Here is a 56452-nt window from a genome sequence, read left to right on the forward strand (position 1 = left end):
CCCGCTCCACCGACACCCCCACCGTCTCCGGCGCCTCCCCCACCGTCATCGTCCGCGTCGACGCCGACGTCCTCGAACGAGAACACGGCACCGGGCAGATCGTCGGAATCCCCGACCCGATCCCCTCCTCCGCGATCAAACAACTCCTCTGCGACAGCAGCACCATCCCCGTCTACCTCAAACCCGACGGTGGTATCGCCGCGATCGGCACCGAGAAACGCACCTTCAACCGCACCCAACGCGCCGGAATGATCGCCCGTGACGGACCTACCTGCGCCCTCCCCAACTGCAACATCCCCGCCACCGCCTGCGAAGCCCACCACATCGAGGAGTACCACACCGGCGGCCCCACCCACGTCGACAACGGCATCCTGCTCTGCTGGTTCCACCACCACATGGTCGACACCAACATCTTCACCATCACCACCACCACCGGAAAACCCGTCATCACCGCCCCCGACTGGCTCACCCACCGCCCCTACTTCCACTGACACCACGGAGCAGAGAAACAACACCCAGCCGGCGACATCCATCGACCCGTCCTGAGCGCGAACGGACAAATTTCACGGTCTCGAGGTCGCGCCGACGCACCGTAGTGGCACACTGACTTCTATGGCGGTTCCGATCGAGGACTATGCACTGATCAGTGATTGCTACACGGCTGCACTCGTTGCGAAGAGCGGAAGCATCGACTGGCTCTGCATGCCGCGTTACGACTCCCCCTCGATGTTCGGTGCGCTCCTCGGCACCGAGGACAACGGACGCTGGCTCCTCGCGCCAGCAGAGGATGGTGCGACAGCGACGCGCCGGTACGACGGCGATTCGTTCACCCTCGTCACCACCTGGACGACGCCGACCGGAGTCGTCGACGTCGTCGATGTGATGCCGCGCAGCGACCATCGAGCCGACGTGATCCGCCGTGTCCGCTGTCTTCACGGCACGGTCACCATGCGGCAGCAACTCCGGGTTCGGTTCGGATACTCGACGGCGATGCCGTGGGTCCGCAAACTGCACGAAGGGAACGGGACGGCCCTCCTCGCGGTCGCCGGCCCCGACGCGGTGATCATCCGGGGTCCCGAGCTATTCGCCGCCGACCACGAGCACGCGGGAACCTTCGACGTGATCGACGGCGAGACGGTCGACATCACGATGACGTGGTTCCCGTCACACCGGGAGCCTCCTCCCCCGTCGCGAGTCGACGACCAGGTCGCCCTCACGGCAGACTGGTGGCGTAACTGGGCGTCGATCCTCGAGCAACACGGTGCATACGCCGACGAGGTCGCCCGGTCACTGCTCATCATGCGGGCGCTGACTCATGAGGAGACCGGTGGGATCGTGGCTGCCGCGACGACGTCCCTGCCGGAGGACTTCGGTGGAAGCCGCAACTGGGACTACCGATACGTCTGGCTCAGGGACGCTTCGCTCACGGTCACGGCGCTCGTCTCCTGCGGGATCACCGAGGGCGTCGACCGCTGGAGGCTCTGGCTGCTCCGGGCGATCGCCGGCGACCCGAAGGACGTGCAGATCATGTACGGGCTCGGTGGCGAGCGCGACCTGCTCGAGCGTGAACTGCCCCATCTTCCCGGATATGACGGTGCTGCACCCGTGCGAATCGGCAACGGAGCCGCTCTCCAGTTCCAGTCCGATGTGATCGGTGAAGTGATGGTCGCCCTGCACGACGCCCGGGTCGCCGGCGTACCGGAAACCCCCTACTCCTGGGCTCTGCAACGTGCCCTCGTCAGCTTTATGGAGACGCATTGGCAGGCTCCGGATCAGGGCATCTGGGAGATCCGGGGAGAACCGCAGCGTTTCACCCATTCCCGCGTCATGATGTGGGCGGCTTTCGACCGGGCGATCGCGGCGGTCACCGAGTTCGGGCTCGAAGGACCCGTCGATCGGTGGATCGAGTTACGCGCGCTCATTCGCGAGGAGATCGAGTCGGAGGGCTACGACCCGGCGCGCAACAGCTACACCCAGTACTACGGAACGACGGAGGTCGACGCCTCGCTCCTGCAACTGGTCGACGTCGGTTACTGCCGGGCAGACGACCCGCGGATGCTCGGGACCGTCGCCGCGATCGAAAGCGACCTCCTACGCGACGGATTGCTCCTGCGCTACCGCACGCAGACGGGGGTGGATGGCTTACCGGGCGACGAGCATCCGTTCCTCGCGTGTTCGTTCTGGCTGGTGTGCCAGTACGCACGAACGGGCAGACTCGTCGAGGCCCGGGCGCTGATGGACCGGCTGGTCGGATTCGCCAACGACGTCGGGCTGCTCTCGGAGGAGTACGACGTCACGATCGGGCGCCAGGCGGGCAACACCCCACAAGCGTTCTCCCATCTTGCTCTCGTCCTCGCCGCGAAGGCGATCCGCGCCGGAGAATCGGGGGCTTACGGCTGAACGACTCTTCACACGTCAGCGCCGCCCTGCCGCGAGGGCCAACACCCTCTCGAGTGGCCCACGACCGGCAACAGCGCGCCACACACTCGCACCGACGAGGGAGGCGACGGTGAGCCCGATCAGGAGCGGCCAGCCGGGGTAGCCCGGTCCTCCGGAGTCACGGGCACCCGCCGCCATGGCGAGCACGACGATTTGGGCCGTGTAGACCGTCAGGGCAAGCGCGCCGGCCGACCCGACCGGCCACAGCACGGTTCGAACCACTCCCGCGAACGGGCCTTCGGACGTTATGAGCAGGAGAAAACCAAGGAGAGCAAGCGCGAGTCCCCCCGACCCGAGGATTTCGGCTGTCGATCCGGAATGAGCCGTCGCCGTGACGCCGATGATCAGTGCTGCGCCGCCGTACCCTGCACCCGCCGCAGTGGCGCCGCCGGCCAGCAACCAGATCTGGGTTCGACGACGGTTCAGGCCTGACCGGGCGGCGATCAGTCCGGCAAGAAGCAGCGGCATCCAGACCAGGGCGGGATAGGACCCGGTGAGCAGATACTCGCGAAGCACCTCGGGGACGGATGCCGGCGCCCGCTCGCCCGCATCGACCGCGTCTGCAAGCACAGGAGCACCGAACAGCACGAGGACCGCAACACCCGCCAGTACCGCGCGAGAGGCGAACAGCAGCGGGAGCACGAGAAGAAACATGACCGCGTAGTAATCGAGAATGATCGCGATCTCGCTCCCGAGTGTCCAGAGGAGGAGCCCGAGGAGAAAGACGAAGAGTGCTCGGATCAGCACCACCTGAACGATCCGGCCACGTGAACCTCGCGCGGGCGGATCGGAGCCCCCGGAGAGCAATCCCAGTGAGACGCCGGCCAGAGTCGCGAACAGGATCGACGACCGTCCGTCGACGAGGAGCTCACTTTCATCGGCTCGCGGCATCGCGTGCGCAGCGAACATGCCGAGGATTGCGAGCCCGCGAGCGATATCGACGGCATCGATCCGGCCGGGAGTGTCGATTCCCCGGCCGGACATGACGTTATCCCGAGATTCCGGTCAGGCGGGCAGGTCGGAAGATCGCAGGTCCGCGAGAACCCGTCGGCGTTCGGCCTGGGCGATCGGGTCCGGCACGGGGAGGGATGCCAGCAGTCGCTGGGTGTATGGATCTTTCGGTGCGCCGAGCACTTCAGCACCCGTTCCTTCTTCGATCAGTCTGCCGCGATACAGCACGGCGATCCGGTCCGACAGGATGTCGACGACGGCGAGGTCGTGACTGATGAAGAGGGCAGCGAACCCGAGTTCCTCCTGCAGCTCGGCGAAGAGCTCGAGCACTCGCGCCTGAACGGAGACATCGAGTGCGGATGTGGGCTCGTCCGCGATGAGCAGCGTCGGGTCGAGCGCGAGGGCACGGGCGAGGCTCGCACGCTGACGCTGGCCGCCGCTCAGTTCGTGCGGATACCGGGCGCCGTACGCCTTCGGCAATTGCACCGCCTCGAGGAGCTCACCGACGCGGGTCGACACCGCCCGCTGGTCGAGATCCCTCCGGTGTACGCGGAGCGGTTCAGCGACACATTCCGCGATCGTCAGCAGCGGGTTGAAGCTTGACGCCGGATCCTGGAAGACGAAGCCGATCGAACTGCGCAGAGGGCGGAACTTCCGCTCCCGGACACCGTTCATCTCCGTTCCCAGAACCGTCAGGGATCCGCCTGTGACCGGAGTGAGTCCCGCGATGGCCCGACCGATGGTTGTTTTTCCGGAGCCGGATTCGCCGACGAGCCCGACGACTTCACCAGGGGCGATGTCGAAGCTGACGCCGTCGACAGCGACGAAACCGGGGCGTCCCAACCTCCCGGGGTACTCGATGCGCAGGTCACGTGCCCGCACGACAGGCATTGCTGCGCGGTCGATGGGCGCTTTGCGCTCGGTCGCTTCGATCCGGGAGCCGATCCTCGGCACGGCGGCGAGGAGCTTTTTCGTGTACTCGTTCTGCGGGTTTGTGAACAGGGTGAGGGCATCCGCTTCTTCGACCACCTTGCCCTGGTACATCACCGCGACCCGGTCGGCGAGGTCGGCGACGACACCCATGTTGTGGGTGATGAGCACGATCGACGCGCCGAACTCGTCACGGCAGCGCCGAAGCAGATCGAGAATTTCGGCCTGCACGGTGACGTCGAGCGCTGTCGTCGGTTCGTCCGCGACGATGAGGCCGGGGTCGAGGACGAGGGCCATGGCGATGACGACGCGCTGCTTCTGCCCACCCGAGAACTGGTGCGGGTAATAGTCGACCCGGCTTTCGGGATCCGGGATCCCGACCTTCGTCAGGATTTCGACGGCCCGAGCCCGGCCGGCCTTGCGGCTGAGCTTCGGATCGTGAGCGCGAAGACCCTCCGCGATCTGCCAGCCGACCGTGTAGACGGGGTTGAGCGCGGTCGACGGCTCCTGGAACACCATTGAGACGTCAGCCCCGCGGATGCGACGAAGGTCCTCTTTCGACACGGAGACGACGTCGTTCTCGCTGGCGCCGTCCTTGCTCCGGAGCACGATGGCACCAGCGCGGGTGGCGGTTTCGGGAAGCAGGCCGAGGATCGATTTCGCGGTGACGGTCTTACCGCTTCCTGACTCGCCCACGATGGCGAGGACTTCGCCCGGTGCGACCGAGAGGCTGACCTTGTCGACAGCCTTCACGGAGCCGGCATCCGTCGCGAACGACACATCGAGGTCACGGATCTGCAGAACGTCGCTCATCATCGTCCTTCGTTCTCGAGGCCGGCGAGTCCGCCTGGGCCTGCGGTCAGGGTACCGCCGGGAACGACGGATGTCTCGGCGACGGTTCCCGAGGCGGCGCTCACGGCACGACGGCCGCGCAGTCGCGGATCGGCGAGGTCGTTGAGGCTCTCGCCGACGAGCGTGACACCGAGCACGGTCAGGACGATGGCCAGCCCGGGCGGGATCGACGTCCACCAGATGCCACTGGACACATCGGAGAGCGCCTTGTTGAGGTCGATCCCCCATTCTGCCGCCGAGGTCGGCTCGATGCCGAACCCGAGGAACCCGAGCCCGGCGAGGGTGAGGATCGCTTCGGAAGCGTTGAGCGTGAAGATGAGCGGAAGTGTCCTGGTCGCGTTTCGCAGGACGTGGCGGAACATGATCCGCACGTTGCTCGTGCCGACCACCTTGGCACTCTCGACGTAAGCCTCGGACTTGATCCGGACCGTCTCGGCTCGGATGACGCGGAAGTACTGCGGAATGAACACGACCGTGATGGAGATTGCCGCCGCGAAGATTCCGCCCCACAGGCTCGACTGTCCGCCGGAGATGGCGATCGACATGACGATGGCGAGGAGAAGCGTCGGGAATGCGTAGATCGCGTCGCAGATGACAACAAGGATGCGGTCGAGCCAGCCGCCGAAATATCCGGAGACCAGACCGAGCGCCACGCCGGCGAAGATCGACAGCAGCACGGCGACGACGATCACGCTGAGACCGGTCTGCGCGCCCCAGATCACGCGGGAGAGCACGTCATAACCGCCGACGGTGGTTCCGAGGAGGTGTTCGGCGCTCGGCGGTCGTTGTGCGCCGAACGAACCGTCGTCGTCACGCAGCTGGCTGAACCCGTACGGGGCGAGCAGCGGCGCGAAGAGCGCGGTCAGCACGAAGATGGACGTGAGGACGAGTCCGGCGACCAGCATCCCGCGCTGGATGCCGACGCTCTGCGAGAGGTGGTGCACGACGGGAAGACGGCGCCAGAGGCTCCGGCGGCTCGAGCCGGTTGCGGTGGTCTGTGGAGTTGCCATGATCAGTACCTCACTCGCGGGTCGATGATCGCCGCGATGACATCGACGATGAAGTTGGTCAGGGCGACGATGACGGCGAGGAGCACGACAATGCCCTGGACCGCGACGAAGTCACGAGCCTGCAGGTACTCGGTCAGCTGGAACCCGAGCCCCTTCCACTCGAAGGTCGTCTCCGTCAGGACGGCTCCGCCGAGGAGGAGGGCGATCTGGAGCCCGATGACCGTGATGATGGGGATGAGGGCGGGGCGGTACGCGTGCTTGGTGACGAGACGGAACTCGCTCACGCCGCGCGACCGTCCGGCATCCACGTAATCGGTCGACAGCGTACCGATGACGTTCGTGCGCACGAGGCGCAGGAAGATACCCGCGGTCAGCAGGCCGAGCGTGAGACCGGGCAGGATCGCGTGCGCGAGCACGTCACCGAGGATGCCGGGATCTCCGATGCGGAGGGCATCCCAGAGGTAGATGCCGGTCTTGCCCTCGAGCAGTTGCATTTCGAGTTCGGTGTTCGTCGTTCCTCTGCCGGAAACCGGGAGAACCTTGAGCCAGACGGAGAAGACGAGCTTGAGCAACATGCCGGCGAAGAACACCGGGGTCGCGTAGAAGAGAATCGCAACGATGCGGAGGACAGCATCCGGCGCCTTGTCGCGGAAGTATGCAGCGACCATACCGAGCGGGATGCCGACGATGAACGCCACGATGAGCGCGTAGAACGCGAGCTCGAGTGTCGCCGCACCGTAGGTGAACAGCACCTCGATGACAGGTCGGTTGTCGCTCAGGGTCGTGCCGAAGTCGCCCGTGAATACCTGGCCGATGTACTCGAGGTATTGCACGAAGATCGGCCGGTCATATCCGGCTGCGGTGATGCGCTCAGCGAGTTGATCGGCGGTGAGCCGGTCGCCCAGGGCTGCGGTGATCGGGTCGCCGGTCGTCCGCATGAGGATGAAGACGAGGGTGACGAGGATGAAAACCGTCGGGATGATGAGCAGGAACCGCACAACGAGGTAGCGCCACAAGCTGCTACCCGGTGCCTTACGCCTGCGTGGGGACGCCGGCGCCGAAGCGGGGTGGCCGCTTTCGTCGGATGCCGGGATGGTGAGAGTACTCAGCGGTCGACCTGCCAATCACAAAAGGGTGTGCAGGGCGACCGGGTTCGGTCGCCCTGCACAGGGAGCCGGAGATGATCTCCGGCGGCGGTTTACTTGCTCAGCGGTGCGTAGCGGAACTTGAACGACGCATCGAGGGTGACTCCCTCGACGTCGGATCCGGACACGGCAACCTGTGAGCCCTGAAGGTACGGAACGGTCGAGAGGTCAGCGGCCACCTTCGCCTGGATCTCCTCGAACATGCTCGCGCGCTCGTCCGGGTCGACGGTCGTCGCCTGCTCGAGGATGAGGTCGTTCACTTCCTGGTTGTTGTAGTGGTTCGCGAGGAAGTTCTCGATCTGGAAGAACGGCGTGAGGTAGTTGTCACCGTCGGAATAGTCCGGGAACCAACCCAGCTGGTATGCCGGGTAGACGTCACTCGAGCGGTCCTCCGAGTACTGAACCCACTCGGTGGTCTGCAGGTTCACCGTGAACAGGCCTGAGGCCTCGAGCTGCGACTTGATCAGCGCGTACTCGTCACCCGAGGACGGGCCGTAGTGGTCGTTCGAGTACTGCAGGTTGAGAACGACTGGTTCCGTGATTCCCGCTGCCTCGAGCCGCTCTGCAGCCTTGTCCTCTGACGGAGCTCCGTCGCCGTCGCCGTAGAGGTCCTTGAGCACGGTCGTTGCTCCGGTCAGGCCTTCAGGCATGAACGAGTAGAGCGGCGTGTATGTGCCCTTGTAGACCTCTTCCGCGATCTCGTTGCGGTCGATGAGGTCAGCGACGGCCTGGCGGACGGCGAGCGCCTTGGCCGGGTCGGCCTCTGGCGTCGACGCACCGAACGGCTGCGTGTTGAAGTTGAAGACGATGTAGCGGATCTCTCCGCCGGGACCCTGGTGGACCGTGACGTCGTCGTTGCTCTCGAGGTCAGCGGTGTCGGTGGCGCTGAGGCTGCGGAACGCCACGTCGATGTCGCCCTCCTGCACGGCGAGCTTGAGGTTCGACGATTCCGCGTAGTACTTGACGTTGACGGTCTCGGTCTCAGCCTCACCGAGCAGACCCTGGTAATCAGGGTTCGCCTTGTACGAGATGAGGTTGTTGAAGTCGTAGCTCGCGATCGTGTACTGGCCGGCGAATGCTTCACCGTCGACGATTTCGTCATCGGGAGTGAGGGAATCTGCGGAGAAGACTTCCTCGTCGACGATCGGGCCGGCCGGGCTCGAGAGGATCTGAGCGAAGACCTGGTCGTTCTCCTGCTTGAGCTTGAAGACGACGGTGAGTTCGTCCGGGGCCTCGACGCTGTCGAGGTTGTAGAGCAGCGACGCGGGACCGTTGACGTCGTTGATGGCGAGCTGGCGGTCGAACGAGAACTTGACGTCGGACGACGTGAGTTCGTTGCCGTTCGCCCAGGTCAGCCCTTCCTTGAGGGTCACCGTGTACTCGGACGGCGTCGTGAACTCAGCAGACTCCGCGATGTCGGGTTCGACGTCCGGGCTGCCGTACGGGGTGTTCATGAGGAACGGGAATACCTGGTTCATCACCGCGAAAGAGCCGTTGTCGTACGAACCAGCGGGGTCAAGGGTGGTGACCTTGTCTGTTGTTCCGATCGTGATCGACTTCGCCGCGCCGTCGCCGGAGGAATTGCTTCCCGACGTTCCGGCACAACCTGAGAGCGCCAGCGCTGTGACGGCGAACGCTGCTGTCGCTGTTGCGACGCGTTTGCCGGTGGTGGATGCGGATGCCATATCCGTCTCCCCTTCTCTGAGATGTGTGTGGACACGCGACCGAGCAGACAGTGGTCTGCAACATCGCAGTGCTTGGTGTGTTCCTTTACTAGCACAGGCAAATGCAGCAGGTGTGCCCGTATGGGCAATGCCACGCCGGATTTACGCATTCGCAACATTACGCCGAAGAAGCTGCGACGGATGCCGCTCGGCGTCGAATTGAGCACCCCGAGATTGCACCAGGAGCACGAGCGAGCATTTAAATACGAAACCCTCGCAACAGAGTGCCTGTTACGAGGGTTTTGTCGGTTGTGACCCCAACGGGATTTGAACCCGTGCTGCCGCCGTGAGAGGGCGGTGTCCTAGGCCGCTAAACGATGGGGCCGGAAACAACGAGTTCGAGTATGACACACGAATTCGCATCGAACAAATTGGCACGATGACAGTTCTCGTACAGGCAGAAGACGGTCCGAGAAGCCCCGGGAGGTGCCGCATCCTCCCCAATGTCAAGTCGGGCGCGTCCGCTTGAAAGCCAGCGTGTGAGGGTATTAGCTCAACCTATGCGACTGACAAAGCTCGAACACGCTGCCCTGCTTCTCGAAGACTCCGGACGGAAGCTCTTCATCGATCCGGGATCCTTCACGACGGCGATCACCGAGGGTGCACAATGCGTCGCGATTGTGATCACTCACGAGCATCCGGACCATTGGACGCCCGAGCAGATCGACCGCATCCTCAGCAAGAGCCCCGATGCCAGGATTTTTGGGCCAGCGGGCGTGGCCGCAGCGGCCAGCAACCTGCCCATCGAGGTCGTCAAGGCCGGTGACGAGGTCGAAGTGGGCCCGTTCACCCTTCGGTTCTTCGGAGAGAAGCACAACGTCATCCACGAATCGATTCCCGTCGTCGACAACGTCGGCGTGCTCGTGAACGGAACGCTGTTCTACGGCGGTGACTCGTACACGGTGCCGGAGGATGTCGACGTCGACGTCCACGCGGTTCCTGCCGGTGCTCCCTGGCTGAAGATCGGCGACGTGATGGACTACGTTCTCGAGGTCAAGCCCAAGCGGTCCTTCCCCACGCACGAGATGACTCTCGCGAAAGCCGGCAAGGACATGTCGAACACGCGCATCAAATGGGCCACCGAGCAGAACGACGGCGAATTCTTCCCACTGATGCCGGGTGACTCCCTCGACATCTAGCCGACGGCGACCGTCGCATCCTGAGGCAACCGGAGTGTGAACACTGTTCCCTCCCCCTCGACGCTCGCGACATCGAGTTCGCCGCCGTGCGCGCGAACGATCGCCTTTGTGATGACGAGACCGAGGCCGACCCCTGGCACCGCGTTCGCTGTTGCCGTCGAGGCGCGGAAGAAGCGCGTGGCGAGCTTGTCCAGTTCATCCGCCGCTATTCCCATGCCGGTATCCCGAACGGTGATCTCCACCGACTGCGGGAAGACGGACAGTCCGACGTGGACGCTCCCGCCGCGTGGCGTGAACTTGATGGCGTTCGAGACGAGATTGTCCACGGCCTGGCCGAGCCTGCGCCGGTCACCGGGGAACGATGTCGCTTCCGGGGCGATCTCCGCCGCCAGATGGATGCCGTTCGCCTCTGCGACGGGTCGCGCCGAGTCGACAGCGCCCTGGATGAGGTCCTCCGGGGACACCTCCTCGATCGTGAGCGGGAAGCCGCCTGAATCGGCCTGAGCGGTGAAGAGAAGGTCACCGACAAGACCGAGCAGCCGGTGCGCATTCCGTTCGGCCACCCCCAGGTACAACTGCTGCTCGTCGGAGAGGGGCGCGTCCTCGTCGTCCTTCATCAGTTCGAGGTAACCGAGAATCGAGCTCAGCGGGGTGCGGAGCTCGTGCGAAACGAGGCCGACGAATTCGTCCTTGAGCTTCGACACCTCGACCGCGTGGGTGATGTCTGTCGCGACGAAGATGTATCCGGTGGGTGCCCCTGAAGCGTCCAGGCGAGGGCTGACAGCCACCTCGACGGGGAACTGGGTTCCCCCGGAGCGACGGTAGGTCCAGTCGTGGAGTTCCGGAACACCAAGCCGTGCAGACTCGACGAGTGCCGAGAAGCCGGGGTTGAGCACGGTGGCACCGGCCGGGTAGTTCAGTTCGCGCGACCTGTTCTCGAGTTCGTCGTCGAGGTGGAAGTCCAGGATCGACGCTCGCCCGACCACATCGGTCGCGCTGCGCCCCAGCATCGCTTCCGCGCCCGGGTTGAACACATCGATCCGACCGACGAGGTCTGTGCCGATGATGGCCTGTATCGTGACGGCGTCGAGCACGCTCGACGTGAACTGGTTGGCGGTCCGGAGCTCGAACTCGGAGTCACGCAATTCGTCGAGGCTGTCCTCCCGCGCCTGGGCGAGGGACCGGATCGATTCCACCTGCACCCTTCGTTGCCGGGACATCTCGTTGACGATGCCTGCAACGATCGCGAAGACGAAGGGTGCGACGATGCCGCGCAGCCATTCGGTCGCGGTGCTGGGCACTTCGCCGTAGACGATGAACGGCAGCATGATGGCCGCCGCGGTCCCGATCCCGGCGACCAGAATCCATCGCCGACCCTCCTCCGCGGCGATCCAGATGACCGGGAGGATGATGAGCGATGAGAACAGGGATGTCGCTCCTCCCGTCCCAACCCGGAGAAGAGCGATCGCGAACAACGCGGCGAGTGGCACGGAGAGCACCCAGAGGGACGGGGTCCTGGTCTTCGTGAACCACACAGCGAGGATCACCGACCCTGCTGCAACAGCAACGGCCACAACGAACGCGAACAGCTGGGTGATCGGAACGCCCGGGGTGTACAACGCGATGAGAAACGCCACCACGAGGGAGATCGCGGTGGGAGCATGCTTGAGCAAAGGACTTGGCTGGTCGACGCTGATCAGCTTGCCGACGTCGAACCTCACTGGGCCAGTTCCCTGCCGCGAGCGAGCTCAGCGAGCTTGGCGGCGAGAAGCCGTGGGCTGAAGGGCTTGGGCATGAAATCGTTCGCACCGGCGTCCATGCCGGCATCGCGCGAGGCTCCGCTGACGCCCGCAGACAGCAGAAGCACTGGGATGTGTTTGAGGGACGGGTCATTGCGGACCAGTCGGCACACATCAAGGCCGCTCATCCCCGGCATCGAGACATCCAGGACGACCACATCGGGGGCCTCATCGCGGATGAGAATCCAGGCCTGGGTTCCGTCGGTTGCGACCGCCGCCAGTTCGAGACCGGCCTTTCGCACGGCGATCTCCACGAGCATCCGCATGTCGGGGTCGTCGTCGGCGATGACAACGCGAACGGGTGCCTCAGCCATCGTTCCTCCAGTCGGGAAGGCAGCTTTCGAGCACCTGCTCGACGTTCTGTCTGGTGAATGGTTTCGGAAGCACGCCATCGGACTCGGGGAACTCAGCCGGATCGAGCACGCTCGTCACGACGATGGCGCATGCGGGCTGCTCGGCCTTCAGCAGTTCGATGAGCGTGGATCCGTCCATGCCCGGCAGCATGAGGTCGACGACCGCGAGGTCAGGCGCGCTCTCGCGGTAGGCGAGAATCGCCTCTTCAGCGGATTTGGTGAGGACGACAGTGCAGCCTGCGCGTTCGAAGTTTCGCCGGAGCAGGTCCATCTGGTCCAGGTTGTCCTCGACGACGAGAACCCGCGGCGGGGACCCGGTCACGCGAAGAACAGCTCTCGTACGACGACCAGCAGCACGACGAAAGCAATCGCGATCACCGTCTTGGGCACGAGTGCCCGCTCTCCCGCTCGGTTCTCATCGATCTCGGCCTGGAGGAACGCATCCCCCGGATGCCTCGGATCGCCGGCGGGCGGCGTGTGATCGATCATGCGGTGACTCTTCCCGTCTTCTCTGTCTTGTCCCACTTCGCCTCGGCGTGACGGAGTTCCTTGATGTACGAGTCGAAGGTGATTGCGCACAGAAGTGAACCATAACCCACGAGGTAGATGAGAGCTGGCGAGAGCACCCGTCCGACCCTGGTCTTTTCGATCCTTCGCGCCAGCCAGGCACCGAGCATCGACACCGAGATCCAGATGTAGATCGACAGGGTGATCCAGAAGAGACCGGTCTCGGTCAATTGTGCTCCGAAGAGCGACGGCAGCCACTCGAGCAGCAGGCCGGGGAAGAACGCCGTGAGCATCACGAGCATGGAGATGATTCCCGGGAACGTCAGTACTTCACGCCAGGTCTTTCGAGTCAGTTCTCCATCGAGCTGGACAGCCAGGGCGAGAGTGAACGTGAACGTGCAGGCGGCGGTGATCCACAGAGCTCGGAAAAGCACCGTTGCCAGGTCGCTTTGAAGCAACAGGAGCCCGACGAGGCCGATCGACGAAAGAACCATCGCGATCGGGAGCAACCACAGGCTGAACCACACGATGCCGAACGAGATCGTGCCGAGCTTGTGGTCCTTCGATGGGCGGAACCAGATGTTGCGATACCGCGACGTGACGGTGACGTTCCCCCGCGCCCAGCGGAGTCGCTGCTTCCACAGTGCATCGATCGAACCGGGCTCCTCCGCGAGAACGACCGCGAGCGGTTCGAAGACAACCGTGCGTCCCTTGAGTTGGGTTTCGAACGTGGTGATCGTGTCCTCGGCGAGAGACGACGTGTCGATCTGTCCGCCGATGGCGAGAAGATTCTCGCGAGAGTGCAATTGGGCACCGCCGGCGAGACAGGCCTGGGCGCCGAGCACATTCTGGGCACGGCGAGCCGCAGGTTGCGAAAGAACGTACTCGAGGGCGATGAACCGCGTGAGGTAGTTCTTGTCCTTACTTCCCTCGCGAATGTACGCAGATACCGCTCCGACGGCGGGGTCGGCGAGGTGCCGGGTCATCCGTCGCAGGGAGTTCGGGGTGTAGATGACATCAGCATCCATCACAAGGAGCGCCTGCATCCAGTCGTCTTCGAGGACGACGCGGATGCCGTGATTGAGGGTGTGGGCTTTGCCTTCGCCGCCCTTTTCCCTGCGCAGGTGGAACACGTTGCCGGGATACTGTTTTGCCTTGCGACGGACGACGTCGGGTGTGTCATCGGTGCTGGCATCGTCGACGACGTACAGGCGCAATGATTCGAGCGGGTATTCAAGCGCCATCAGTCGGTCGATCGACGCCCCGATCACCGCCCCTTCGTTCCAGGCGGGGATCACGATGGCCACCCGAGGCGTGTACGGTGCCGCCTTGCGGTAGTGGTTGACGACCGCGTGAACGGGGATCGCCAGGAACGTGTATGCGGCGGACACGACGGGGATCGCGCCGGTGCCGACGAAGACGAGAAGAATGACAGCGAGGATGCCGCCGAGCACCGCGAAAAGATCGTCCGCGTTCACGAGATACCCGCGCCCAGAAGAAGCTGCTGAACGCCGCGATAGACGCCGACGTCACCCGCCGTGTGGCTGTCGGTCGATGCGACCAGCTCCGCACCAGCAGCGAGCGCGGCTTTCAGCGCCCGGCTTCCGGGGCAGAGCCACTTCTCGTTCACTTCGATGAGGGTTCCCGTGCGAGCGGCCGCCGAGGCCCACACCGACAGGTGCTCGTCGCTGAGGTCGTCCTCGGAGAGCCCGATCTTCGGCAGGATCGAAAAGCAATGCGCGAGCTGCGCCGATGGTACGGACTCCATCGACGCGACGAGCGCGCCGATGAGGAGGTCAACGGCATCCGTCGCAGCCATGCCTGACTCGATGCGTTCGCGAGTCTCGCGGGGCGACCACGGACCGTCCGTTCCCGGGAACTGGTGGTCCGCAATTAGAACGGCATCGATACCGCCGGCGCCGAAGCGGAGACTCGGTGGTACATCGAGTCGGCCGCTGGCATCGAGGATCTTGACCTCGACGCCGGTGATGACCGTCATCCCGTCCGGCACGGTCAGTTCGCGCGTCGCACGAAGAAAGTCCGGCAGCCATGGCGTGGACTCACGGACGTGATCGACCAGCCGGAGCCGGGTAAGACCTCGCGCGTGGGCCGCAGAGACATTCTCGGCGAGCGTGCTGGCGGCGTCGTCCGAGAACGTCGAGTGGACGTGGTGGTCTCCCTTGAGAAGGCCGGCGGCCGTCACTGGTCGAGCCCGTCGTCGTGCGCAGCGTTCTCGGAGATCAGAATCTCGGAGGTCGGGACGAAGACGTCCTCGAGGTAGCGGACGTTGGCGATCTCGGCGAACTCGATCCGTTCGGGCAGTTCGGTGCCGAGCGCAAGATCGAGCGCCAGCGACGGCATGTCCACACCGGCAGCGATCGTGAGGGGCATGGCGCCGGGGAACCGCGGGTTGACCTCGAGGAGTGCGGGTATCCCGGCACGGTCGAGGCGCAACTGAACGTTGGCGACGCCGGTGAGCCCGATTGCGGCTGCGACGGTCGCTGCCGTCTCTTCGAGCGCTGAATCTCTCACGGTTCGACCGGCGATGGAAACGCCGGAGTCGACGCGGGTCCTGGTTCGCGGGACAGCAGCGAGAACGCGACCGGAGGCATCCGCGAAGACGTCGACGGAGAACTCATCACCGGGCAGGAACTCCTGGATGATGAGCGCTTCGTCGAAACCGGTCGCGACGAGAGCCTCCCGGCTGTCGACGATGCGGACGCCCCGGGATCCCGCACCACGCCGCGGTTTGACGATGACAGGGAAATCCCACGGCTCGGAGGCTCCCTCGGCGGTGAGGAGGTGTGTCGTGGGCACGCGAGCTGCCCCGGTCACACGCTCCGCGAGGAGGTATTTGTCGAGAGTGACGTCAAGCGTCTCGATGGAGGGCGCAGCGAGAACGGCCCCGGCTGCCTTCAGGTCAGCGCGACGAGCCGCGAGGGCCGGAAGCTCCGCGTCGACCGTTGAGAAGACGACGTCGATGGCTTCCGTGCGACACAGGTCGATGATGGCGTCGACGAAGTCCGCTGCGTCACCGCGCGGAACGATTCGGCGGCGGTCGGCGGATACGAGGTACAGGCCGCTTGCCCAGCCGTCCATGTCAGCGGAGAAGAGATCGACGTCAGCGCGCTTGAGCAGTGAACGGAGCACAGCGACTCCGGCCGGTCCCCCTGTCCCGGTTACCAGTACTCGTGTCATCGTTGTGCTCCCTCGTCGTGGCTTGCGTGTTTGACCGCGCGGACCGCGGTTTCGATGTCGCGGTGTGTTACCGCCAGTTCGGTCGCCTCCCGGACGATCTCAAGCGGTTCGCAGTTCTTGCCGGAGCCGTAGCGGCTCCAGTACCTCGCTGTGGCGAGGACGAAATCCGGCTCGAGGTAGTCGCGGATGCCAGCCTGTGACGCAAAGCTCGCCAAAAGCTCCAGTTTGGTCTCGGTGAAACCATCGATCGAGACGAAACGCGTTGGCCGGAAATCGACCGTTGCCGACGGACTCTGGAAGCACGCCACCGTGTTCACCCGCCTGGTGGCGACGAGGGCAGCTGCATGGACGGCGCGATGGTCCTGATGGCGGTCGTGATCGCTGTGGGTGTAAACGATGGTGGGTGTGACCTCAGCCACGACCCGCTCGATGATTCCAACGGTTGGATCCGAGTTGCTGATCGCTGTATCGGGGAGGTCCTCGAGAAAGAGCCGCGCTCCGAGCATCTCCGCGGCAGCGAGGGATTCGTGCTGACGCCCGTCTGCTTCCCCACCGCGCGACCCGCGCGACAGGGTCAGGATTGCGACCGAGTCCCCCGCTGCTCGATGAGCGGCGAGGAGCCCGCCGACGCCGATTTCGACATCGTCGGGGTGAGCGCCGATGGCAAGGACGACGTTGCGGGGTACGGATGCCTGCGCGCGGCGGAACCCCGCAGCCAGCCTTGTCGCCACGCTCACCATTTCGGCGGAGGCGATGGGCTTGGTGAGGAATTCGTCCGCCGCGTTACGCAACGCGGAGACCGCGTAGCTCACCGAGACGTGCGCGGTCATCACGACGACGGGCGTACCCGGCTGCGCGTCACGGACCTCGGCGATGAGGTCGAGGCCGGTCATCCCCGGCATCTCGATGTCGGTGATCACCACGTCCGGGGCGAACTCAACGGTGTTCCGCCTGGCGGTGAGAGGGTCGGACAGCGCCCGGACGTCGAAGCCTTTTCTGGTGAGAATCGTCTGAACATAGAACAGAACGTCCAGGTCGTCTTCGACCACGAGCACCCGATATGCGTTTTCCACAGTCCCCCCTCAGAGCCTGGGGACTACTCTAAGTGCTCGCCGGAACCGATCCGGCATACACACCTCAGAGTGTGATTTTGCGGAGAGCCATGAACGGCTTCGGATCGACGTAGACGCCGCCGACGCGGATCTTGAGATCGAGGTGGCAACCGGTCACCACTCCCGTAGCACCGACCTTGGCGATGACGGCACCGGAGTCGATCTGATCTCCTGCTGCAACAGCGAACGATCCCGTCTGAAGGTGACCATAGATCGACTGGAGTCCTGATCCGTGGTCGATGATGATTCGCTGGCCGAACGAACCGGCGTTCGCGGCCGCGGTCACGCGACCCGCGGAGACGGCCTTGACCGGTGTGCCGCAGGCGGAACCGAAGTCGATTCCATCGTGGAACGAATTCGAGCACCCCACCGGGTTGCAGATGACCTTCCGGGGGCCGTACGGAGATGTGACCTTCGCGGTGACGGGACGCACCCACGCAGCGTCGGCGTCGTGCATATAGTTCCCGGGACTCGTCGCGCCGGATGCTGGGAGCGCTGCGGTGGCGACCATCGCGGGAACGGCGATCGCCAGCACCAGGAGGGAACGGAAAGAAATCCGGCGGGCGCGGGTGGTCATGGTCGGATCCTGTCGGTGGTATGTCAGCGGCAACTCTCAAGTGTTGCACTTCCGGCGAACTCTGGCGACGCCACGTTCGCGGGTCACGGAGAGCCGGTGATACACCACAACCACCGCCGGGCACCACAGTTGCGCTTCCTTTACCGTTCGCTCGCGAATCCGGGGGATACTCGTGCTACCGAGTATGGGACTTTCGACCGCTTCCCGTGCTGATCAACAAGAGGAGCCCGACAGGATGACTGACGAACCGGACATCGAGCCGATCGAAATCACCTACGACGAGGACCGGTACCCGGCACGACCGCGCAAGCTTCGCCCACGCACGAACATGCGCACCAGCAACATCCGCCGGTCATTTTCGGATCCCCGGTCGGCCGACGCCTCCAATCCCTCGTACGTCGAATGGCTCATCCGCCAGTCGATGCTGAGGGACGCAGAAATCCTCGGTCGTGGTCTCTCGGGTCAGCCGAGCATGTGGCGTCACCCCTACGCCCGCCCCGACGCGCGTCGCGCGATCGGCGTGGCATCCGTCTGGTTCACCGCGTACCCGATCTCGCTCATCACAGGCAGCCAGTCCTATCTCGCCGCACTCGGTGACGACGCGCTGTGGGACGCATTCGAGAAGATCGGCATCACGGCGGTTCACACCGGTCCGGTGAAACTGGCCGGAGGAATAACGGGATGGTCCAGCACCGCGAGCGTCGACGGCCACTTCGATCGGATCAGCACCCAGATCGACCCCGCTTTCGGCTCGGACGACGACTTCCGCCAGTTGTCTGACGTCGCAGACAATCACGGCGGCAGCGTCATCGACGACATCGTGCCAGGACACACCGGCAAGGGCGCCGACTTCCGCCTCGCCGAGATGGGCTACAAGGATTACCCGGGGATCTATCACATGATCGAGATCCCGGAGGAGGACTGGCACGAGCTACCGCCGGTCCCCGAGCACCGGGACTCCGTGAACCTGGACGCCGCGACCGAAAAGCGACTCGCCGACCTCGGATACATCATCGGCCAGCTGCAGCGCGTCATCTTCTACTCCCCCGGCACCAAGGAGACCAACTGGAGCGTCACCGCCCCGGTTCTCGGAGCGGACGGCAAGACCCGTCGCTGGGTGTACCTCCACTACTTCAAGCAGGGACAGCCGTCCATCAACTGGCTCGATCCCACGTTCGCGGGCATGCGCCTCGTGATCGGTGACGCCCTGCACTCCCTCGGCGACCTCGGTTCGAGCGCTCTCCGACTCGACGCGAACGGCTTCCTCGGTGTCGAAAAGAGCGCCGAAGGCTCACCCGCGTGGTCGGAAGGTCACCCGCTCTCCGAAGCGGCGAATCACCTCATCGCCGGCATGGTCCGCAAGGTCGGCGGGTTCTCGTTCCAGGAACTCAACCTCACCATGGAGGACATCCGCGACACCGGTCGCGTCGGAGCCGACCTTTCCTACGACTTCATCAACCGGCCCGCCTATCAGCACGCTCTCGCCATGGCTGACACCGAGTTCCTCCGGTTGACCCTGCGCACGTCGCTCTCGACCGGTGTCCAGCCGGTCGGCCTCGTCCACGCCCTGCAGAACCACGACGAACTCACCTACGAGCTCGTGCACTGGGCGACGCTGCACCGCGCCGATCTGTACCCGTTCCGTGATGAGGAGGTCCCCGGCGCACAACTCGCTGAGACCATCCGGGCTGACCTGGTCGAGAAGCTCACGGGTGATGCCGCTGACTACAACCTCGTGTTCACGACCAACGGGATCGCCTGCACCACGGCATCCGTCATCGCCGCGACGCAGGGGCTGACCACTCTCGACGCCATCACCGACGGGCACATCGACGACATCCGCGAGGCGCATTTGCTCCTCGTGATGTTCAACGCGTGGCAGCCGGGCGTTTTCGCTCTCTCCGCCTGGGACCTGCTCGGGATGTTGCCGCTTCCGTCGAGTGAGGTGAGCGAGCTGATCGCCGAGGGTGACACCAGGTGGGTGCACCGCGGAGCGCACGACCTGATGGACGTCGATCCGGATGCCACCATGTCGACGTCCGGGATGCCACGGGGCCGGTCACTCTACGGATCCCTTCCCCAGCAGCTCGAACAGGACGACTCGTTCGCGACCCGGGTGTCGCAGATTCTCAAGATCAGGACCGAGATCGGGCTCGACATCGGTACCCAGCTCGACATCCCTGATGTCGCCCATCCGGGCATGCTTGTGATGGTCCACCGGCTCGACGGGGGCGACGCCACCCTCGAGGATGCCCCGCTCCAGGTCACGGTTCTCAACTTCACCGGTGAGGAGATCGAAGGAACAGTCAGATCTGCCGAGCTCACCCCCCGCCGCACCGTCTACGACGCGGTGACCGGTGAGGAGATCGGACGGGTCGACGACCTCCAGAGCTTCACCGTGAAGCTGGCACCGTACGCGGGGCTCTGCCTCCTCGGGCGAGATTCAGACGATGAGGATCCGTCGACGTCCACTGAGACTGCGGTCTGATCCCACCGGCGCACTGGTCGGCGTCATCGATAAAAGCGGCTGGATTCCTCGAGGAATCCAGCCGCTTTTCGTCACAACACCGCAGCGCTGTCGCCACGGACGTTTTCGCAGAGTCAGCCTTTGACAGCACCCTCCATGACGCCGGCGACGAGCTGCTTGCCCGCGATCGCCAGAACGATGAGAAGTGGGGCTGCGACGAGGAACACTCCCGACATCACGAGCCCGGTGTCCGATGTGAAGGCTCCTCGGAGCTGGGGGATCACGAGCGGCATCGTGAGTTGTGATCGCATCACCACCGACGGCCAGAAGAAGCTGTTCCACGATCCGATGAAGGTGAACAGCGCGAGCGTGGCCGCTCCCGGCCGCGCTGCCGGCAGCGCGATCGACCAGAAGATCCGGAACATCGAGGCGCCGTCGACGCGCGCCGCTTCGATCAGTTCGAATGGCAGCGCCTCCTGAAGGTATTGCGTCATCCAGAACACGCCGAAGGCTCCGATGAGACCGGGAACCGCCAGTGCGAGGAGCGAGTCGATCCAGCCGAATTCGTTCATCATGACGAACATGGGGATCGTACCGATCTGGGCGGGGATCACCATGGTGCCGATCACCGCGACGTACAGCACCTGCCGGCCACGGAATCGAAGTTTGGAGAAGGTGAAGCCGGCGAGCGTTGCAAAGAACACCGTCGATGCGCTGACCGTGGTTGCAACGAGCAGAGAGTTCCCGAACGCCAGCCAGATGCTGAACTGCTCGGTGGAGAACACCTGGCCGAAGTTTTCCAGGAGCGTCACCGTCGGCAACCACGTCGGGAGAGTACCGACCGAGCGGGCGATCTCGGTGGTCGTCGATGATCCGTACATCGCGGCCGCATAGAGGGGGAAGACCGAGATGACGAAGACGACCGCGAGGATGGCGTAGGTGAGCCACCCCGGCCGGCGAGCTGATGGCTGGGTTGCGACGGACTTGCCCCTGGCGGTCCGTTTCCTGGCGTACCGTGCGGCTCCCTTGCCGGCCGTGTTCTCGATGTATGCCGTGTTCATCGGGCATTCCCTTCGGACGATTCGTTCACGTCGGCCGACGGAGCGGCCTGCGCGCGTGCCTTGGACGCAGCGCGGAGGAATTTGGGCATTCGTTTCGTTCCGGAGTCCGATGACGCGATCGTGCGTGTGAGCACGATGTTGACGAGCGACAGCGTCAGGATGATGGCGGCGAAGATCCAGCCCACTGCAGCGGCCTGGCCGAGCCGGTCCTGCCAGTCACCGAATCCGAGGTTGTACAGGTAGAGCACTACGGTGGTCCACTGGTTGTCCGCGCCACCGGTACCACCGCCGGTACCGCCTCCGTCGAACATCCGCGCCTCATCGAAGATCTCCAGACCACCGATCGTCATGGTCAGAATGATGAAGATCAGGGTCGGACGGATGCCTGGAATGGTCACCGAGAAGAACTGGCGCACGCGGCCGGCACCGTCCACTGTCGCCGCCTCGTAGAGGTCACGCGGAACAGCCTGCATCGCGGCGAGGAAGATCAGCGCGTTGTATCCCGTCCACCGGAAGATGACCATCGATCCGATCGCGATGTGTGACAGCTGTCGGTCCTGGAAGAACGGAGAACTGTACTGGGTGAGAAGGCCGAGGTCGTGGAGGTTCGGAACGAGAAGGCCGAACTGACCGTAGACCTGACCGAAGATCATCGACGTGGCGACGGGCATCACGACGAAAGGGATCAGCACGCTCATGCGCCAGAACGTACGGGCGCGCAGGTTCTGGTCGAGAATCGACGCGATCACCAGCGCGAGAATCAGCTGCGGAATCCCGCCCCACAGGAAGATCGAGAAGGTGTTCTCGAGTGATCGCCAGAACAGCGGCTGGCGGAGCACCCAGGCGAAGTTGTCGAGACCGACGAAGTCGCCCATCCCCGAGCGCCTGTGCCAGTCGTGGAGTGCAACGACCACATTGAAGAAGAGGGGAAAGGCGCCGAAGACCGCGAAGACGATGAAAAACGGCGAGATATAGAGATAGGGCGAGACCTTGATGTCCCAGCGCGACAGGCGCTGCCCCCAGCCGACGCGGCGCGCGGTGCGCGGTGCGCCTGTAGCCAATGTTTCGGTTGCCAAGGCTGATGCCTTCCGTGAGATTCAGTGGGGTGTGAAGCGAGCGGTGATCCGGTCCCCGGGGACCGAGGACCGGATCACGCGAGGGTGGAATCAGTCAGCGGTGTCGAAGCCGAGCGCCTCGAAGTCGCCGACGACGGATTCCCACGCCTCTTCCGGCGTTGCGCCGCCGGACTCGACAAGCGAGATACCGTCTGTGACCAGCGACTGGATTCCCGCGAAGTTCTCGCCGCGGAAACCCCCAGCGGCCGAGTCTCCGGCTGCAGCCGCGAGGTCGCCGTAGACCTGACCGAGGCGCAGTCCGCCGTAGAACTCGTTCTCCGTCTCGGAGATGTCGGCGTTTTCGATCGCCTCAACCTGTGAGGGGAACTGACCAGTGGTGTGGAACCACTGCACGGCCGCCTCCGGCGACGTGAGATAGTCGGCGAGTTTCACGGCCCAGCCGGTGTTGTCACCGGTTGCTGGGACGGAGAAGAACGAGCCTCCCCAGTTTCCTCCCCCGTCGGGGAACGTGCTGGAAACGCGCCATCCTTCGATGCCCGCGGCGTTCTCGGCGATGATCCCGGTCATCCACGCCGGGGTCACCACGGTTGCCCACTGCTGATTCTGGAATCCTGCACCCCAGTCGGCGTGACCGATCGGGATCCCGGCGGACACGCCATCGTCCGCCGCGTCGGCGAACGTCATGAACAACTCCTTGACCTCGGCGTTGTCTGCGAGGTTGTACGGGTCGCCGGACTCCGGGTCTTCGAAGGCTGCCGGGAGCAGGTTGATCGCCGCCTGGAAGGCGCTGGAAAGCGAGTCGATGAAGTAGTTGTCGCTCGTCGCGACGTATTCGCGACCGGCATCGAGGAACGACTCCCAGGTCGCGGCGTCACCACCGATGAACTCACCGAACAGCTCCGGGTCGGCCGCAACGCCCGCGGCAGAGGTCATGTCCTGGTTGAAGGCGATGCCGAGAGGGCCGATGTCCGTGCCGTATCCGGTGATGACGTCATCAACCGAACCCTGCTTCACCTTCCAGTCCACCCAGCGGTCGGGGATCTCGGGAAGCTCCACCCAGTCGTCGGGAGCCGCCATCATCTCGGTCCACCAGTCGAGCTCGATGAGGTGGACGTCTGAGAGCCCGGCTCCTCCCGAGGAGAGGCCATTGCGCAGCACGGTCTGAGCTGAGGCGCCGTCGGGGAACGATTCGACGGCGATTTTGATCCCGTACTCCTCCTCGAATGACGCGAGCAGTTCCGGCGGGAAGTCCATCCAGGCAGCGACGGTCAACTGCTCCGGCTTGTTGTCTTCGGTCGCTTTCTCACCGCCGCCCCCGGCCGAACCACCCCCTCCGGTGCAGGCAGTGAGAGTGAGGGCGGTCACCGCCGCGAAAACGGCGATTCCTGCGAATTTTTTGGTTCGTCTCATGATGCAAATCCTTTCGATACTTCGTCGTACGAGAAACTGAGGTGGGGTTAGTGGGCGGGAAAGATCGACATGACGGCCCACGGTGCGAGCGAGATGTCGATCGCGAGCACTCCGTCGGAGTCGACGGTGAGTGTTCGGTGATCCAGGTCGTCGGCGATCGTCGTGAGATCGGCGACGTCCTGGCGTGACAGGTTGAGGGGCTCGCCCATGAGGTGCCAGGCGGTTACAACATCACCGTGGTCCTGGTCGAGGATTTCAACGCGGTAAACGTCGCCCTGCCGCAGCCCCGCGACACTATGAGAAATGCGTCGATTCGGCCCTTCGCCGGCCAGACGCCGCGTCTGGGCGTAGGAATTTGCCGTACCGACGGATCTCGTGTCCATGGAATCCGGATAGTTGAAGAAGACCGCCGTGACGGCATCCGCTGCTGTGCGAGTGATGACACCATGCTCGGTCTGCAGCGCGATACGGTCGCCGAGGCGATTGAGCATCGCCATCGCGTGGAAGGTGGGCTTATGGATGCCCTGTTCGTTGACGAAGCCGAAGCCGCCGTGGAAGGGTCCGATGCCACCGCCGCCCTCCTCGAACACGTCGGTGAACGTCCAGTACGAAATGGAGTCGGCGAGCTCATGGCTTTGCAGGAATGCGCGAGCGATGTAGGTGGCAGCGAACACGGTGTCGTGCATCCGGTCACGGCTGGACGGCGACGTGGACCATTCGGTGATGTGCAACTCCGCCTGCGGGTACGGGGAATCGGCGATGACCTGCTTCATGACCCTCAGGTCATTGCGGGTCGCGTCACGCTGTCGGCTGATGGCCCGCCCAACGCCCTGGGTGTCGAAAGCGAAATCGGTCGGGTACAGGTGGGTGGAGAGGAAGTCGATGGGCAGATCGCGTTCGGCGCAGTACGCGATGAACTCGTGGATCCATACCGGTTTCCATGGGAGCGCCTCGGGGTCCGGTGCTTCGGCCGTAGCGGTTTCGACCGACCGGTCGTGGTACTCACCGTCGTAACGCGCGTCAGGGACGAAGACGGATGACGACGGCCCACCGACCCGCAGTTGTGAATCGATCGCCTTGACGGCGAGAACGGTTGCCTCATACAGCTCGAAGTACTCGGTCCTCGTGCCGGTCCAGAAGTGCGGAACGAGGTTCGGCTCGTTCCACACTTCGAACGGCCAGGTGCGGACCTCGTCGATTCCGTAGCGGTCGATCCAGTGTTCGATGGTCGCGGTGACGAGGGCGACCCAGGCACCCATGTCCTTCGGTGGGCTGCAGTGCGCCTTCCACCAGAACAGCGTCTCGGTCTGCGTCGCGAGCTCCCGTGGCATGAAGCCGAGTTCAACGAATGGGCGGGCACCGGCATCGAGGATCGCGTCGAAGACCTTGTCCACATAGGCGAAGGTGTATACCGGCTCGGCGAGCGGCGTTGGTGGACCGAAGCCGCCACCATCCGACGCGCGGTAGACGAACATGTCGTCGTGGAACACGCCGTGGAACCGCACGTATCGTGCGCCGAGCACGGTGACCGCTTCCTGGAAGTGACGCTGCCAGTCCGCACGCAGTGCCTCGTTCGCGCGACCGGCTCCGATGCATTCGTTCCAGATGTGTCGGAGCGGTAATTCGCCGGAGGGACGTCCGTCCACCAATATGCTTGCCGGTGATTCGACGGACATGACGACCTCCTTTGGTCACGATCGGCACCGTGCCGAATCGCTGGCGAAAATGTTTCGCAACGTGTATCGTTGGTTCATAGTAGGTTTGCAAGACAGCGGCTGTCAACTAGCAAAAATCACCCTGTTTTCAGCGCCGATGCAGAAGTGATCGCTCGAAATATTTTCGACAGGAGGACCGCATGACGCAGGATCCCAACGCGCGGCGCGCGACACTGGACGACGTCGCCCTAGCGGTCGGCGTTTCGAAGGCGACGGTTTCCAAAGCGTTGAACGGGCGTGATGACATCTCGCCGCAGACCCGCGAGCGCGTTCTCGCGGCTGTTGCTGCGCTGGAGTATCGACCGACGACGGTCCCCTCCCCCGTCGCATCCCGTCGCACCCTGGCGGTCGTCTTCGACGTCCCTGCTTCGCCCTACATCCTCGGTGTGCTTCAGGGCACGCTGACAGAGGCGACAGACTCCCATATCGATCTCCTCATCCGCCTCGCACCCGAACGAACGTCACGCTCCCACCGCACCGTTGCCCGCGAGTGGATCGCCGAACAGCGCGATTCCGGCGTCGTCGGCATCATCGGTCTCACGCTGTCCGAACCTGATGGACTCATCGACGCGGCCAGCGACGCCAGACTGCCGTTCATCATCGTCGACCCTGTCGACACGAAGCACCGCCGAATGGTGAGCGTCGGATCAAGCAACTGGTCAGGCGCACGGACAGCGGCTGAACACCTCATCGCCCTGGGCCACCGACGCATCGCCTGGATCGGCGGCCCGGAGGCGTCAGACGCCGCCCGTGACCGCCGACTCGGTTATCAGGCCGCGCTCGATTCCGCTGGCCTGACGGTTGACCCTGCTCTGATCCGTTCGGGCCCGTTCGCCGTACTGACCGGGGCCGAGCTCGCGCGAGAGGTGCTTGCCCTGCCAAGCCCGCCCACCGCGATCATGGCGGCAGACGACGAAATTGCGGTGGGCGTTCTCGCTACCGCGCACTCGCTGGGCATCCGGGTTCCGGAGGAGCTCAGCGTCACGGGATTCGACGACACCCCCCAGGCCGCCTGGACAACACCCCCGCTCACGACCGTCTACCAGCACCTCGCCGGAATGGGAGCGATGGCCGTCCGGACCATCCTCGTCATGGCTGATGGGCGCCGCCCATCCTCTCGGCATGTCGAATTGGCGACCTCGCTGACCGTTCGCGACAGCACGGCCGTCGCTCAACCCGGCTGACGACGACGATACGCGCTACTGCGCGTCGAGACGCGAAGCGACCTCGGGCGGGAAGCCACCCGTTGCGATCGGGCCCCAGCGAGTCGGAGTGATCCGAATCAGTGACTTGTCCTGAACGGCCATGGCCTCGCGGTACTCATTCCAATCCGGGTGTTCGCCAGCGATGCACCGAAAGTAGTCGACCAGTCCGTCAGCGGCTTCGGGCATGTGCAGAACCTCGGCGTCGCCATCCACCTGCACCCACGGACCGTCCCAGTCGTCCGAGAAGATTACGACGGAGGTGTGCTGATTCCTCGCGACATTTCGCGTTTTGCTTCGTGTCGGATACGTGGAAATGACGATACGCCCTTCGGCGTCGACTCCCCCGGTCACCGGGGACATCTGCGGCCGGCCGTCCGCGCGCGTGGTGGCGAGGAGCATCCGGTGTCGCGGGCGGACGAAATCGAGAACCTCTTCACGGTTCACGGACGTAGCAGTAGCGATTGTTCGAGCCATGACCCGACTATACCCACGGCTCTTCATCAGTGACCCACCCTCCGCACCGCACCGCACCGCACCGCACCGCACCGCGGCTCAGCCCCCGGTCCTCGCTGGTTTGCTATACCCCCCGGGGTATCCTACGATGGAAGCATCAGATACCCCCCGGGGTATACCCTCGATAGGAGAACCAAACCCGATGTGCCGTGCCGTGAGCTGTAAAACCTGTGGGAAAACGACGTGGGCGGGCTGCGGCCAGCATGTCGATGACGTGATGCGCGGGGTTCCTCGCACCGATCGCTGCCAAGGTCATGCCAGCGAACCACGCACGGGTGGGTTCTTTTCTCGACTGTTCTCCCGCTGAGGGTCGGGACCGGGAAACGAGCGACATGAAAATCATCATCATCGGTGGTGTCGCCGGCGGAATGTCGGCGGCAACACGCCTCCGTCGGCTCGATGAGACAGCCGAGATCGTCGTCTTCGAGCGAGGCCCATACGTCTCCTTCGCGAACTGCGGCCTGCCGTACTACGTCGGCGGGGTCATTGAGGACCGCAACAGCCTGCTGCTGCAGACACCCGACTCGCTCTCCGCTCGCTTCCGCCTCGATGTGCGCGTCAACCAGGAAGTCGTCCGGATCGATCGGGCCGCAAAGACCGTACAGGTGACCGACGTCCTCGATGGCACCACGGCCACCGAAGGCTATGACGTTCTGATCCTCGCCGCCGGAGCGACCGCAGGGCAGGCTCTTCCCGGCCACGGCATTCCGGTACGCAGCCTCCGAACCGTCGATGACGTCGACGCGATCACCTCCGTGCTCGACAGCGTAGGAATCGGTGCCAGGGCAGTCGTCGTCGGAGCCGGGTTCATCGGCCTCGAAGCCATCGAGAACCTCGTCACCCGCGGCGTGGCGGTCACGCTCGTGCAACGAGGCCCTCGGCCCCTCTCCCCTCTCGACCCTGAGATGGCCGGCGCTGTTCTCGACACCCTGCTCCTCCACGGCGTCGATGTACGCGTCAACAGCACGGTCGCCGACGTGCGCGACGGCCGGGTACACCTCGACGACGGGTCTGTCATTGAGACCGACCTCATCGTTGAAGCCCGAGGCGTCCGCCCCGACACGGACCTCGCGCGCTCAGCAGGCCTCACGATCGGGGCGACCGGCGGTATCACCGTCGACGAGTACCAGCGCACGAACGATCCGTCAATCTATGCGGTCGGCGACGCGGTCGAGAAGACGGATGCCATCGACGCGGCCGCAACGCTCGTCACCATGGCGGGACTCGCCAACAGACACGGCAGAACCGCCGCGGACGCCATCGCCGGAGTCGCTGACCCCAGCGTCCCGGCGCTGGGTACAGCGATCGTCGGTCTGTTCGGGCTCACCATCGCCATGGTCGGCTGGAGCGAGACCCGTCTCGCGGCCTCAGGTCGTCCGCACCGGGTCGTCCACACACATCCGTCTTCACACGCCGGCTACTACCCTGGCGCTGAGCAGATGTCGATGAAGCTGCTCATCGATTCACAAACGGACGCCATCCTGGGCGCCCAGATCGTCGGTGGAGCAGGCGTCGACAAGCGGATCGACGTCATCGCCACCGCCATGGCAGGCGGCCTGACCGCATCACAGTTGTCGCGACTCGAGCTCGCCTATGCGCCGCAGTTCGGATCAGCGAAGGATGCCGTGAACATGGCCGGATACGTCGCCGACAACCTCGCGACCGGTGCGACCCGGAGCATCCAGTGGCACGAGCTCGACGACGCGACCACCTCCGGTGCGACCCTCGTCGACGTCCGCTCAGCCGACGAATTCGCGCGCGGCGCCATTCCAGGCGCGATCAACCTGCCGCTCGACGACATCCGGGCGCGAATCGCCGAACTGCCGGACACGCCCCTCGTCGTTCACTGCCAGGTCGGGCAGCGCGGTCACACCGCAGCGCGACTTCTCACCCAATTGGGCCGCCACGTGCGTAATCTCGATGGTGGATACCGAACCTGGCTCGCCGGGACCGCCGCGACAGGCAACTTCGCCGACACTTCCCCCGCTCAGACCTACGCTTAAGGACCCCCGACATGTCGACACCAGCCGAAGCGCCCACCGAGTCCGCCGCTGACAGCCAGAAGAAAATCCTCAACCGGCTGCGCCGCGCCCAGGGGCAGCTAACCTCGGTGATCACCGCCGTCGAATCAGGTGCCGAGTGTCGCGACGTCGTCACCCAGCTCGCCGCCGTTTCGAAGGCGCTCGACCGCGCCGGCTTCACAATCGTCTCGTCGGCGATGCGGGACTGCATCAGCTCGCCGGATGACGCGAGCGACCCACTCACCGTGGAAGAGCTTGAAAAGCTTTTCCTCACGCTCGCCTGAGCGTTCGTGCGACCGCAACGGCAACAGCCGAAAGGAATCCGATGACCACCATCGACCTCACGTCTACCTCGTTCAACTCCGCTGTCGAAGACAACGACATCCTCTTCGTCGACTTCTGGGCCGCGTGGTGCGGACCGTGCCGGGCGTTCGCGCCGACGTTCCAGGCGGCATCCGAAGCCCACCCCGACATCGTCTTCGGCAAGGTCGACACCGAGGCTGAGCAGGAACTGTCCGCGGCCGCCGGAATCACGTCCATACCGACCCTGATGGTCTTCCGAGACCAGATCCTCGTGTTCTCCCAGCCGGGCGCGCTGGCTCCGCCGCAGCTTGACCAGGTGATCGCGGCGGTGAAGGGGCTCGACATGGACGAGGTTCGCAAGTCCATCGCCGAAACGAACGCCCAGGGCTCCTGAGGCAGTCGCGTCTCACTCACCCGAGAGCTGGTCGACGAACTCCCTGGCTAGCCGGACAACACTCCCCGGGCTCGCAGGCTGTCCATCAGGGCATCCAGCACGACAAGCTGGCCACGCACCAGCTTCACCCGCGCGTCTGCCAGTCCCACCCAGCGCGCGTCGTCCACTTCGGGAAACTCCCGCATCACGCCTGAGCCCTTCGGCCACTCAAGCGTGAACGTGTTGCTCGCCAGCCGATCAATAGCGAACTCGGTTTCCGCAGCGAACACCGTCACCACCTTCCCGGAGGGCTGCCTGAATTCCCCCAGGTTAGCGTATTCCACGTTCGGCGTCGGCACACCGATCTCTTCTTCGAATTCCCGCTGTGCCGCGACGAACGGATCCGACCCAGGCTCGTACTCCCCTTTCGGGATGGACCAGGCCGCGTCCTGCTTGCGGGCCCAGAACGGACCGCCCATGTGGGCGATCCACACCTCGGGTTCCCCGGCATCCGTCAGGCGATAGAGCAAAATGCCCGCGCTCTGAACGACCATCGGTTTGCAACTCCGTTCCGGCTTTAGACCGTGCCAGCGTCCCCGGCACGAGGGTGGCGCTAAATGTACTGGTTCAGCCCCACATCGCCAATGCTGTCGACTCGGATCTCATCCCACAGAACGACGGACGAGGCATCCGCGGCGCTTGTTTGGATTGCGCGATCGACCAGCCGTCGGGCGAGGAGTCCGGGATCGTTGCACCGCCCAGCCAGGATGATCGTCACGATGACGTAGGTCCCGACGCGTTGTTCCACTTCGGCCTGGATTGCCTCGCTTGCGGTTTCGCACGCTGCCAGGAGAGTGTCGCGCGAATTGTTGGACGTTCGGCCTTGATCCGGCGAGCCGACAACGAGAATGATGTGCTGCAGAGTCGGCTGTTGTTGAACGAGCATCACGCACTCGACCGTGCGGGCCTGGAGATCGCCTTTCACGCGCACGGCATCGGCAGGTTCCGACAGTTCGACGCCGATGACGACGGCGCGGAACCTTGCGTCCGCCGTCCTCAGTTCTCCCCCAACGTCGACACCAGGGAGATCCTGCATCGCGCTAAGACACGGAAGGGGGTCACCCAGCAGAAGGATGCTGGGCGGTTTCCGCCCCCGGTCTTCCGTGTCGACGTCTCGCCAGCCGGGCATCCGGTACGCGGTTCGTGATTCGATCACCATGACGCACTCTCTTTCTCCCGGCTGCGAAAGCCTCCTAAAACCTGTCAGCCGCGTCCTGGCAGCCGAGACAGGACGCTGCGAAAGGCACAGCGTCGAGGCGACCGGCCGGAATCGCGTTTCCGCACTTTCCACACAATCCGTAGGTGCCGGCATCCAGACGCCTCAGAGCGCTCTGGATCTGCTCGGCCACTGCCTTCGCGGTCGCGCTGGTGGACCAGGCGACGGGATCGATGTGGGGAGCGGCACGGTCGGCGAGTTCGTGGATAAGCGTCTCCCGTTCAGCCAGCTCCTGCAGAAGCGTGCGACGCAAGGCGTCGTTCGTGGTGTTGGGGGCCACCGAGGCAATGGGTTGAGTGTTCATTGTGAACTCCTTGAAAGAACTAAAAAACGCGCCGCATGTGCGGCGCGCTCCTACTGATCCAGTGTGCGGATCGTTACCCGCTGGAGCCCTGCCGGCCCGACATGCTGCGAACCCGAAGATGCGCTCGGTACCCTGCTGACGAAACTCCACTGGGCGTGATCGAGGAGCGTCCTTCAGGGACTACCAACTCCGCGATCTCGCTCATGGCCTCACCATAGCCCAGCCTGCAGGAAAGGCAAGTCCGCGGCGTAATCACCGGCCCAGCATCGAAGGCGTGCTCGTCTTCCGGGCTCTCCAGGGTGTCGCAGCCGCCATGGTGATGCCCCAGACGGTCGCCCTTCTCCGGTCAACGTTCCCCCGTGAAGAGTTCGGGATGGCAGTGGGAGCCTGGGGCGGCGTTTCATCCGTCTCCATCGCGGGCGGCCCTCTCGTCACCGGCCGACGTGGTGCAGGCTCCAAGCTGGGGCTGGGAAAGCGCCGCAACGATCGGGACCTTTGCAGCCGCTGTCCTCATACTTGCCCTCTTCGTCATCGTCGAAAGCCGGGTGAAGAACCCGCTCATTCCGCTGAGCCTGTTCAAGGCCGCCGGCGTCAGTGTCGGCGGTCTCGTCTCCGTCGCAAATTTCTTCGCGATCCTCGGCGTGACTTTCCTGCTGACCCTATTCCTGATGAACTCATTACTGCAGCAATCGACTCCTGCTCACGCTCTGGGGAGCCATCGGCAGCGCTCTGAAGGAACCAGTGCGCGAGTCAGGCGACGGGCGCTAGTCGCGATTCTCTTCACCGGGAGCGTCCCAGCCGAGTCGGTTGGGACGCTGTCTTGTGCGGGATCGGCGCCCGCGCACTACACGTTCGGCGGCCGCGGACCTTTAACTCCCTCGTGAAATGATCTCCTACCAAGGATCTCGCGAGACCGCGGTTGCGAGGAGTCCTTGGTCAGGGCAGCACCGAGACGATACCGTGCGAACGTCGGAGTATGTAACAACAAAACCCCCGCCGAAGCGAGGGTTTTTACTGCTGGGGTACCTGGACTCGAACCAAGAACAAATGAACCAGAATCATCCGTGTTGCCAATTACACCATACCCCAATGGCCTAAAGCATTGCTTGGGCCGGTTGTCAACAGTACCCTACCGCTGGCTCACTCTCAAATTGAGGGAACCCTCGCGGACACCATGTCGCGCACGATGGTTGCCGACACCTGTGCCCCCGTGCCCGCCGCGACAATGAGCTGCTCCGGGCCCGGCGGGGTTATGTCTCCCGCGGCATATAGCCCTGGCACCGACGTGCGACCGTGCGCATCGACGACGAGCAAACCCAAGTTGTCTGTCTCTGCTCCCAGCCCATCGAGAAAGCCGAGTGCGCCGCTCCAGAGCGGGCGCACGAAGCCGCCCGTTCGCGCGATGACCTCGCCGTCAGCGAGTTTCAGCCCGGTGAGTTGTGCGCGTTCACCGACGAACTCCGACACGACGCGACGCTCGACCCGGATGCCGGAACTCGCCAGCATCCGCTCATCGGATTCGGAAACCTCACCGACTCCGTTGGTGAAGACGATGATGTCCTCGCTCCATACGGACGCGTGCATGGCACGCTCGGCGAGGTCGTCTGACTCACCGACAACGGCGAGGGCCTCCCCCGCTTTTTCGTAGCCGTCGCACTCGTAGCAGCTGTGCAGCGCGGTGCCGTAGAAGGCGCGCAGGTTTCCGATCGCCGGAAGCGTCTCGCGGAGCCCGGCGGCGATGAGCACCCTCGTGGCGGTGACGTCCTGGTCGGGAGCGCCCCGGACGCCGGTCGCCGTGACACGGAAGCCTCCGTCGATCGCCGTCACACCGTCGACGAGTGCGAACTGCACCTCGGCATCGTCGTACTGGGCGACCTCTTCCCGGCCGAGCTTGCGCAGCTCAAGCGGAGAGATGCCGTCCCGGGTGAGGAACCCGTGCGAGTGCAGTGTCGCCGCGTTGCGGGGCCGGTTGCCGTCGAGCACGAGCACGCGCTGCCGCGCCCGGACGAGGTTCAGCGCGGCTGACAGGCCCGCCGGTCCCCCGCCGACCACGACGACATCGACATCGAGCCCGCCGGTCATGCTGACAGGTGAGCCGAGAGCCGGTTGAGCCGGGCGAGGGTGTCGGCCTTGCCGAGGATCTCCATGGATTCGAACAGGGGCGGTGATACCCGACGGCCGGAGACGGCGACCCGCAACGGACCGTAGGCGATCCGCGGCTTGAGACCGAGGCCCTCGATGAGCGCGCCGGCAAGCGTCGCCTGCAGGTTCTCGGTGGTCCACTCGGCCTCGGAGACACCGGTGAGGGCCGAAACCGACGCCGTGAGGACATCGCCGGCGTTCTGCGGGAGGCTCTTCAATGCGTCGTCCTGGAAGTCGATGCCGGCGGCATCCGTGAAGAGGAACCCGAGCATTCCCGGTGCCTCACCGAGGAGACCGATGCGCTCCTGTACGAGCGGCGCCGCCTTGCTGAGAATGGCACGCTGCTCGTCGCTGAGCGGCTCGGTGAGGATGCCCTCACGCACGAGATACGGAATGGTGCGCTCCGCGAAGTCGGCGACGTCGAGCAGGCGGATGTGGTCCCCGTTGATCGACTCAGCCTTCTTGAGATCGAAGCGGGCGGGGCTCGGGTTGACGTTGACGACGTCGAACGCGGCGACCATCTCGTCAAGCGAGAAGACGTCGCGGTCGGCGGAGAGTCCCCAGCCGAGCAGCGCGAGGTAGTTGACGAGCCCCTCGGGGATGAAGCCGCGGTCGCGGTGGTGGAACAGGTTCGACTCGGGGTCGCGCTTCGAGAGCTTCTTGTTGCCGTCACCCATGACGTACGGGAGGTGACCGAAGCGCGGGATGAACGTCGTCAGCCCGATGTCGACGAGAGCGTGGTACAGCGCGATCTGCCTGGGAGTCGATGGGAGCAGATCCTCGCCGCGAAGCACGTGGGTGATTCCCATGAGCGCATCGTCGACGGGGTTCACGAACGGGTAGAGCGGGTGGCCGTTGGGGCGGACAACGACGAAGTCGGTGAACGAGCCGGCGGGGAACGTGATCTCACCACGGACGAGGTCGTCGAAGCTGAGGTCGGTGTCAGGCACCCGCAGCCGGAGGGCTGGCAGACGACCCTCAGCACGGAAAGCGGCGCGCTGCTCGTCGGTGAGGTCGCGGTCGAAGTTGTCGTATCCGAACTGCTTGGGGCGGCCTGCGGCGGCGTTGCGCTCGTCGATCTCTTCAGCGTTCGAGTAGCTCTCGTACACGTGGCCGGCGGCGGTGAGCTTCTCGATGACGTCGCGGTACACGTCGGCGCGCTGCGACTGTCGGTACGGGCCGTGGTCTCCCCCGGCGCCTTCACCCTCGTCCCAGTCGAGCTTCAGCCAGCGGAGCGCCTCGAGAATGAGCTCGTAGCTCTCCTCGCTGTCACGGGCGGCATCCGTGTCTTCGATCCGGAACACGAGCTTGCCGCCCGTGTGCCGCGCGTATGCCCAGTTGAACAGGGCGGTTCGGATGAGCCCGACGTGAGGCGTGCCGGTCGGCGACGGGCAGAATCGGACGCGAACGTCGGTGCCGGAAGCCGTTGAGAAGAGGGGAGAATTATCGCTTGACATCACCCGCAATCCTAGTCGCTGAGCCTGAACGCGGGCGCGGGCCTGCGGGCGACAAGAATCGCCGCGACGAGAACGGCGGCGACGAGGGCGCTCGCGACCAGCGAAAGCCCGTCGAAGCCGAGCAGGGCCAGCGTCGGCCCGGCCAGCGCTCCCCCTGCGGCGCCGGATAGATTCATCAAGGTGTCGGTGATGCCCTGCACCCGAGGCCGGCGGAGCGCTGCGGTCGACTCGGTCACGAGCGCTGAACCAGCCACCGTCGACGCGCTCCAGCCGAGGCCGAGCAGCACGAGTCCCGCTGTCACGGCCGATGAGGTCTCGGCACCGATCGCGAGAGTAGCGAGCGACGCGAGGAACAGCCCCTGCCCGAGGAGGATGACGGGCATGCGACCGAGTCGGTCCGCGAGCATCCCGAACACGGGCGAGAGCGCGAACATCCCGGCGACGTGGAGGCTGATCGTGAGTCCGATGATGGTCAGGCTGGCGCCATGGTGCTGAAGATGCACCGGCGTCATCGACATCACGGACACCATCGTCGCGTGGCTGAGCGCAACGGTGAGGATTGCGAATCGTTCCCTCGAGCGCGATTCGGATGCCGTCGGTGCCGGCCGCGACATGGTATCCGTCTCGGCTCCGAGGGCTCGAGCCGTGAGGAGAGGATCAGGGCGAAGCGCGACGAGGTACACCGTCGCGGCGAGTACCTGGGCGGTGATCCCGAACAGAAACGGCCCTGTGAGCGGGACGAGGCCGAAGATCCGGCCCACCGCGTCGCCGGGTTCGAGCAGATTCGGTCCGGCGACGGCACCGAGGGTTGTGGCCCAGACAACGATGGACAGGTCCCTGCCGCGCGTGCGGTCGGTGGCGAGGTCGGTCGCAGCGAATCGGGCCTGAAGCCCGACGGCCGAGCCGGTGCCGATCAGGGCGAGCGCGACGAGGAGCAGCGGAAAGCTGCGAACGGATGCCGCCACGACGGTGAGCATGGCACCCGACGCGGACACCAGGGCACCGACGCTCAGCGCGACGCGCCGACCATGTCTGACGGCGACCCTGGCGAGCGGGATCGCCGTGATCGCCGCTCCGAGCGTCGACATCGTCGCGGCCATGCCGGACCAGGCGTCGGATCCGGACACATCGGCGGCAAGCAGGGCACCGAGCGACAGGGTCGCACCGATGGCGAAACCACCGAGAACCTGGCCGGCGGAGAGAAACCAGACGCTTCGCCGCTGGAGCGCAGCGATCCGGGCGTCTCCGGTCGCTGTGTTGCTCATCTCAGGTCAGGCCGCTGTGTTGCGGAGGACACCGAGGCCAGTGACGGCGACCTCGACGGTGTCGCCGGAGACGATCGGGCCCACTCCGGCCGGTGTCCCTGTGAGGATCACGTCGCCGGGAAGAAGCGTGAAGACCGCCGAGGCGTATGCGATGATCTCCGCGACCGAGTGGATCATGTCTGACAGTGGTGCCTGCTGGCGCACGTCACCGTTGACCCGGGTTTCAATCGTGGCTCCGTCGAGCGAGAACTCGGTCTCGATCACCGGGCCGAGCGGGCAGAAGGTGTCGAAGCCCTTTGCGCGGGTCCACTGGCCGTCCTTCTTCTGAAGGTCGCGGGCGGTCACGTCGTTGCCGATCGTGTGCCCGAAGATGACGCTTGCAGCGTCCTCGGCGCGCACATTCCGTGCCACGGATCCGATGACGACGGCGAGTTCACCCTCGTGTTCGATCCTGTCCGAGAGGCTCGGAAGCACGATGCGGTCGTTCGGTCCGATCACGGAGGTGTTCGGCTTGAGGAACAGGAGCGGCTCTGCGGGGGCCTCGCCACCCATTTCCTTGGCGTGGTCGGCGTAATTCTTGCCGACACACACGACCTTGGACCGAGGGATCACGGGAGCGAGAAGAACGGCGTCGGCGATCGGAACCCGCTCACCGGTGGTCTCGAAGCCGCCGAACATGGGGTCGGCGGCGAGCACCACCAGGTCGGTCTCGTCGATGATTCCGAAGTTGATGGCACCGTCATGGCTGAATCGCGCAATTTTCACGAGTAGAGCCTAGCCGGGAACCAGCGTCGATGCTCAGGCGTCGAGCCGGTAGAGCCAGTTGTGGCGGTCGTCGCGGCGACCGTACTGAATGTCGGTGAGTTCCTCGCGGATCGACATCGTGAGCTCGCCCGCCTCTGCGTCTGCTGACCCGATCGAGAATTCTGATGTCTTCAGCTCCGCGATCGGCGTGATCACCGCGGCCGTCCCGCAGGCAAACACCTCGGTGATGTCACCGGACTCGACGCCGGCACGCCAGTCTTCGACGCTGACCGCGCGCTCTTCGACCTCGTATCCGCGATCGCGAACGAGCTGGATGATGCTGTCGCGGGTGACACCCTCGAGGATGCTTCCCGTCAGCTCGGGCGTGACCACCCGGTTGTCCTTGTGCACAAAGAAGATGTTCATGCCACCGAGCTCTTCGATGTGGGTGCCGGTCTCGGCATCGAGGAAGAGCACCTGCGCGCAGCCGTTCTCCGCGGCTTCCTGCTGCGGCAGCAGCGAAGCAGCGTAGTTGCCGCCGCACTTCGCCGCTCCGGTTCCGCCACGGCCCGCTCGCGTGTACGTGGTCGACAGCCAGATGGAAACGGGCTTCACTCCCCCGGAGAAGTACGCCCCTGCCGGGCTCGCGATCACGTAGTAGCCGACCTTCTGGGCAGCGCGCACGCCGAGGAAGGACTCGTTCGCGATCATGAACGGACGCAGGTACAGGCTTGTGTCTTCTCCCGAAGGCACCCAGTCATTGTCGACGGCGACGAGACGGCGGAGGGATTCGAGAAAGTCGTCTGTGCTCAGCTCCGGCAGAGCGAGCCGTCGTGCCGACCGCTGGAATCTCTCCGCATTTTTCTCCGGGCGGAACGTCCAGACCGACCCGTCGTCGTGGCGGTAGGCCTTGAGGCCCTCGAAGATCTCCTGCGCGTAGTGCAGAACGGATGCCGCCGGGTCGAGGAGCAGCGGACCGTACGGCTGCACACGCGCGTCATACCACCCGTCCTCGAGCGTCCAGTCGATGGCGACCATGTGATCGGTGAAGTGCTTGCCGAAGCCGGGGTTCGCAAGGATCTCCTCGCGGCGCGCCTCGGCGATGGCTGATTCTGACGGACGGTGCTCCCAGGCGAGGGGGAAGGACTCGGTGCCGGTTCCTGCTGCAAGTGTCATGTGCGTTCCTTTGGGTGCTGAGATCTAGTGTGCGCCGAGTGAGGCCACGATCGCATCCCCGACGGCGGAGGTCGATCGCTTCTCGCCCGTCCGGGCGGCGATGTCAGCGGTCACTGCGGCCGTGACGGCCGCGGCTTCGGCGGCGAGGCCCAGGTGCTCGAGCAGGAGGGCCACGGAGAGGATGGCGGCGGTCGGGTCAGCCACCTGTTGCCCGGCGATGTCAGGAGCCGATCCGTGGACCGGTTCGAACATGCTCGGGAAGGTGCCGTCCGGGTTGATGTTGCCCGAGGCCGCCAGACCGATGCCCCCGCTGATTGCGCCGGCCAGGTCGGTGAGGATGTCGCCGAAGAGGTTGTCCGTGACGATGACGTCAAATCTAGCAGGGTCGGTGACGAGGAAGATGGTCGCCGCGTCGACGTGGAGGTAGTCCACCGCGACATCCGGGTACTCCGCGGCGACGGCATCCATCGTTCGCTTCCAGAGCTTGCCCGAGAACGTCAGGACGTTGGTCTTGTGCACGAGGGTGAGCTTGTTCCGTCGGGTGGATGCCTTCTCGAACGCAAACCGGACGACGCGTTCCACCCCGTAGGCGGTGTTCACCGACACTTCGCTCGCGATCTCCTGCGGCGTTCCCTGGCGGATCGTGCCGCCGTTTCCGACGTACGGCCCCTCGGTACCCTCTCGGACGACGAGGAAGTCCACGTCACCCGGGTTCGCGAGCGGGCTCGGCACACCGGGGTACACCCGGGTGGGACGGAGGTTCGCGTAGTGGTCGAGCGAGAATCGGAGCTTGAGCAGCAGGCCGCGTTCGATGTTCGCACTGGCCAGCCGAGGGTCGCCTGGGGTCCCGCCGACGGCACCGAGCAGGATCGCGTCGTGGCTCCGGATCGCGTCGAGGTCGTCGTCGGTGAGCACGTCGCCGGTCTCGAGGTAGCGCGTGGCCCCAAGCGAGAATTCCGTCGTGTCGAAGCTGACGTCGCTTTCGCGGGTCACCGCGGAGAGGACCTTGACGGCCTCCGCGATCACTTCGGGTCCGATTCCATCACCCGGGATGACCGCTAGCTTGACCTGACGCGACATGAACGCTCCATCCTGGGGATCTTCTCCGACCCGTCCAGCCTATCGCCGCGGAGGATCCGTCAGCGCACGCGACGAAGGGAGGTGAGCGCGAGGATCGCAGCGGCGATCATGAGTCCGACGCCCAGCCATGCGGCCAGGCCGACGCCGCTGTCGAAGGCGTGCCGTGCCGAGTTGAGGAGCTGTTCGGCGGCACCGGCAGGAAGCTCACCCGCGACGTGCACCGCTCCCCCGAGCGTCTCGCCGGCGGCGTTCTGCTGGGCGGCGTCGAGCCCGTCCGGCAGCACCACAGAGTTTCGGTACGAGGCGGTGAGGATCGTGCCGAGGATGGCCGTGCCGAGCACGGCACCCAGTTCATACGCGGTCTCCGACACCGCGGAGGCAGCGCCCGCCTTGTTGACGGGAGCGTTGGCAAGCACCAGTTCATTCGAGACGGTTTCCGCTGCGCCGATCCCGAGACCGAGCAGAAGGAAGCAGATGGCGATCCCGATGGCATCGACGGCGCCACCGGTCACCGCGATGGCGGCATAGCCGACGGCCGAGATCGTCAGGGCGATCGGAACGACGACCGACGGGCGTACCCGAGCCGCGATGGGCACAACAAGAAGTCCGGACAGAATCATGACCACGAGGCCGGGAACGAGTACGAGGCCCGCGGTGAGCGGCGAGAGGCCGAGCACGAGCTGCAGGTGCTGGGAGACGAAGAAGAGGCCGCCGACCAGCGCGATCACGCTCAGCAGGTTGATGAGAATCGCGCCGCTGAAGGCCGGGATGCGGAACAGCGCCATGTCGAGCATGGGAGTCTCGAGTCGGTTCTGCCGACGAACGAAGAGCGTTCCCGCTGTCAGCCCAGTCACGATGGCCACGACACCAAGAAGGTCCAAACCTTCCGTCGCCATGTGCTTGATTCCGTAAACGATGGGCAGCATCGTGACGAGTGAGAGGACAATGCTCGCGATGTCGAGCTTGCCCGGAGCCGGGTCGCGGGATTCGGGAACGAGGACCGGCGCGAGGATGAACAGGGGCAGCAGCACCGGCACGGCGATCAGGAACACCGACCCCCACCACAGGCTTTCGAGCAGGATGCCGCCGATCACCGGTCCGAGGGCACTCCCGGCGGCGAATCCGCTGGCCCAGACCGCGATCGCGAGCCGCCGCTGCTCCCTGTCGCGGAAGATGCTGCGGATGAGCGAGAGCGTCGACGGCATGAGCATGGCGCCGAAGAACCCCAGCGCTGCGCGAGCCGCGATGAGCATCTCGATCGACGGCGCGAACGCTGCGAGGATCGACACGACACCGAAACCTGCCGAACCGATGAGCAAAAGCTTCTTCCGTCCGACCCGGTCGCCGAGGCTTCCCATGGCGACGAGCAGTCCGGCGAGGACGAGCGGGTAGATGTCGATCATCCACAACAGCGCCGTGCCACTGGGGGTGAGTGCCTCCGAGATCGCGGGCAGCGCGAAGTTCAGCACCGTGTTGTCGACGGACACCAGCAACACGGGAAGCATGAGCACCGCGAGCGCGACCCAGCCGCGCGTGCCGACACGCAGGGATGTCGGTGTCGAGCCGGTGTCGAGCAGAGGGGTAGCCATGGGATGTCCTTGCCGGTGTGGGGAAAGCTTTGACTATACCGACTGGACGGTATAGTAGCAACGTGACCTCTCCAGTATCGAGCTCAGACAACCGGATGCCTCGTCCCGCCTCCGCGCGCGACCGCGTGCTCACCGCCTATGAAGATCTCCTGATCGAATCGGGGGAACGGGGCGCGACTCTCGACGCCGTCGCCGCCCGCGCCGGCGTCTCGAAAGGCGGATTGCTGTACCACTTCGGGTCCAAAGACGCGCTTGTCGAAGGCTTCATCGCCCGCTTGATGGACCTGACCGAAGAAGACATCGACATCATGCTCGCCGCGCCGGAAGGCGTTGTGGACTACATCATCCGCACCTCGGTCAACGAAGGAACGGCTTTCGACCGGGCACTCATCGCCGCAGCCCGTCTTGCCCAGACGGCCGATCCCCGGGCAGGAGTCGCGCTCGCCAGCATCCATGACCGCTGGCTCGACGTCGTGACGCAGGTCGTGGGCGATGCGACAGTGGCGCGGGCCATCGTCCTCATCAGCGACGGCCTCTATTACAACTCCGCACTGATGGGCATGGGAGCGACCGAACCGAACGATCCGACAGACGAAAGGCTGGACCGCCTGCTCGAGGTCATCGCCCGTCTCGGTGCAGCTTCGCGCCCATAGCACACGGGAGTTCCCGGCCGCGGGGATACCGGCATCCCTAGCCGTGCGGTCCCGTCCGGCCCTAGGGTGATCTCATCAGCACCGGAAAGGGAGCTATCACCATGAGTATTGGTTTGGGAATTTTCCTGTTTGCGATCGGGGCGGTCCTGACGTTTGCATTGAACATCACGGTCGACTGGATCGACCTCGACCTGGTCGGTTACATCCTCATGGGTGCCGGCGTCGTCGTGGTCATCATCGGTATCGCTCTGCTCGCGCGGAAGCGCAGCTCCGTCACGACGACGAGGAGCGGCATCGACCCCGCCACTGGCGCGCGCGTCAACACCTCGGAGCGCGACGAACGACTGTAGTCCGCCACCCGAACGACAGAAGGGCCACCGCAACCGCGGTGGCCCTTCTTGTGTTTTCACTCTCTTACTGCTCGGTTACCTCGATGGCCCGCAGCACGGAGGCGTCGATGTCAGACCGCACGGCGTCGAGAATCGCGTCTGGCACCGGAGAGTCGACGGTGAGCACGCTCAGCGCCTGGCCACCGGCCGCCCGTCGGGCGACCTGCATCCCGGCGATGTTGATGCCTGCCTCACCGAAGCGGCGGCCGTAGACGGCGACGATTCCGGGGCGGTCGGTGTACAGCATGACGATGTGGTGCTGCGCGATCGGCACCTCGACGTCGTAGCCGTTGATCTCGACGAGCTTCTCGATCTGCTTGGTGCCGGTGAGCGTTCCGGAGACCGAGATCTGCGAGCCGTCGCTCAACGCGCCGCGCAGGGTGATGATGTTCCGGTATTCCTCGCTCTCGGCATCCGTGAGGAGTCGAACGACGATGCCACGCTGCTCGGCAAGAAGCGGAGCGTTGACGTACGAGACCGTCTCACTGACGATGTTCGTGAAGATCCCTTTCAGCGCCGCGAGCTTGAGCACGCTGACGTCGTAGTCGCTGAGCTCTCCGTGCACCTCGACGTCGACGCTCGTGAGCGGCGAGTGCGCGAGTGAGGCGAAGACCTGGCCCAGCTTTTCGACGAGTGGGATGCCTGGGCGCACGTAGGGATCGATGACGCCGCCGGCGACGTTGACAGCGTCCGGCACCAGTTCGCCGCCGAGGGCGAGACGCACGGAACGGGCGACGGAGACGCCGGCCTTCTCCTGCGCTTCGTCGGTCGATGCGCCGAGGTGAGGGGTGACGATGATGTTGGGCAGACCCAGAAGCGCGTCGTTGGTCGGAGGCTCGGAAACGAACACGTCGAGGCCTGCACCCGCGATCGTGCCGGAGACGAGTGCCTCGTGGAGCGCGTCCTCGTCGATGAGACCACCGCGGGCGACGTTGACGATGTATGCGGTCGGCTTCATGAAGGCGAACTGCTCGGTGTTGATCATGCCCGTGGTCTCCGGGGTCTTCGGCATGTGGATCGTGACAAAGTCCGAGCGCTCGAGGAGTTCATCGAGCGTGACGAGCTGGACGCCGAGCTGCTGCGCCCGTGCGCTCGTGACGTAGGGGTCGTAGGCGACGATGGTCGTGCCGAACGCCTGTAGACGGGCCGTGATGAGAGCACCGATCCGCCCGAGCCCGATGATGCCGATGGTCTTCTCGTACAGCTCGGTACCGGTGTACTTCGAGCGCTTCCACTGCCCCTGGGCGAGCGCGTTGTGTGCCTGCGGGATGTGGCGGGCGAGGCTCAGGATGTGTCCGACGGTCAGTTCGGCAGCAGAGATGATGTTCGAGGTCGGGGCGTTCACGACCATCACACCGGCGGCGGTCGCTGCCTTGATGTCGACGTTGTCGAGTCCGACGCCGGCGCGCGCGATGACCTTCAACTGCGGCGCAGAGGCCAGCGCTTCGGCGTCGACCTGCGTTGCGGAGCGAACGAGGATCGCGTGGGCATCGGCGAGCGAGGAGAGCAGCGCCGGCCGGTCGGTGCCGTCCACCTGGCGGATGTCGAAGTCAGGGCCAAGCGCGTCGACGGTTGCTGGGGAGAGTTCTTCGGCGATGAGTACGACCGGTTTTGACACAGGGGACATCCTTTGCTGGCAATGGGGAGGTCGGGCGCCGCAGTCGTCGGGACGCACGTGCTCCAACTTTAGTGGACGCCGGTGGCGTGTTACGTCAGGACGGTGCCCAGCCCGAAGACGGCGAGGAGGCTCAGGGAGATTGCCGCGACCGCCCCGAGTCCGGCCAGGTACAGCAGAACCTGGGCGAGTGGACTGCGACGTCTTCCGATCCAATAGGAGAGGCCGAAGACGCCGAGAGGGAGGAGGATCCCGAGAATCAGCACCACCCAGCCGACGGCGTTGATCGTGGTTCCGAGACCGGATGCCACGACGCTCACCCCGACCAGGTTGCCGACGGCTTCCCAGACGTCGAACGCGAAGAAGAGGCCGAAGAACACGGCGAGAGTGACACCCAGCCATGCGGGGGTCTGCGTGCGCGGCTCCACGGGAGTTTCGGCGGTCATCAGCTGGCTCCCACGATGAACGGCCACGGCGCGAGAACGAGCGCTCCCATGACGAGCGCGATCATCCGACCGCGGAGGGATGGTGCTCCACGCGTCAACCAGAGAGTGGCCGCCGTCCACAGGGCGGGCGCGAGCACGGCGAGCCAGAGGCCGACCGTGAACATGAGCGAACCGACGATGTCGGCGGGCGCTCCGGTTGCTCTCTGCGCCGCGATGAGCCAGCCGATCGTGTACAGGAGGTAGACACCGGCGAGGATGCCGTGGGTCACGAGAGCGACGGAACTCATCTGTCCCGAGCGCTGGTCCTGGGGTGCCGTCGCAACACGTCCCGGCTTCCCGACGACTCTCCATCCGCTGGAGACGGTGCTCTCCGATGACGGTGCAGACCCGGCCGGACGCGACACCTGCGCGCCCGGTTCGGTGTCGCCCGCCCAAGTCAGTGCGTCATCGTCTGGGGAATCCGAACTCATGCCTGTCAGCGTACCCGCGATGCGATGGTCGAGATCGCAGTTGCGCACTCAAGAACCCGCCCGCGGGCGATCTTGGGCGCGCAACTGCGATCGCACCGCGAACAAACGACGAACGGCTCCCGCCTCAGGCGGGAGCCGTTCGTGATGGTGCTGGAGACTAGCGGGCGACCGAACCGTCGGTGTAGTCGTCGTCGTTCGAAGCGTTCCAGGCGAAGAGCTTGCGCAGTTCGCGACCGGTCTCCTCGATCGGGTGAGCCTCGCCCTTGGCGCGGAGTTCGAGGAACTCGGGTGCTCCGGCGTCCTGGTCGTCGATGAACCGCTTCGCGAAAGCACCGGACTGGATGTCGGCGAGAACAGCCTTCATGTTCTCCTTGACCGACGGGTCGATGACGCGAGGGCCGGAGACGTAGTCGCCGTACTCAGCGGTGTCGGAAACACTCCAGCGCTGCTTGGCGATGCCACCCTCCCACATGAGGTCGACGATGAGCTTGAGCTCGTGGAGAACCTCGAAGTAGGCAACCTGCGGCTGGTAGCCGGCCTCGGTGAGAACCTCGAAGCCATACTGAACCAGCTGCGAGGCGCCACCGCAGAGAACGGCCTGCTCGCCGAACAGGTCGGTCTCGGTCTCTTCGGTGAACGTGGTCTTGATTCCGCCTGCGCGGAGACCGCCGATGGCCTTGGCGTAGCTGAGCGTCAGCGGCCAGGCGTTACCGGTGGCATCCTTCTCGACCGCGACGATGACGGGCACTCCGCGACCGGCCTCATATTCGCGGCGAACAGTGTGACCAGGTCCCTTCGGAGCAACCATGAGAACATCGACGCCCTCCGGCGCCTCGATGTAACCGAAGCGGATGTTGAAGCCGTGACCGAAGACGAGAGCCTTGCCCTCGGAGAGCTGGTCCTTGATGGACTCCGCGTAGATCGTGCGCTGGAACTGGTCGGGCGCGAGGATGACGATGACGTCAGCCCATGCTGCTGCCTCAGCGACGGTCTTGACCGTGAAGCCCTGTTCCTCGGCCTTGGCGATCGAGTTCGAGCCCTCCTTGAGGCCGATGACGACCTCGACGCCGGAGTCACGGAGGTTCAGCGCGTGGGCGTGACCCTGCGAGCCGTAGCCGACGACGGCCACTTTCTTTCCCTGGATGATCGAGATGTCGGCATCTGCGTCGTAGAAAATCTCAGACAATGTTTGTTTCTCCTTGTTGTTGAGGTTGGTGGGCGGCCCCGGTGAAAAGCCGGCGCCTGCTAGTTCTTGAAAACGCGTTCGCTGATGGACTTGGAGCCGCGGCCGATGGCAAGGAGGCCGGACTGGGCCATCTCCTTGATGCCGTACGGCTCGAGCACCTTGAGAAGCGCGTTGGTCTTTCCTGAATCCCCCGTGACCTCGATCACGACGGCATCCGTTGCCACGTCGACGACCCGGGCCCGGAACAGGTTCACGGCCTCCAGCACCTGCGAGCGGGTGGTGTTGTCGACGCGCACCTTGATGAGCAGATGCTCACGCTGAACGGACTGATCGAGATCGAGCTCGACGATCTTGATCACGTTGACGAGCTTGTTCAGCTGCTTCGTGATCTGCTCGAGTGGAAGACCCTCCACGGTCACGACGACGGTGATCCGGCTGAGGCCGGGTACTTCGCTCGTGCCGACGGCGAGGGATTCGATGTTGAAGCCGCGGCGCGCGAACAGTCCGGCGACACGCGTCAGAAGACCGGGCTTGTTCTCGACAAGCAGGCTCAGGACATGTCTGCTCATTCTCAGGCCTCCTCATCGAACGACGGGCTGTGGTCCCGCGCGTACTGGACGTAACTGTTGCTGACCCCCTGCGGCACCATCGGCCACACCATCGCGTCGGCGCTCACGACGAAGTCGATGACCACCGGGCGGTCATTGGTCTCGAGGGCCAGCTGAATGGCCGCGTCGACCTCGTCGGCCGTCGTCACTCGGATGCCGAGGCATCCGTAGGCTTCAGCGAGCTTGAGGAAGTCCGGGATCCGGACGGTATCGTGCCCGGTGTTGAGGTCGGTGTTCGAGTACCGGCCGTCGTAGAACAGCGTCTGCCACTGACGGACCATGCCGAGCGACGAGTTGTTGATCACCGCGACCTTGATCGGGATCTTGTTGATCGCACACGTCGCCAGTTCCTGATTCGTCATCTGGAAGCAACCGTCGCCGTCGATCGCCCAGACCACGCGGTCCGGTTCTGCGACCTTCGCACCCATCGCCGCAGGAACGGCGTAACCCATGGTTCCCGCTCCCCCGGAGTTGAGCCAGGAATTCGGGCGCTCGTACTTGATGAACTGCGCCGCCCACATCTGGTGCTGGCCGACGCCCGAGGCGTAAACGCCCTCCGGCCCGGTCAGCTCTCCGATGCGCTGGATGACGAACTGCGGGGCGAGAAGACCGTCCGTCGGCTCGGTGTAACCCAACGGGAACTCCTCGCGGAGCCCGTTAAGGTACGTCCACCAGGCTTCGGTGTCCGGCGTCGTCGTGGCGAGGGCTGAACCCAGCGCGACGGTGAGGTCGGCGATGACGTCCTTGGCATCGCCGACGATGGGGACGTCTGCCGTGCGGATCTTCGAGATCTCCGCGGGGTCGACGTCGACATGCACGATCTTGGCGTTCGGAGCGAACAGAGCGGTCTTGCCCGTCACCCGGTCGTCGAACCGGGCGCCGAGGGACACGATGAGATCGGACTCCTGCAGCGCGAGCACCGCGGGGACCGTTCCGTGCATTCCGGGCATTCCGAGGTGCTGCTCGTGCGAGTCGGGGAATGCCCCGCGCGCCATGAGCGTCGTCACGACCGGCGCTCCGATGAGTTCGGCGAGCTTGAGCAGCTCGTCGGAGGCGTGGGCACGGATGACGCCGCCACCGACGTAGAGAACGGGCTTTTTCGCGTCGACGAGCAACTGCGCTGCGGCCTGGATCTGCTTGCCGTGCGCTTTGGTGACCGGGCGGTATCCCGGCAGGTCGATCTTCGGAGGCCAGATGAACGGCGCTTCCTGCTGCTGGGCGTCTTTCGTGATGTCCACGAGCACCGGGCCCGGTCGCCCGGTCGAGGCGATGTGGTACGCGGCGGCGATTGTCGACGGGATGTCGTCGGCATCCGTCACGAGGAAGGAGTGCTTCGTGATCGGCATCGTAATTCCTACGATGTCCGCCTCCTGGAAGGCGTCCGTGCCCATGAGGTTCGAGAACACCTGTCCGGTGATGGCGAGGAGCGGGACAGAGTCCATGTGCGCGTCCATGATCGCGGTCACGAGGTTCGTCGCGCCCGGGCCTGAGGTCGCGATGGCGACGCCAACTTTTCCGGTGGATGCCGCGTAGCCCTCGGCCGCGTGGCCGGCACCCTGTTCATGGCGAACGAGGATATGGCGGATCTTGGAGGTATCCATCAGAGGGTCGTAGACGGGCAGGATCGCGCCGCCGGGCAGACCGAAGACGTCGGTGATACCGAGAAGCTCCAGCGTTCGGACGACTGCTTCGGCTCCGGAGATGGTGTCCGGGCCTGGCTGGGCGGCCTTGAGATCGGCGGGCGATATGGCGGTGCGTGGTTCCGCAGGCATCGTATGGATTCCCTAATCGATGGTTGGATCTGAATGTTGGGCGCAGAACTACCCCGTGATCGCGCCCTCCGCGGCGGAGTGCACGAGCTTGGCGTATTTTGCGAGAACTCCACGGGTGTAGCGCGGGGGAAGCGGTGCCCAGCCTTGACGGCGGGCGGCCAACTCTTCTTCGTCGACAAGTAGGTCGAGCGACCGAGCTGCGATATCGACCCGTATCAGATCACCATCGCGCACGAAGGCGATGGGACCTGCGTCCACGGCTTCGGGTGCTATGTGGCCGATGCAGAGGCCGGTTGTGCCGCCTGAGAATCGACCGTCCGTCAATAGTAGTACATCTTTTCCAAGCCCAGCGCCCTTGATGGCGGCGGTGATGGCGAGCATCTCACGCATGCCTGGGCCACCCTTCGGGCCCTCGTAGCGGATGACGATGACGTCGCCGGCTGAGATGGCTCCCTCGGTGAGGGCATCCATCGCGGCGCGTTCGCGTTCGAAGACGCGAGCGGGGCCTTCGAAGATGTCCGCGTCGAAACCGGCGGTCTTGACGACGGCACCCTCGGGGGCGAACGTTCCGTGGAGCACGGTGATGCCACCGGTCGCGTGGATGGGGTTGTCGAGGGTGCGGATGACCTCACCGTCGAGCGGCATCGGGTTGAGGTCTGCCAGGTTCTCGGCGACGGTCTTTCCCGTCACGGTCAGGCAATCTCCGTGGATCAGGCCGGCGTCGAGGAGCGCCTTCATGACGACGGGGACGCCACCGTGACGGTCGACGTCGTTCATCACGTACTTACCGAAGGGCTTGAGGTCACCGATGTGCGGGACCTTGTCACCGATCCGGTTGAAGTCTTCGAGGGTCAGGTCGACTTCGGCTTCACGTGCGATGGCGAGCAGGTGGAGAACGACGTTGGTCGATCCACCGAACGCCATGGCGACCGCGATGGCGTTCTCGAACGCCTTTTTCGTGAGGATGTCGCGGGCGGTGATTCCGAGGCGCAGCATGTTGACGACGGCCTCACCCGAGCGGTGCGCGAAGTAGTCGCGGCGGCGGTCAGCCGACGGTGGCGCTGCTGAACCGGGAAGGCTCATTCCGAGTGCTTCGGCGACGGATGCCATGGTGTTGGCAGTGTACATACCGCCACAAGCGCCCTCACCGGGTGCAATTGCGCACTCGATGCGCTTGAGGTCTTCTTCGCTCATGGTGCCGGCCTTGCAAGCGCCGACGGCCTCGAACGAGTCGATGATCGTGACGTCCTTCTCGGTGCCGTCGCTGAGCTTGACCCAGCCGGGGGCGATCGATCCGGCATAGAGGAACACGCTCGCGAGATCGAGCCTGGCGGCCGCCATGAGCATGCCCGGCAGCGACTTGTCGCAACCGGCGAGGAGAACAGTGCCGTCGAGGCGCTCCGCCATGACAACGGTCTCGACCGAGTCGGCGATGACCTCGCGGGAGACGAGCGAGAAGTGCATCCCCTCGTGACCCATCGAAATCCCGTCAGAGACGGAGATCGTTCCGAACTGGAGCGGGTAACCCCCGCCGGAGTGAACGCCTTCCTTGGCGCCCTGCGCGAGCCGGTCGAGCGACAGGTTGCACGGGGTGATCTCGTTCCAGCTCGATGCGATACCGATCTGGGGCTTGTCCCAGTCTTCGTCGCCCATGCCGACAGCGCGCAGCATCCCGCGCGAGGTCGTGGCTTCGATTCCGTCTGTGACTGCTCTACTGCGAGGTTTCAGGTCGATCTCTGACATGTACCGAGTCTAGAACCTCGAGCATGCTCCGGATTTCATCGACCGGTCGCCGCGCGCAGGGTCGCGAGCCGATCGAGGACCCGGGCCACCTCTTCCGGACCGCTGACCCGGTACGGCGCCATCGTCGGGCCCTCACCGCTCTTCAGCGGAAGGTCGCCCTCGCCGAGCACGGCGAATGCGTCCTCGTCCGTTACGTCATCACCGGCATAGAGCACAGCCGTCGCACCGGTGTAGTCCCGCAGGTGGTCGATCCCGTCACCTTTGGTCGCGCTGAGAACCGAGAACTCGAGGACGTTCTTGCCGTCGCGCACCGTGGCATCCGGGGCGACATCTGCAATGATCCGGCGCGCGTCGTTCTCGGCGCGGAAGACGGCGTCGGCGTCGAGGCCGCGCGTGTGGACGGCGAAACCGGCGGGTTTACGTTCGATCTTGGCACCCGGGTGTTCGTCGGGAAATCCGGCGAATGCGCGGGCGAGAGCGGTCACCCGTTCGCTGTCCTCGGCGTCCAGCGGCGGGTGGGCGTCGACACCGTCGAACCGGTATTCGGCGCCGTGCGAACCCACGAGCAGCACGCCCTGCTGGGCGTCGGTCGCGAGTTGAAGGCTGTCGACGGCGCGCCCGGAGACGTACGCGACAGTGGTGTGCGACACCTCGAGCAGCCGATCGACGGCGAGACGAGCCTCGGGTAGCGCGCGGGCGTCTTCGGGGCGGTCGACGAACGGAGCCAGCGTGCCGTCGAAATCCAGGGCGACGAGCAGGTGCTCCGTTTCGGCGAGCCGCGCGAGTGCTGTGTCGAGGCCGGGGTCGAGCGCGCTCACTTGCGGCCGTCCGGGTGCTCGTGCGACACCGGGTGCGCCGTCGTCGCGCCCGCGAGTTCCTCGAGGAAGACGCGAGACCATTTCACGACGTCGTTCTCGAGAACGCGCTTGCGGAGTGCTCGCATCCGACGGCGCTTCTCGGACTCGGGCATCCCGATCGCCTGCATGATCGCATCCTTCACACCCTCGATGTCGTGCGGATTGATGAGGAGCGCCTGACGCAGATCGTCGGATGCCCCCGCGAATTCGCTGAGGATGAGGACACCCCCGAGATCAGCCCGGGTGGCGACGTATTCCTTGGCGACAAGGTTCATCCCGTCGCGGAGTGCGGTGACCAGCATGACGTCCGCTGCAAGGTACAGCGCGACCATCTCTTCGCGCGGGTAGCCCTGATGGAGATAGCTGATGGCGGTGTGGCCGATCGACCCGTAATCACCGTTGATCCGTCCGACCGTCAGCTCGATCTCGTCGCGGAGCTGCATGTAGCTGGCGACACGTTCGCGGCTGGGGCTCGCGACCTGGACGAGCGTCACGTCCTCGACGCTGACTTTGTCCTCAGCGAGGAGTTCGCCGAAAGCCTTGAGCCGGTGTCCGATTCCCTTGGTATAGTCGAGCCGGTCGACCCCGAGCATGATCGTTTTCGGGTTGCCCAGTTCTTCGCGGATCTGTTTCGCCCGAGCCTGGACCGACGGGTCCTTCGCGAGTTCGACGTAGCTTGTCGCATCGATCGAAATCGGGAATGCTCTGGCGATCACGCGGCGGACGGGTGCGCCTCGCACGTGCGACCGGTCGCCGGTCGTCGCATCGGATGAGTCGCCAACGGGAACCCAGACGCGGGACCCCTTCGTCTCGTACCCGAACAGACGGCGTACTGCGCGCGTGAAGTTGCCGGCGTCGGCGACCCTCTGGAATCCGATGACGTCTGCGCCGAGCAGCCCGGAGATGATCTGCTGCCGCCACGGCAGCTGGGAGAAGATGCCGTATGCGGGGAATGGAATGTGGTTGAAGAACCCGATGGTGAGGTCGGGGCGGGATTCCCGGAGCATCCCCGGCACGAGCTGCAGTTGGTAGTCATGAACCCAGACCGTTGCTCCGTGGTCCGATACCCGGGCAGCGGCGTCGGCAAAACGTCGGTTGACGTCGACGTAGGTCTCCCACCATTCGCGGTGATAGGTCGGCTGCGCGATGACGTCGTGGTACAGCGGCCACAGGGTGTCGTTCGAGAAGCCCTCGTAGTAGAACTCGATCTCTTGTTCGTTCAGCGCGATCGGCACCATGCGGATGCCCTCGTGCTCGAACGGCTCAACCTCGACGTCTGGAGCCCCCGGCCAGCCGATCCATGCTCCGTCGGATGCTTTCATGAGCGGTTCGAGGGCGGCGACGAGGCCGCCCGGTGACATCCGCCAGCCGGTCGATCCGTCGGGCTGGGTGACACTGTCAACGGGAAGGCGGTTGGCGACGACGACGAAATCGTACGTCTCGCCAGCGCTGGGTGTCGTCACGGTTGAGCTCCCTCGGCCACGGTTGATCGGCGCCTCACAGGCTATCAGCCAGCTCCCGCGCCTTACCGGGGTCAGGCGATTGTGGTAAGCAGGAGCCCGCAGCAACTCGGACGCCCTGTGCCGATAGCGTCGATCTCTCGAAAGGTGCACCACATGCGCAAGTACGTTCTGAACTTCACCGTTATCAGTGCCATCGCCGGTGCGTTCACACTCATTCGGACCAGCAAGGCCGCACCCCGCGACTGGCGACTCGCGTTGCTCTGGATCGGCTGGCTTGTCACGGTCGCAAACGCCGTCGCACAGGCTTCCGAACAGGCCGAGCAAAAGAAGAAACTTCCCCGCTGAGAAATCACCCGTTTGCCGCGCCATCGTGCGCCTGTCGGCGTGTCAACGCCCCCGTCTCGGGGCCAGTGCGCCACACTGGAGCAACGTCACCAGTAGCAGGGAGCTCCGGACATGTTTGGTCGCCGCCGTCACCGCGCACCGGTCATCGTTGCCCCACCGGCACCGGTACCGGCGCCAGGAATCGAGCTCTCCGAGGAGCAGCTCTTCGAAAAGGTTCGCGCCAGACTTGATGCCCACATGGGCTCGACAGGTGACTGGACTCTCGTGCGCCGGAGCAACACAGACACCGACACGTTCTTCCACGAGATGGCTGCCTTCTCGCTGGCACGCCAGATCACGTCAGCGATCGTCGGGGCGCCGGTAGCCGCACGCGACACCGCTGAGACGGCACCGGATGTCGCTCCGACCATCACCGTGCAGGCTGTCGCCGCGACCGCTTCAGGAACCGCTGTCGACGTCGCCCCGGAATCATGGGTCGCACCCGCTGCGGATTCCTCCGCGACGGCCGCCACAGCCGAACACATCATGTTCGAGCTGAACACCGTTGCCGTCTGGGCTGATCCTCAGCGTCACGATCCCTCCCACGTCGACCAGGAGATGGTGACGCCGTCCCGCTCAGCCTCGAAGAGGCGCTGGAACGGAACGCGGGTTTCCTGACCGAATCAGCCCTCGCGTTCCTGGGGCAGAACTCCGATCGGCTCCCAGCCGTCCGGTCCGGGAGAACCCGCGGCGTACTCGTCGAGAGCGACATCGTTCGCGCGCCAGGCGGCGAGGATCGGTTCGACGATCCGCCAGCTCTGCTCAGCGGTGTCGCCGCGGACGGACAGGGCCGGGTCGTCGTCGAGAATTCCCTCGAGCACTTCGCCGTACGCGCTGAACTGGCCGGGACCGAAATCCGCCTCAAAAGTCGTGCGCTCGAGGTCATGCGGATCCGCCGGACCGTTGATGTTGATTGACAGCGACATCTTGTCCGGGGCGAGGAAGAGGCGCAGAACAGTCGGGCCGGTCTTACCCTCAAAGCCGATGGGGATGTGGTTCGCGGGCTTGAACCGCACCACGATCTCGCGACGGCGCGCGGCGAGCGCCTTACCCGAGCGCAGCGTGAAGGGAACGCCTGCCCAGCGCCAGTTGTTCACTTCGAGGGTGACTTCGGCGAGGGTCTCGGTTTGCCGGTCCGGGTGGACACCCTCTTCGTCGACGTACGACGGGTAGGCGCGATCGTCGACACTGCCGGCGGTGTATCGAGCGCGGGAGCTCGACGCGACCGGGTCGCCCGCCCATGGCCGGGTGGCGCGAAGGACGAGGCCCTTGGCATCGCGGAGGTCCGCCGCGTCGAGTGTCGCCGGTGGCTCCATCGCGAAGACCGCGAGCACCTGCAGGAGGTGGCTCTGGATCATGTCGACGAGCGCGCCGGCTCTGTCGTAGTACCCGGCCCTGCCTTCGAGACCGAGCTGCTCGTCGTAGACGATGTCGACGCGTTCGATGTGTTCGGCATTCCACAGAGGTTCGAAGATCCGGTTCGCGAAACGGAAGCCCAGGAGATTGAAGACGGTCGACCGACCGAGGAAGTGGTCGACGCGGTGGACGCGGTTCTCCGGAACCAAGCGAGCGAGCTGCGCGTTGAGAGCTGCCGCACTGCCGCTGTCCGTCCCGAATGGCTTCTCGAGCGCGAAAACCGTTCCTTCAGGCAGTTCGACCTCTTCCAATGCTGCGCACGCTTGCACAGTGACAGCGGGAGGAAGGGCGAAGTACAGCGCCGGCGTCCCCTCCGTCGCGCTTAGGAGCTCGGCGAGAGCTGCGGTGTCGGTGACATCGGCGCGACGGAACGTCGTGCTCGTCAGCAGCGCCTCGACGGCGGGACCCGCCGCCTCCACCGTCGCGAAGGAGGTCGTCACGATCGCGCGCCAGGCGGCATCCGTCAGTTCCTCCACTCCGACCCCCACGAGCCGCACGCGTCTCTCACTTTGGCTGGTGAGGAGCTGGCCGAGCGCCGGGAGAAGAAGCCTCGCGGAGAGGTCGCCTCCACCGCCGAGCAGGAACAGGGTCGTCGTAGGCGGCGTCATGCTCCGACACTACGCCAGGGCCTCCTCAGCTCCCGGAATGACGCCCGGCGGTTGACTCGAGAGCAGCAATCAGGGATTGTGCGTCGTACGGGCCGGTGTGCCGAACGCCGTTCACGAAGAATGTCGGAACCGCGGTGATGTCCATCGCCTCGGCATCGAGCATGTCGTCGCGTACGCGGCCAGCGACCGCCGCTGACCGGAGGTCCGACTGGAACTGCTCGACGTCGAGGCCGAGTTCCTGGGCGCGACGGATGATGTGCGACGGGAGCTGGTTCTCCTGGTCGGCGAAGAGGCTGCGTTCGAACTCGAAGAACCTGCCGTGCAGCGATGCAGCTTCGGAGGCTTCCGCTGCCGCGAGCGCGTTGGGGTGAAAGCGGGTCAGCGGAGCGTGACGCCAGACGTAGCGCAGGCGGTCGCCGAGCTCCCGGTGTACTTCGTCAACGGATCCCGTTGCCTTGCGCGGATGTGCTCTTTTATAGCCCCGCCATCGCGTGAACGCAACGAGCGTCATCTCTTGACGCAATCGGCACAGGAGATTGCACGGTTTACAGGATGCTTTCGCTCGTTTCGTCCTGATAATCGTGCGATCTCCTGCAATGCCGACGACGCGATCTTCGCGTGGGCCGTCGGCACTACCCCTCGTTCACGTCGAGTGCCTCCAAAGCGCTCAAGGCATCCTGCGCTCGCGCGAGACGGTCGGGTTCGTTCTCCTCCCACCAGTACGCTCCGCGTTCGCCGAGCCCGTTCTTGGCCAGGCCGACACGCTCTCGAGCTGCGGCCACAGCTCGGTCGTCCCCGGCCTGCTTCGCCCTGCGGACACCGGATCGCCCCCGACCGAGATGCGACTTCAGCTGCTCGACGACGTCGGGCAGGAGTGATGGATCGGTTCGCCGCCACCGACGACCGTTGATCACGAGCCAGCGTTCATCGTCCTCGGGCGTCGATCCGGCGCGAGGACCACTCACATCGTCGGAGAACATGGCTCGACTCTACGACTCAGGCCACGGACCTGAGGAACTGAGAAATGTCGGCACCGCATTGCTCCGGGCGCTCCCACAGCACGAGGTGCCCTGTCCGCTTGTAGACCACCAGACGCGCGCCCGGGATCGCAGCCGCGAGGGCCTCGTGATCCTGCGCTGGCACGAGGTCGTCGCCCTCGCCTCGCAGAATGAGGGTTGGGCATCGAATCTGTCCCGTAACGGTCGGCGGTCGGGCACTGGTCAGCGCCGTGAGCGTCCGCTGCCACGATCGTGCTGTCATCCCCCGCGCGTCGTTCTCGCGATCCGCAAGATACCAGGAAGGAACGGGACTGACGACGGGGAACAGCTCCAGCGTCCGCTGTGCCCATTCCGGGGAAACCGGGTCGGCAAGCGCCTCGACCTCGTCGGCGAAAGGAGCCCGGCCGTGCAGGCTCAGCGGCGCGCCGACCAGGATCAGCCCCGACACTCGATGGGGATGAAGAACCGCCGTTTGTTGCGCGACGTACCCGCCGCTTGAAGAACCGAGCAAGACCGCCGAGCGAATGGCCATGGCGTCGAGGAAGGCGATCACATCGAGCGCAGCGTCATCGAGTCCGTATCCGCGAGCCGGTTCCCCGGCACCGCCGTGGCCGCGTTGATCGAACGCAAAGACGGGATGGTCGGCAGGGAGCTCCGGCAACAGGCGATCGAAGGCTCGCGCGGATTCTCCCCAGCCGTGCAGGAGAACGATGGGAAGTCCACCGGCCTCTCCGGCGCGATAGTAGGGCACAGACACACCGGTGCGAAGCTGCGCGACGCCTCGGATCATGGCTGCCTCTCTCCTGGAGTCCGACGAGCCGAGTATATGGATGACACGTCCATCGAGTCACCCCTGCGCATCTCGACATGGGCAGGGCTGACGCGGAACGCTGCCACAAAAAAACTCCCCGAGCCACTCGGGGAGTTTAGA

56 protein-coding genes and 2 tRNA genes are annotated in these 56452 nt (G+C 64.9%); 14 read left to right on the forward strand and 44 right to left on the reverse strand.

Annotated features, from left to right (window positions below; translation table 11 throughout):
* Both D9V29_RS09265 and D9V29_RS09270 read left to right on the forward strand, forming a co-directional pair.
* Positions 1–491: HNH endonuclease signature motif containing protein (locus tag D9V29_RS09265; protein WP_147436249.1), on the forward strand; the 491-nt coding region annotated here is incomplete at its 5' end.
* Between the two features lie 121 nt (positions 492–612).
* A complete protein-coding gene (locus D9V29_RS09270; protein WP_121673050.1) occupies positions 613–2400 on the forward strand; it encodes a glycoside hydrolase family 15 protein in 1788 nt (595 codons plus the stop codon).
* 15 nt (positions 2401–2415) lie between these two features.
* On the opposite strand, the gene D9V29_RS09275 is transcribed toward D9V29_RS09270, so the two are convergent.
* The 6 genes from D9V29_RS09275 to D9V29_RS09300 form a co-directional block, all read right to left on the reverse strand.
* Positions 2416–3423: a DUF418 domain-containing protein gene (locus D9V29_RS09275; RefSeq protein ID WP_121673051.1), complete on the reverse strand. Its 1008-nt coding sequence runs from the start codon at positions 3421–3423 to the stop codon at positions 2416–2418.
* A 21-nt stretch (positions 3424–3444) separates the two neighbouring features.
* Entirely contained in the window at positions 3445–5133 is a 1689-nt protein-coding gene (locus D9V29_RS09280) for an ABC transporter ATP-binding protein (RefSeq protein WP_121673188.1), read from the reverse strand.
* Entirely contained in the window at positions 5133–6182 is a 1050-nt protein-coding gene (locus D9V29_RS09285) for an ABC transporter permease (protein WP_121673052.1), read from the reverse strand. The genes D9V29_RS09280 and D9V29_RS09285 overlap by 1 nt, the downstream gene beginning before the upstream one ends.
* 2 nt (positions 6183–6184) lie before the next feature.
* The gene (locus tag D9V29_RS09290; protein ID WP_229790518.1) at positions 6185–7198 is read right to left on the reverse strand and encodes an ABC transporter permease; all 1014 of its coding nucleotides are present in this window, start codon (positions 7196–7198) and stop codon (positions 6185–6187) included.
* Between the two features lie 182 nt (positions 7199–7380).
* A complete protein-coding gene (locus D9V29_RS09295; RefSeq protein WP_121673053.1) occupies positions 7381–9012 on the reverse strand; it encodes an ABC transporter substrate-binding protein in 1632 nt (543 codons plus the stop codon).
* Between the two features lie 291 nt (positions 9013–9303).
* Positions 9304–9376: transfer RNA gene (locus D9V29_RS09300), tRNA-Glu, on the reverse strand.
* 175 nt (positions 9377–9551) lie between these two features.
* Here D9V29_RS09300 and D9V29_RS09305 point away from each other — a divergent pair.
* Entirely contained in the window at positions 9552–10190 is a 639-nt protein-coding gene (locus D9V29_RS09305) for an MBL fold metallo-hydrolase (RefSeq protein WP_121673054.1), read from the forward strand.
* Here the strand turns inward: D9V29_RS09305 and D9V29_RS09310 are convergent.
* From D9V29_RS09310 to D9V29_RS09345, 9 genes are all read right to left on the reverse strand, one after another.
* Positions 10187–11911: a sensor histidine kinase gene (locus tag D9V29_RS09310; protein WP_121673055.1), complete on the reverse strand. Its 1725-nt coding sequence runs from the start codon at positions 11909–11911 to the stop codon at positions 10187–10189. The two genes, D9V29_RS09305 and D9V29_RS09310, sit on opposite strands and share 4 nt — an antisense overlap.
* Positions 11908–12303 carry a response regulator gene (locus D9V29_RS09315; protein ID WP_121673056.1) on the reverse strand — a complete coding sequence of 132 codons (396 nt, stop codon included), beginning with the start codon at positions 12301–12303 and terminating at the stop codon, positions 11908–11910. The genes D9V29_RS09310 and D9V29_RS09315 overlap by 4 nt, the downstream gene beginning before the upstream one ends.
* On the reverse strand, positions 12296–12664 hold the full coding sequence (locus D9V29_RS09320) for a response regulator (protein ID WP_121673057.1): 369 nt from the start codon (positions 12662–12664) through the stop codon (positions 12296–12298). Before D9V29_RS09320 ends, D9V29_RS09315 begins: the two co-directional genes overlap by 8 nt.
* Entirely contained in the window at positions 12661–12831 is a 171-nt protein-coding gene (locus tag D9V29_RS14930; RefSeq protein ID WP_183084970.1) for a hypothetical protein, read from the reverse strand. The genes D9V29_RS09320 and D9V29_RS14930 overlap by 4 nt, the downstream gene beginning before the upstream one ends.
* The gene (locus tag D9V29_RS09325) at positions 12828–14303 is read right to left on the reverse strand and encodes a glycosyltransferase family 2 protein (RefSeq protein ID WP_121673190.1); all 1476 of its coding nucleotides are present in this window, start codon (positions 14301–14303) and stop codon (positions 12828–12830) included. Before D9V29_RS09325 ends, D9V29_RS14930 begins: the two co-directional genes overlap by 4 nt.
* 20 nt (positions 14304–14323) lie before the next feature.
* Complete coding sequence (locus D9V29_RS09330; protein ID WP_121673058.1) at positions 14324–15052, reverse strand: PHP domain-containing protein; 729 nt, start codon at positions 15050–15052, stop codon at positions 14324–14326.
* Positions 15049–16047 carry an ATP-grasp domain-containing protein gene (locus D9V29_RS09335; RefSeq protein WP_121673059.1) on the reverse strand — a complete coding sequence of 333 codons (999 nt, stop codon included), beginning with the start codon at positions 16045–16047 and terminating at the stop codon, positions 15049–15051. The genes D9V29_RS09330 and D9V29_RS09335 overlap by 4 nt, the downstream gene beginning before the upstream one ends.
* Positions 16044–17120, reverse strand: a complete 1077-nt coding sequence (locus tag D9V29_RS09340; protein ID WP_121673060.1) for a response regulator — start codon at positions 17118–17120, stop codon at positions 16044–16046. Before D9V29_RS09340 ends, D9V29_RS09335 begins: the two co-directional genes overlap by 4 nt.
* Before the next feature lie 64 nt (positions 17121–17184).
* A complete protein-coding gene (locus tag D9V29_RS09345) occupies positions 17185–17736 on the reverse strand; it encodes a M23 family metallopeptidase (protein ID WP_121673061.1) in 552 nt (183 codons plus the stop codon).
* A 235-nt stretch (positions 17737–17971) separates the two neighbouring features.
* Between D9V29_RS09345 and treS the strand changes: the two genes are divergently transcribed.
* Positions 17972–20224 (forward strand): maltose alpha-D-glucosyltransferase, encoded by a 2253-nt coding sequence (gene treS, locus D9V29_RS09350; RefSeq protein WP_229790514.1) that lies wholly within the window; start codon positions 17972–17974, stop codon positions 20222–20224.
* A gap of 113 nt (positions 20225–20337) precedes the next feature.
* Here the strand turns inward: treS and D9V29_RS09355 are convergent, their stop codons facing one another.
* From D9V29_RS09355 to D9V29_RS09370, 4 genes are all read right to left on the reverse strand, one after another.
* Positions 20338–21264 (reverse strand): carbohydrate ABC transporter permease, encoded by a 927-nt coding sequence (locus D9V29_RS09355; protein ID WP_121673063.1) that lies wholly within the window; start codon positions 21262–21264, stop codon positions 20338–20340.
* Positions 21261–22340 carry a carbohydrate ABC transporter permease gene (locus D9V29_RS09360; RefSeq protein WP_121673064.1) on the reverse strand — a complete coding sequence of 360 codons (1080 nt, stop codon included), beginning with the start codon at positions 22338–22340 and terminating at the stop codon, positions 21261–21263. The genes D9V29_RS09355 and D9V29_RS09360 overlap by 4 nt, the downstream gene beginning before the upstream one ends.
* 90 nt (positions 22341–22430) lie before the next feature.
* Complete coding sequence (locus D9V29_RS09365; RefSeq protein WP_121673065.1) at positions 22431–23750, reverse strand: ABC transporter substrate-binding protein; 1320 nt, start codon at positions 23748–23750, stop codon at positions 22431–22433.
* Between the two features lie 47 nt (positions 23751–23797).
* The gene (locus D9V29_RS09370) at positions 23798–25426 is read right to left on the reverse strand and encodes a GH39 family glycosyl hydrolase (protein ID WP_121673066.1); all 1629 of its coding nucleotides are present in this window, start codon (positions 25424–25426) and stop codon (positions 23798–23800) included.
* A 179-nt stretch (positions 25427–25605) separates the two neighbouring features.
* Between D9V29_RS09370 and D9V29_RS09375 the strand changes: the two genes are divergently transcribed.
* Positions 25606–26649 (forward strand): LacI family DNA-binding transcriptional regulator, encoded by a 1044-nt coding sequence (locus D9V29_RS09375; RefSeq protein ID WP_121673067.1) that lies wholly within the window; start codon positions 25606–25608, stop codon positions 26647–26649.
* Between the two features lie 15 nt (positions 26650–26664).
* Here D9V29_RS09375 and D9V29_RS09380 read toward each other — a convergent pair whose 3' ends face one another.
* Positions 26665–27144 carry a PPOX class F420-dependent oxidoreductase gene (locus tag D9V29_RS09380; RefSeq protein WP_121673068.1) on the reverse strand — a complete coding sequence of 160 codons (480 nt, stop codon included), beginning with the start codon at positions 27142–27144 and terminating at the stop codon, positions 26665–26667.
* A gap of 181 nt (positions 27145–27325) precedes the next feature.
* On the opposite strand from D9V29_RS09380, the gene D9V29_RS15280 reads away from it, so the two are divergent.
* Genes D9V29_RS15280 through D9V29_RS09395 form a run of 4 tightly spaced genes read left to right on the forward strand, consistent with a single transcriptional unit; the run spans position 27326 to position 29901 of the window.
* Positions 27326–27490: a DUF8730 family Cys-rich protein gene (locus tag D9V29_RS15280; RefSeq protein ID WP_505816943.1), complete on the forward strand. Its 165-nt coding sequence runs from the start codon at positions 27326–27328 to the stop codon at positions 27488–27490.
* Between the two features lie 25 nt (positions 27491–27515).
* A complete protein-coding gene (locus D9V29_RS09385) occupies positions 27516–29186 on the forward strand; it encodes an FAD-dependent oxidoreductase (RefSeq protein ID WP_121673069.1) in 1671 nt (556 codons plus the stop codon).
* Between the two features lie 11 nt (positions 29187–29197).
* A complete protein-coding gene (locus tag D9V29_RS09390; protein ID WP_121673070.1) occupies positions 29198–29488 on the forward strand; it encodes a metal-sensitive transcriptional regulator in 291 nt (96 codons plus the stop codon).
* 41 nt (positions 29489–29529) lie between these two features.
* Positions 29530–29901: a thioredoxin family protein gene (locus D9V29_RS09395; RefSeq protein WP_121673071.1), complete on the forward strand. Its 372-nt coding sequence runs from the start codon at positions 29530–29532 to the stop codon at positions 29899–29901.
* A gap of 47 nt (positions 29902–29948) precedes the next feature.
* On the opposite strand, the gene D9V29_RS09400 is transcribed toward D9V29_RS09395, so the two are convergent.
* Genes D9V29_RS09400 through D9V29_RS09410 form a run of 3 tightly spaced genes read right to left on the reverse strand, consistent with a single transcriptional unit; the run spans position 29949 to position 31460 of the window.
* Positions 29949–30434, reverse strand: a complete 486-nt coding sequence (locus D9V29_RS09400; RefSeq protein WP_121673072.1) for an NUDIX hydrolase — start codon at positions 30432–30434, stop codon at positions 29949–29951.
* A gap of 59 nt (positions 30435–30493) precedes the next feature.
* The gene (locus tag D9V29_RS09405) at positions 30494–31099 is read right to left on the reverse strand and encodes a hypothetical protein (protein ID WP_121673073.1); all 606 of its coding nucleotides are present in this window, start codon (positions 31097–31099) and stop codon (positions 30494–30496) included.
* A gap of 34 nt (positions 31100–31133) precedes the next feature.
* Positions 31134–31460 carry a TraR/DksA family transcriptional regulator gene (locus D9V29_RS09410; protein ID WP_121673074.1) on the reverse strand — a complete coding sequence of 109 codons (327 nt, stop codon included), beginning with the start codon at positions 31458–31460 and terminating at the stop codon, positions 31134–31136.
* Positions 31461–31779: 319 nt separating this feature from the next.
* Here D9V29_RS09410 and D9V29_RS09415 point away from each other — a divergent pair, with 319 nt between their 5' ends.
* Positions 31780–32193 carry a hypothetical protein gene (locus D9V29_RS09415; RefSeq protein ID WP_375154068.1) on the forward strand — a complete coding sequence of 138 codons (414 nt, stop codon included), beginning with the start codon at positions 31780–31782 and terminating at the stop codon, positions 32191–32193.
* Positions 32194–32477: 284 nt separating this feature from the next.
* Here the strand turns inward: D9V29_RS09415 and D9V29_RS09420 are convergent.
* The 8 genes from D9V29_RS09420 to D9V29_RS09455 all read right to left on the reverse strand — a co-directional run bounded on the left by D9V29_RS09420 (position 32478) and on the right by D9V29_RS09455 (position 40913).
* A tRNA-Gln gene (locus D9V29_RS09420) sits at positions 32478–32549 on the reverse strand.
* A 57-nt stretch (positions 32550–32606) separates the two neighbouring features.
* Positions 32607–33542 carry an NAD(P)/FAD-dependent oxidoreductase gene (locus D9V29_RS09425; protein ID WP_121673076.1) on the reverse strand — a complete coding sequence of 312 codons (936 nt, stop codon included), beginning with the start codon at positions 33540–33542 and terminating at the stop codon, positions 32607–32609.
* Entirely contained in the window at positions 33539–35059 is a 1521-nt protein-coding gene (gltX, locus tag D9V29_RS09430) for a glutamate--tRNA ligase (RefSeq protein ID WP_121673077.1), read from the reverse strand. Before gltX ends, D9V29_RS09425 begins: the two co-directional genes overlap by 4 nt.
* Before the next feature lie 11 nt (positions 35060–35070).
* A complete protein-coding gene (locus D9V29_RS09435; RefSeq protein WP_121673078.1) occupies positions 35071–36324 on the reverse strand; it encodes an MFS transporter in 1254 nt (417 codons plus the stop codon).
* A 6-nt stretch (positions 36325–36330) separates the two neighbouring features.
* Entirely contained in the window at positions 36331–37089 is a 759-nt protein-coding gene (locus tag D9V29_RS09440; protein WP_121673079.1) for a fumarylacetoacetate hydrolase family protein, read from the reverse strand.
* A 33-nt stretch (positions 37090–37122) separates the two neighbouring features.
* A complete protein-coding gene (locus tag D9V29_RS09445; RefSeq protein WP_121673080.1) occupies positions 37123–38244 on the reverse strand; it encodes a branched-chain amino acid aminotransferase in 1122 nt (373 codons plus the stop codon).
* A 24-nt stretch (positions 38245–38268) separates the two neighbouring features.
* Positions 38269–39324 (reverse strand): 3-isopropylmalate dehydrogenase, encoded by a 1056-nt coding sequence (locus D9V29_RS09450; protein WP_121673081.1) that lies wholly within the window; start codon positions 39322–39324, stop codon positions 38269–38271.
* A 59-nt stretch (positions 39325–39383) separates the two neighbouring features.
* Entirely contained in the window at positions 39384–40913 is a 1530-nt protein-coding gene (locus D9V29_RS09455) for an MFS transporter (protein ID WP_121673082.1), read from the reverse strand.
* Positions 40914–40975: 62 nt separating this feature from the next.
* Between D9V29_RS09455 and D9V29_RS09460 the strand changes: the two genes are divergently transcribed.
* Together D9V29_RS09460 and D9V29_RS09465 are read left to right on the forward strand one after the other, a co-directional pair.
* Positions 40976–41566 carry a TetR/AcrR family transcriptional regulator gene (locus D9V29_RS09460; protein ID WP_229790512.1) on the forward strand — a complete coding sequence of 197 codons (591 nt, stop codon included), beginning with the start codon at positions 40976–40978 and terminating at the stop codon, positions 41564–41566.
* Positions 41567–41667: 101 nt separating this feature from the next.
* Positions 41668–41916, forward strand: a complete 249-nt coding sequence (locus tag D9V29_RS09465; RefSeq protein ID WP_121673084.1) for a DUF6458 family protein — start codon at positions 41668–41670, stop codon at positions 41914–41916.
* A 64-nt stretch (positions 41917–41980) separates the two neighbouring features.
* Here D9V29_RS09465 and serA read toward each other — a convergent pair whose 3' ends face one another.
* The 9 genes from serA to otsA all read right to left on the reverse strand — a co-directional run bounded on the left by serA (position 41981) and on the right by otsA (position 52115).
* Positions 41981–43573: a phosphoglycerate dehydrogenase gene (gene serA, locus D9V29_RS09470; RefSeq protein WP_121673085.1), complete on the reverse strand. Its 1593-nt coding sequence runs from the start codon at positions 43571–43573 to the stop codon at positions 41981–41983.
* An 89-nt stretch (positions 43574–43662) separates the two neighbouring features.
* Positions 43663–44016, reverse strand: coding sequence for a bacitracin resistance protein (locus tag D9V29_RS09475; RefSeq protein WP_121673086.1), 354 nt, complete (start codon positions 44014–44016; stop codon positions 43663–43665).
* Positions 44016–44486: a hypothetical protein gene (locus D9V29_RS09480; RefSeq protein ID WP_147436251.1), complete on the reverse strand. Its 471-nt coding sequence runs from the start codon at positions 44484–44486 to the stop codon at positions 44016–44018. The genes D9V29_RS09475 and D9V29_RS09480 overlap by 1 nt, the downstream gene beginning before the upstream one ends.
* A 157-nt stretch (positions 44487–44643) precedes the next feature.
* Entirely contained in the window at positions 44644–45672 is a 1029-nt protein-coding gene (gene ilvC / locus D9V29_RS09485; protein ID WP_121673088.1) for a ketol-acid reductoisomerase, read from the reverse strand.
* A gap of 59 nt (positions 45673–45731) precedes the next feature.
* Entirely contained in the window at positions 45732–46241 is a 510-nt protein-coding gene (gene ilvN / locus D9V29_RS09490; RefSeq protein WP_121673089.1) for an acetolactate synthase small subunit, read from the reverse strand.
* Between the two features lie 2 nt (positions 46242–46243).
* Positions 46244–48052 carry an acetolactate synthase large subunit gene (locus tag D9V29_RS09495; protein WP_121673090.1) on the reverse strand — a complete coding sequence of 603 codons (1809 nt, stop codon included), beginning with the start codon at positions 48050–48052 and terminating at the stop codon, positions 46244–46246.
* Between the two features lie 48 nt (positions 48053–48100).
* Positions 48101–49795 carry a dihydroxy-acid dehydratase gene (ilvD, locus tag D9V29_RS09500; protein WP_121673091.1) on the reverse strand — a complete coding sequence of 565 codons (1695 nt, stop codon included), beginning with the start codon at positions 49793–49795 and terminating at the stop codon, positions 48101–48103.
* 35 nt (positions 49796–49830) lie between these two features.
* On the reverse strand, positions 49831–50613 hold the full coding sequence (gene otsB / locus D9V29_RS09505; protein WP_229790511.1) for a trehalose-phosphatase: 783 nt from the start codon (positions 50611–50613) through the stop codon (positions 49831–49833).
* The gene (otsA, locus tag D9V29_RS09510; protein ID WP_121673093.1) at positions 50610–52115 is read right to left on the reverse strand and encodes an alpha,alpha-trehalose-phosphate synthase (UDP-forming); all 1506 of its coding nucleotides are present in this window, start codon (positions 52113–52115) and stop codon (positions 50610–50612) included. Before otsA ends, otsB begins: the two co-directional genes overlap by 4 nt.
* A gap of 153 nt (positions 52116–52268) precedes the next feature.
* On the opposite strand from otsA, the gene D9V29_RS09515 reads away from it, so the two are divergent.
* The gene (locus tag D9V29_RS09515) at positions 52269–52460 is read left to right on the forward strand and encodes a hypothetical protein (RefSeq protein WP_121673094.1); all 192 of its coding nucleotides are present in this window, start codon (positions 52269–52271) and stop codon (positions 52458–52460) included.
* 111 nt (positions 52461–52571) lie between these two features.
* A complete protein-coding gene (locus D9V29_RS09520) occupies positions 52572–53117 on the forward strand; it encodes a hypothetical protein (protein ID WP_121673095.1) in 546 nt (181 codons plus the stop codon).
* Between the two features lie 5 nt (positions 53118–53122).
* Here D9V29_RS09520 and D9V29_RS09525 read toward each other — a convergent pair whose 3' ends face one another.
* The 4 genes from D9V29_RS09525 to D9V29_RS09540 form a co-directional block, all read right to left on the reverse strand.
* Entirely contained in the window at positions 53123–54523 is a 1401-nt protein-coding gene (locus D9V29_RS09525; protein ID WP_121673096.1) for a glucose-6-phosphate dehydrogenase, read from the reverse strand.
* A gap of 25 nt (positions 54524–54548) precedes the next feature.
* Positions 54549–55034 carry a DsbA family protein gene (locus tag D9V29_RS09530; protein WP_229790510.1) on the reverse strand — a complete coding sequence of 162 codons (486 nt, stop codon included), beginning with the start codon at positions 55032–55034 and terminating at the stop codon, positions 54549–54551.
* A 121-nt stretch (positions 55035–55155) separates the two neighbouring features.
* The gene (locus tag D9V29_RS09535; RefSeq protein ID WP_121673097.1) at positions 55156–55503 is read right to left on the reverse strand and encodes a biopolymer transporter Tol; all 348 of its coding nucleotides are present in this window, start codon (positions 55501–55503) and stop codon (positions 55156–55158) included.
* A 16-nt stretch (positions 55504–55519) separates the two neighbouring features.
* Entirely contained in the window at positions 55520–56311 is a 792-nt protein-coding gene (locus D9V29_RS09540; RefSeq protein ID WP_121673098.1) for an alpha/beta fold hydrolase, read from the reverse strand.
* Between the last annotated feature and the right edge of the window lie 141 nt (positions 56312–56452).

The sequence above is a fragment of the Mycetocola manganoxydans genome, assembly GCF_003667545.1.
GTDB lineage: Bacteria > Actinomycetota > Actinomycetes > Actinomycetales > Microbacteriaceae > Mycetocola_A > Mycetocola_A manganoxydans.

Bases quoted from the DNA above. Each gene is read 5' to 3' on its own strand.
- D9V29_RS09390 (WP_121673070.1), top strand. From the start codon at position 29,198: ATGTCGACACCAGCCGAAGCGCCCACCGAGTCCGCCGCTGACAGCCAG.
- D9V29_RS09400 (WP_121673072.1), bottom strand. From the start codon at position 30,434: ATGGTCGTTCAGAGCGCGGGCATTTTGCTCTATCGCCTGACGGATGCC.
- D9V29_RS09280 (WP_121673188.1), bottom strand. From the start codon at position 5,133: ATGAGCGACGTTCTGCAGATCCGTGACCTCGATGTGTCGTTCGCGACG.
- D9V29_RS09425 (WP_121673076.1), bottom strand. From the start codon at position 33,542: ATGACCGGCGGGCTCGATGTCGATGTCGTCGTGGTCGGCGGGGGACCG.
- D9V29_RS09375 (WP_121673067.1), top strand. From the start codon at position 25,606: ATGACGCAGGATCCCAACGCGCGGCGCGCGACACTGGACGACGTCGCC.
- treS (WP_229790514.1), top strand. From the start codon at position 17,972: ATGACTGACGAACCGGACATCGAGCCGATCGAAATCACCTACGACGAG.
- D9V29_RS09335 (WP_121673059.1), bottom strand. From the start codon at position 16,047: ATGACACGAGTACTGGTAACCGGGACAGGGGGACCGGCCGGAGTCGCT.
- D9V29_RS09285 (WP_121673052.1), bottom strand. From the start codon at position 6,182: ATGGCAACTCCACAGACCACCGCAACCGGCTCGAGCCGCCGGAGCCTC.
- ilvN (WP_121673089.1), bottom strand. From the start codon at position 46,241: ATGAGCAGACATGTCCTGAGCCTGCTTGTCGAGAACAAGCCCGGTCTT.
- D9V29_RS09435 (WP_121673078.1), bottom strand. From the start codon at position 36,324: ATGAGCAACACAGCGACCGGAGACGCCCGGATCGCTGCGCTCCAGCGG.
- D9V29_RS09275 (WP_121673051.1), bottom strand. From the start codon at position 3,423: ATGTCCGGCCGGGGAATCGACACTCCCGGCCGGATCGATGCCGTCGAT.
- D9V29_RS09410 (WP_121673074.1), bottom strand. From the start codon at position 31,460: ATGAACACTCAACCCATTGCCTCGGTGGCCCCCAACACCACGAACGAC.
- D9V29_RS09495 (WP_121673090.1), bottom strand. From the start codon at position 48,052: ATGCCTGCGGAACCACGCACCGCCATATCGCCCGCCGATCTCAAGGCC.
- D9V29_RS09465 (WP_121673084.1), top strand. From the start codon at position 41,668: ATGAGTATTGGTTTGGGAATTTTCCTGTTTGCGATCGGGGCGGTCCTG.
- D9V29_RS09385 (WP_121673069.1), top strand. From the start codon at position 27,516: ATGAAAATCATCATCATCGGTGGTGTCGCCGGCGGAATGTCGGCGGCA.
- D9V29_RS09365 (WP_121673065.1), bottom strand. From the start codon at position 23,750: ATGAGACGAACCAAAAAATTCGCAGGAATCGCCGTTTTCGCGGCGGTG.
- D9V29_RS09405 (WP_121673073.1), bottom strand. From the start codon at position 31,099: ATGGTGATCGAATCACGAACCGCGTACCGGATGCCCGGCTGGCGAGAC.
- D9V29_RS09530 (WP_229790510.1), bottom strand. From the start codon at position 55,034: ATGACGCTCGTTGCGTTCACGCGATGGCGGGGCTATAAAAGAGCACAT.
- D9V29_RS09480 (WP_147436251.1), bottom strand. From the start codon at position 44,486: ATGAGTTCGGATTCCCCAGACGATGACGCACTGACTTGGGCGGGCGAC.
- D9V29_RS09355 (WP_121673063.1), bottom strand. From the start codon at position 21,264: ATGAACACGGCATACATCGAGAACACGGCCGGCAAGGGAGCCGCACGG.
- D9V29_RS09295 (WP_121673053.1), bottom strand. From the start codon at position 9,012: ATGGCATCCGCATCCACCACCGGCAAACGCGTCGCAACAGCGACAGCA.
- D9V29_RS09415 (WP_375154068.1), top strand. From the start codon at position 31,780: ATGCCCCAGACGGTCGCCCTTCTCCGGTCAACGTTCCCCCGTGAAGAG.
- D9V29_RS09370 (WP_121673066.1), bottom strand. From the start codon at position 25,426: ATGTCCGTCGAATCACCGGCAAGCATATTGGTGGACGGACGTCCCTCC.
- D9V29_RS09520 (WP_121673095.1), top strand. From the start codon at position 52,572: ATGTTTGGTCGCCGCCGTCACCGCGCACCGGTCATCGTTGCCCCACCG.
- ilvD (WP_121673091.1), bottom strand. From the start codon at position 49,795: ATGTCAGAGATCGACCTGAAACCTCGCAGTAGAGCAGTCACAGACGGA.
- D9V29_RS15280 (WP_505816943.1), top strand. From the start codon at position 27,326: ATGTGCCGTGCCGTGAGCTGTAAAACCTGTGGGAAAACGACGTGGGCG.
- D9V29_RS09515 (WP_121673094.1), top strand. From the start codon at position 52,269: ATGCGCAAGTACGTTCTGAACTTCACCGTTATCAGTGCCATCGCCGGT.
- D9V29_RS09270 (WP_121673050.1), top strand. From the start codon at position 613: ATGGCGGTTCCGATCGAGGACTATGCACTGATCAGTGATTGCTACACG.
- D9V29_RS09535 (WP_121673097.1), bottom strand. From the start codon at position 55,503: ATGTTCTCCGACGATGTGAGTGGTCCTCGCGCCGGATCGACGCCCGAG.
- D9V29_RS09455 (WP_121673082.1), bottom strand. From the start codon at position 40,913: ATGGCTACCCCTCTGCTCGACACCGGCTCGACACCGACATCCCTGCGT.
- gltX (WP_121673077.1), bottom strand. From the start codon at position 35,059: ATGTCAAGCGATAATTCTCCCCTCTTCTCAACGGCTTCCGGCACCGAC.
- D9V29_RS09305 (WP_121673054.1), top strand. From the start codon at position 9,552: ATGCGACTGACAAAGCTCGAACACGCTGCCCTGCTTCTCGAAGACTCC.
- D9V29_RS09540 (WP_121673098.1), bottom strand. From the start codon at position 56,311: ATGATCCGAGGCGTCGCGCAGCTTCGCACCGGTGTGTCTGTGCCCTAC.
- D9V29_RS09315 (WP_121673056.1), bottom strand. From the start codon at position 12,303: ATGGCTGAGGCACCCGTTCGCGTTGTCATCGCCGACGACGACCCCGAC.
- D9V29_RS09525 (WP_121673096.1), bottom strand. From the start codon at position 54,523: ATGACGCCGCCTACGACGACCCTGTTCCTGCTCGGCGGTGGAGGCGAC.
- D9V29_RS09450 (WP_121673081.1), bottom strand. From the start codon at position 39,324: ATGTCGCGTCAGGTCAAGCTAGCGGTCATCCCGGGTGATGGAATCGGA.
- D9V29_RS09380 (WP_121673068.1), bottom strand. From the start codon at position 27,144: ATGGCTCGAACAATCGCTACTGCTACGTCCGTGAACCGTGAAGAGGTT.
- D9V29_RS14930 (WP_183084970.1), bottom strand. From the start codon at position 12,831: ATGATCGATCACACGCCGCCCGCCGGCGATCCGAGGCATCCGGGGGAT.
- D9V29_RS09345 (WP_121673061.1), bottom strand. From the start codon at position 17,736: ATGACCACCCGCGCCCGCCGGATTTCTTTCCGTTCCCTCCTGGTGCTG.
- D9V29_RS09395 (WP_121673071.1), top strand. From the start codon at position 29,530: ATGACCACCATCGACCTCACGTCTACCTCGTTCAACTCCGCTGTCGAA.
- D9V29_RS09475 (WP_121673086.1), bottom strand. From the start codon at position 44,016: ATGACCGCCGAAACTCCCGTGGAGCCGCGCACGCAGACCCCCGCATGG.
- D9V29_RS09445 (WP_121673080.1), bottom strand. From the start codon at position 38,244: ATGACACTTGCAGCAGGAACCGGCACCGAGTCCTTCCCCCTCGCCTGG.